This window comes from Magnetospirillum aberrantis SpK (genome assembly GCF_011022235.1).
GTDB lineage: Bacteria > Pseudomonadota > Alphaproteobacteria > Rhodospirillales > Magnetospirillaceae > Magnetospirillum > Magnetospirillum aberrantis.
On record NZ_JAAIYP010000038.1, the window covers coordinates 283,068 to 337,726 of the forward strand.

Here is a 54,659-nt window from a genome sequence, read left to right on the forward strand (position 1 = left end):
AGCAGCCGGTCGAGGTAAAGCGGCGCCACCGAATCGTCGGTCACCACGAAGGCCCGGTTGCCGTTCATCACCGGCTTCATCAGCGTGCCGGCGCGGTCGATCAGACCGGGGCCGATGTGAATGTCATAGCTGCGTTCCGCCAGCGCGACGGACAGCGTCTCGGTGGTCATGGCACTTGCTCCAGAGTACGGGCCAATTCGTCCAGGACCTTGGCCACCGTCACTTCCGGCGGCTCGTCGGTGGTGTCGACGATAATGTCGGCCTGGGCGTAAAGAGGGTAGCGCGCATCCATCAGCCGCGACAGGATCTCGCGCGGGTCGCCGGTTTTCAGCAGCGGCCGGTGGTCGCGTCCCGAGGTGCGTTTGACCAGAAGGTCAAGGTCGGCGCGAATCCATACCGACATCGCGCCTTGCTTGATGCGGTCGCGGGTCTCGGGGTCGCAGAAGGCGCCGCCGCCGGTGGCGAGCACGCAAAGCGGGCCTTCCATCAGCCGGGCGATGACCTTGCGCTCGCCCTCGCGGAACGCCGGTTCGCCATAACGGGCGAAGAAATCGGCGATGGAGCAGCCGGCGGCGGCCTCGAATTCGGAATCGGCATCGACAAAGGGGATTCCCAGCCGCGCAGCCAGCCGACGGCCGACGCAGGACTTGCCCGCGCCCATCAGTCCGACCAGCACGATCGGACGGCGAAGCCGCTCCAGGATGCCGTCGACCTGCTCTTGTGCCATCAGCCTTGGTCCCGCCGTTGATCGACGCGCCTTGCGTCGATACACTGCCCCAGATTCGCCATGGTCGAACCCTAGCCTTTGTCGCGTCGCCGTCTTGCCCGCAAGGACCAGACCGCCGTCCATGGTTGGGGGGAGACCTGATCCGGTCAACACCCCTGCCGCTTTTATCCGCCCGAGGCCGGGCGTGTCCAGAAGTCATAACGTAAGGTTCGCAACACTCCATGAGCAAGCTCGCCGCAGTGCTGGTCGCCCTGGTGCTCGCCGTCGTCGTCGGCGGTGGCATCTTCCTTGCCACGTTCGACCTGCCGCCGCCCTCGGCCACGGTCGAGAAGGTGATCCCCGATGACAAGCTGCCGCGCTAAGGCCAAGGCGGCCGGCCTGATGGCCGCCGCCGCCTTGGTTTGTGCCGTTCCGGCGCACGCCCAGGCCCCGCTTTCCACCTTCGACCCCGATACCATGGAACTGGCCGAGCCGGCGAACCCGGCCCGCGAGATAGAGGTCAAGGTGGACGACCTCAAGGCGCCCAACGCCGAATCGGTCGGCACCCTGGACCAGGCCCATGGCGGCCTGCCCCCCACCTTGTGGGCGGGAACAAAGGCAATGGTGGTGCGCAAGCTGGTGCCCATGCTGCCGGGAACGCCGTCGTCGCTGGCGGCGCGCAACCTGCAACGGCGCCTGCTGCTGACCGCCGCCACCGCCCCCGAAGGCGCGGTGGCCGGCGACCGGCCGTCGCTGGTGGACCTGAGGGCCGAACGTCTTGCCGCCATGGGCGACAACGACGGCGTCGTCCAATTGTCGGCCATGGCACCGCAGGTGGTGGAAGGCAGCGTCATGCGCCGCGTCAAGCTGGACGCGCAATTGCTGACCGGCCGCACCGACGCCGCCTGCGCCGAATTCCCCAAGGACGGCAGCCAGCCCCGGCTGGCTGTGCTGTGCAACTATCTGGCCGGCCGCACGCTCGAAGGCAACCTGGGCCTTGACCTGCTGCGCGAACGCAAGGAGGTGGACGCCGGTTTCGTCGCCGCCGCCGAGGTTCTGGCCGGCCTGCCGCCGATCCCCGCCGACAAGATCGTGGTGGACGACATCACCCCCCTGCACGTCGCCGCCTTCGGCGCCGCCAAGCTGCCGCTGCCGGCCAACGGCGTGGCCAAGGCCTCGGCGCCGGTGGCCAAGGCGGTGGCCATGTCCTTCGCCACGCCGTTCGACACCCGGCTGGCCGCCGGCGAACGGGCGGAAGCGGCCGGGGTGCTGTCGGCCGAGCAACTGCGCAAGCTGTACCTCGAAGCCACCTTCGCCCCCGACGAACTGGCCGCGCCGCTGGTCAAGGCGGAAGAGGCCGGGCTGCACGGCCGCGCCCTGTTGTTCCGCGCCGCCACCGACCAGCCCGATCCGCTGATCCGCGCCCATTTCGTCGCCAAGGCGTTGGAACTGGGGGCCGCCAAGGGACAACTGGCCGGCGCCGCGCGGGTGTTCTCGCCGCTTCTGGCCCAGCTTCAGCCCGATCCGGCGCTGATCACCGTGGCCCCCACCTTCGCCCGTGCCGCCATCGCCCTGGGTCAGGCCGACCACGCCAAATGGCTGGAACTGGCCCGCACCGACCCGGCGGCCGGCGGAGCATTGGTCCGCCTGTGGCCGCTGAGCGCGGTCATGGCGGCCGAACCGGGGCAGGCGGTGGACCTTCAGGCTTTGTCCGCCTGGCGCGACAGCCTGAACGGCCTGCCGCCCGAACTGGCCGCACGGCGGTCGGCGGTGGTGCTGGGCACGCTGGCGGCATTGGGCGCCAAGCTGCCGGACGTGTTCTGGCTGGACGCCCTGTCGTTGCCGGCCCAGGGACCGCGTCCCGCCTTGTTCGCCCTGGTGCAGTCGGCGGCGCTGGACGCCCGCATGGGCACCACCGTCCTGGCCGCGCTGGCCATGCTGGGCGAACAGCCGCTGGACAGCGTCGATCCCATCTCGCTGACCGAAGCCATCAGCGCCCTGACGGTGGTCGGCCTGGGCCAGGACGCCCGCAAGCTGGCCGTCGAGGCCATGCTGGCCAACGGCATCTGACCGTATCCCCGTTCCCCGCGACAGCGGGGAACGGGGCCGGACGAAGGGACCCGCGCCATGTCCCGCCAGATCGAAACCTTCCTGGAAATGATGAGCGTCGAACGCGGCGCCTCGTTCAACACGCTCGACGCCTATCGCCGCGACCTCGACGACCTCGACGGGTTCCTGAGCCGGCGCGGCACCGGCGCGGCCAATGCCTCGGCCGCCGACCTGTCGGCCTATATGCGAGCCCTGGCCGATTGCGGGCTGGCACCGCGTACACAGGCGCGGCGGCTGTCGTGCCTCAGGCAATTCTATGGCTTCGTCTATGCCGAGGGCTGGCGCCAGGACGATCCCACCTCGCGCCTGGATTCGCCCCGTCTGGGCCGGGTACTGCCCAAAGTGCTGAGCGAGGACGACGTCGAGGCGCTGTTAGCCGCCGCCCGCGCCCTGGAGGCGCCGCGCGGAACGATGATGACCGCGCTTTTGGAGCTTCTGTACGCCACCGGGTTGCGGGTGTCGGAACTGGTCGGCCTGCCCTATGCGGCGGTGGCCCGCGACCCCGACATGATGGTGGTGCGCGGCAAGGGCGACAAGGAACGCCTGGTGCCGCTGTCCGACCCCGCCCGGCGCGCGGTCAAGGACTGGATCGCCGTCCGTGCCGGCCTGTTGGGCAAGAAGCCGTCGCGCTGGCTGTTCCCGGCCCATGGCAAAAGCGGCCACCTCAGCCGCTCGGCCTTCGCCAAGCATTTGCTGCGCGTCGGCATGACGGCCGGCATCGATCCGCGTCGTCTGTCGCCGCATGTGCTGCGTCACGCCTTCGCCACCCACCTGCTGGCACACGGCGCCGATCTGCGCGTGGTCCAGGAATTGTTGGGCCATGCCGACATCGCCACCACCGAAATCTATACCCATGTGCTGGACGAGCCGAAGACCCGGCTGGTGCAACAGCACCACCCCTTGGCCGGATTGCTGAAACCCAAGGGCTGAATGTGCTATAAACCGCGCCAACCCATGTCTTTTCAGGATTTTCCCCATGATCCGTTACACGCTGCGCTGTTCGCATGACCACCATTTCGAGGAATGGTTCTCGAATTCCGGCGAGTACGACAGCCGAAAGGACGCAGGCGAACTGAAGTGCCCGGAGTGCGGCGACACCGCCATCAGCAAGGCGATCATGGCCCCCAACGTCGCCAAGGCCGCCGCCGCGCCGGCCCCGGCCTGCATGCCCGGGGGATCGGGCGGCGGTTGCGGCGGCTGCGCCTTCGCCGGGCAACACTGACGAAACACAGCGTTTCCCCGGTGCCGGGATGTGTTCGCCCGGCACCGGTGGCATGCTGACAGGGTCGTTTGCCGGAGGCCGTCATGTCCCCAATGCCCGCCCTGTTCGTGTCGCACGGTTCGCCCATGATCCTGGTCGAACCTTCGCCGGCCCGCGATTTCCTGACCCGGCTGGCGGACATCGTGCCGCGCCCGCGTGCCATCGTGGTGATATCGGCCCATTGGACGACGCCGGCTCCCCAGGTGTCGAATTCCGCCCACCCCCGCACCATCCACGATTTTCGCGGCTTTCCGCCCGAATTGTACGACCTGCGCTATGACGCCCCCGGAGATCCCGAGTTGGCGGCGACCATCGCGCGCATGAGCGGGGCGGAACCGGTGGAGCATGGCCTGGACCACGGCGCCTGGGTACCGTTGCTGCTGGGCTGGCCCCAGGCCGACATTCCCGTCCTGCAATTGTCCATTCAGGCGGGCGAGGACCCCACCCACCATTACCTGCTGGGACGCAAACTGGCGGGGCTGCGTCATGACGGCGTGCTGATCCTGGGCTCGGGCGCGTTGACCCATAACTTGCGCGCCTATTTCGGCGACGACCCCTTGGCGACGGCCCGCAACGTCGCTTTCGCCGACTGGATGGCGGCCAAGGTGGCCAAGGACAGCACCGAGGACTTGCTGGCCTATCGCCCCCGCGCCCCCGAGGCGGCCTTCGCCCATCCCACCGACGAACACCTGTTGCCGTTGTTCGTGGCCATGGGTGCCGGCGACGACGGCCATGGCCGCGTCGTGCATCGCAGCCAGGACGGCTGCCTCGCCATGGATGCCTATGCCTGGGAATGAAAAAGGGGGAATGAAAAGGGGGCGCCCCGGCCGGGGCGCCCCCTTGATCGCAGCGAAAGCCGCTTAGGACAGCTTGTCCAACTCGCGCACGATGGCTTCGCCCATCACGGTCGTCGAGACCTTGGCCTTGCCCGGCGACATGATGTCGGCGGTGCGCAGGCCGCCCTTCAGCACGTTCTTGACCGCGGTCTCGATCAAATCGGCCTCGGCGACCATGTTGAAGCTGTAACGCAGGCACATGGAGAAGCTGAGGATGGTCGCCAGCGGGTTGGCGATGTCCTTGCCGGCGATGTCCGGGGCGGAACCGTGCACCGGCTCGTACAGCGCCTTGCGGTTGCCGTTGGCGTCGGCGGCGCCGAGGCTGGCCGACGGCAACATGCCGAGCGAACCGGTCAGCATGGCGGCACAGTCGGACAGGATGTCGCCGAACATGTTCTCGGTCACCATCACGTCGAACTGCTTGGGATTGCGCACCAGCTGCATCGAGGCGTTGTCCACGTACATATGCTCGAGTTGCACGTCCGGGTATTCGGTCTGTTGCAGCTTGATCATCTCTTCGCGCCACAGCACGGTGCATTCCAGCACGTTGGCCTTGTCGACGCTGGTCAGCTTCTTGTTGCGCTTGCGGGCCAGATCAAAGGCGGCGCGGCCGATGCGCTGGATCTCGCTGGTGGTGTAGGTGAGCGTGTTGACGCCCTTGCGCTCGCCGTTCGGCAGCGTCTCGATGCCGCGCGGCTGACCGAAATAGAGGCCGCCGGTCAGTTCACGCACGATCATGATGTCGAGACCCGACACCACTTCGGACTTCAGGGTCGAGGCGTCCACCAGGGCGTCGAACACGGTGGCCGGACGCAGGTTGGCGAACAGGCCCATTTCCTTGCGGATACCCAACAGGCCGCGCTCGGGCTTTTTGTCGAACGGCAGGTCGTCCCACTTGGGACCGCCCACGGCGCCCAGCAGCACGGCGTCGGCGGCCAGGGCGGCGTCGAGGGTTTCCTGCGGCAGCGGCGTGCCGGTGGCGTCGAAGGCCGAGCCGCCGATCAGGCCCTCGGTGATCTCGAATTCGATGTTCCGCTTCTTGCCCATCCAGTCGATGATGCGGCGGACCTGGACCATCACTTCCTGACCGATGCCGTCGCCGGGCAGGATGAGAAGCTTCTTGGCGGCCATAGGGAAAACCCTCCGAAAAGATTTGGTTGCGCCGCCCCTAAAGCGTCATGCCCGCACAAGCGGGCATCCAGGCGGCGGCATGGCCCCCCGCTTGCGCGGGGGTGACGAAAAACTCAGAGCCAGGGCGACGACTGCGCGCGGGCCGCTTCGAAGGCCTCGATCTTGTCGGCCTTTTGCAGCGTCAGGCCGATGTCGTCGAGTCCGTTCAGCAGGCAATGCTTCTTGAACGGATCGACGTCGAACGCCGTCACCGACCCGTCGGGCGCGGTGATCTCCTGCTTTTCCAGATCGATGGTGAAGGTGGCGTTGGCGCCGTTCTCGGCCTGCTTCATCAGCCCGTTGACGGTGTCCACCGGCAGCTTGATCAGCAAGATGCCGTTCTTGAACGAGTTGCTGAAGAAGATGTCGGCGAAGCTGGGGGCGATGACGCAGCGGATGCCGAAATCGGCGATGGCCCACGGCGCATGTTCGCGCGACGAGCCACAGCCGAAATTGGCGCCGCCGATCAGCACCTTGGCGTTGCGGTAGGCCGGCCTGTTCAGCACGAAATCCGGCACCTCGGCGCCGTCCTGGGTATAACGCATCTCGTCGAACAGGTTCTTGCCCAGACCCGTGCGCTTGATGGTCTTCAGGAACTGCTTGGGGATGATCATGTCGGTGTCGACATTGATCATGTTCAGGGGCGCGGCGACGCCGGTCAGCTTGGTGAACTTTTCCATTTGTCCGATCCCCTTACAGCGAGCGCACGTCGGTCAGCTTGCCGGTGATGGCGGCGGCGGCGGCCATGGCCGGGCTGACCAGATGGGTGCGGCCGCCACGTCCCTGGCGTCCCTCGAAATTGCGGTTCGAGGTCGAGGCGGAACGCTGGCCCGGCTTCAACTGGTCGGCGTTCATGGCCAGACACATCGAGCAGCCCGGCTCGCGCCATTCGGCACCCGCTTCGATGAAGATCTTGTCCAGGCCCTCGGCCTCGGCCTGTTCCTTGACCAGACCGGAACCGGGCACGATCAGCGCTTGCACGCCCGCGGCCACCTTGCGGCCCTTGAAGATTTCGGCGGCGGCGCGGAAATCCTCGATGCGGCCGTTGGTGCACGAGCCGATGAACACCACGTCGATCTTGATGTCGGTGGCCTTCATGCCCGCTTCCAGGCCCATGTAGTCCAGCGACCGCTCGACCGCCTTGCGCTTGCCCTCGTCCTTGATGTCGGCCGGCACCGGCACGGTGCCGGTGATCGGAATCACATCCTCGGGGCTGGTGCCCCAGGTCACCTGGGGAACCAGGGTGGCGGCGTCGATCTCGATCTCGGCGTCGAATTTGGCGCCCGGATCGGTGAACAGGGTCTTCCAATACGACACGGCGGCCTCGAACGCGGCGCCCTTGGGGGCGCGCGGCTTGCCGGCGACGTAGTCGAAGGTGGTCTGGTCCGGGGCGATCAGGCCGGCGCGGGCGCCGCCCTCGATGGCCATGTTGCAGACCGTCATGCGGCCCTCCATGGACAGCGAGGTGATGGCCTCGCCCGCGAACTCGACCACATAGCCGGTGCCGCCGGCGGTGCCGATCTTGCCGATGATGGCCAGCACGATGTCCTTGGCGGTCACACCGGCCGGAGCGCTTCCCTTGACGGTGATGCGCATGTTCTTGGCCGGCTTCTGCACCAGGGTCTGGGTGGCCAGCACATGTTCGACTTCCGAGGTGCCGATGCCGAAGGCCAAGGCGCCGAACGCGCCATGGGTGGCGGTATGGCTGTCGCCGCAGACAATGGTGGTGCCGGGCAGGGTGAAGCCCTGTTCCGGGCCGACGATGTGCACCACGCCCTGGCGGATGTCGTCCATGGCGTAGAACTCGACGCCGAAGTCCTTGGCGTTCTTCTCCAGGGTTTCCACCTGGATGCGCGATTCCGCGTTCTCGATGCCCTTGGAACGGTCGGTGGTCGGCACGTTGTGGTCGGCGACGGCCAGGGTGGCCTCGGGGTGACGGACCTTGCGGCCGGCCATACGCAGGCCTTCGAACGCCTGCGGGCTGGTCACCTCGTGCACCATGTGGCGGTCGATGTACAGCAACGAGGTGCCGTCATCCTGAACGTCCACCAGATGGGCGTCCCAGATCTTGTCGAACAGAGTACGCGGCTTGGACATGGGTCTTCCTTGACGTGTTGTCACGGGCGGGTGGCATTTCACCCTGTCATGAAACCATCATAGCGATGCCCCGCGTTCGCCGGCACCTGGGGGGATTCCCAGGCCGCCGACAAAAGCGGGGCATGACGCATGGCAAATTGCCGCCCCGAAGGGCGGCAATCGGCACCTTACTCGCTGGCGCCTTCGGCGGCGGCGGCCTTGGCGGCCTTGGCGGCCTTCTGGGCCTCCACGGCGGCGGCCTTGTCGGCGGCGGCGGCCTCACGCTCGGCGGCGGTCACCTTGGCCGAATAGCCGGTGGTCTGCTCGGCGATGCGAGCCGACTTGCCGCGACGGTCACGCAGGTAATAGAGCTTGGCGCGACGGACGTCACCACGGCGAACCACCTCGATCGAGGCGATGTTCGGGGAATAGAGCGGGAAGATACGCTCCACACCCTCGCCGTAGGAAATCTTACGCACGACGAAGTGGCTGTTCAGGCCGTCGTTCTTGCGGCCGATGCACACGCCCTCATAGGCCTGCACGCGCTCGCGGTTGCCTTCGATCACCTTCACGTTGACCTTGACGGTGTCGCCCGGAGCGAATTCCGGGATCACCTTGCCTTCGGTCAGCTTGGCGATCTGCTCCTGCTCGAGCTGCTGAATGATGTTCATCTACTTGCCCTCACTATCCTTGGCAGAGGCATACCGGAGCCACAGGTCCGGTCGGCGTGTCCGTGTTACATCCTCGGACTGGCGACGGCGCCAGTCGCGTATCTTTTCATGGTGCCCCGAGACCAGAACCTCGGGCACCGCCCGGCCCTGCCATTCGGCGGGACGGGTATAGTGGGGATATTCCAGAAGTCCCCACTCGAAACTTTCCTCGTCCAGCGTCTCCTTGTTGCCGAGAACCCCCGGCAACAGGCGGACGATGGCGTCCAGCAGCACCAGCGCCGGGAGTTCCCCCCCCGACAGCACGAAATCACCCAAGGAAACCTCGAGCGCGCCGTGCGCGTCCAGCACCCGCTGGTCAACACCTTCGAAGCGGCCGCACAGGATGGTGGCACCCGGTCCGTCCGCCAGTTCCCGCACCAGCCGCTGATCCATCGGCCGCCCGCGCGGGGTCATGTAAATCAACGGCCCGCTTCCGCCAGCACCCTTGATGGCCGCGTCCAGAACATCTGGGCGCATGACCATGCCGGCACCGCCGCCGAAGGGTTCGTCATCGACCGAGCGGTGTTTGTCCTTCGCGAAATCGCGAATGTTCACCGCGTCCAGCGACCACGTTCCCTTCGCCAGGGCCCGCCCGGCCAAGGAAAGGCCCAGCGGTCCCGGAAACATCTCGGGGAAGAGGGTAAGCACCGTGGCATGCCACGGCGCGTTATTCACCTCGGTCCCCACGCCGATCCTCTTTCTCTTGCCTCGAACGCCGGCCCTCGCTCCGCTCGGTTGGCTTACGCTCCGCTTGCCCTTCGCTTTCGCTTCGGCCGCTTCGCGGGGCCTCAACGGCCCAGTCCCTCGCTTCGCTCGCTCCGGCCTCATCCTTGTCGTCGGGGGCGTATTGCGGCGAAACCACCACCACCCGTCCCCCGGCGATGTCCACCACCGGCACGTCGGCCTTGGTGAACGGAACCATGAACGTGCCCAGGTCCAGCACCTCGCCGGCGCCGAAATCGGCGACACCGCGCACGGTGCCGACCACCGAGCCATCCGCCGTTTCTGCCCGAAGCCCCACCAGATCGGAATAAAGGAACTCGTCCTCGTCCGTTTCCGGCAGCTTGTCGCGGGACACGTACAGACGTGTTCCGCGCAGGGCCTCGGCGGCGTCGCGGTCGTCCACCCCATCAAGCTTGGCGATCACCAGGCCCTTGGCCTCGCCCATCACCTTGAGCTTGAAGCGGCGGGTTCGGTCCTCGTCCTCCACCGGGCCATAAGCGGCCACATCCAACGGATCGTCGGTGAAGCTTTTGACGCGGACCTGACCGCGGACCCCATGCGCGCCAACGATGGCGCCGACGCACACGCGGGTTCCCATCACCGATTACTCGGCGGCCGATTCTTCGGCGGCGGCGGCGGCACGCTCGGCGGCCTGCTTGGCGCGCTCCTGGGCCTTGGCCTTGGGGGCGCACTTCTTGGTCTGCTCGGGGCGGACCGGGGCGGCGACCAGGCCGAGGTTGGAGAACATGCGCACCAAGCGGTCGGTCGGCTGGGCGCCGACGGCCAGCCACTTCTTGGCGGCTTCGGTGTTCAGCACGAAGCGCTCGGCGTGGTCGGCCGGCAGCAGCGGGTTGTAGGTGCCGATCTTCTCGATGAAGCGGCCGTCGCGCGGGCAACGGGCATCGGCCACGACGATGCGGTAGAACGGACGCTTCTTGGCACCGCCACGGGCCAGACGAATCTTCAGAGCCATATTTCCAACTTCCCTTTAACTCGAAACCTTAAAACCAACCGGCCGGATCAGCGGCCGAACCCACGCATGCCGGGGGGCATCAGCCCGCCCAGGCCATGTCTCATCAAGCCCTTTTGCCCCAGCTTGCCGACCTTCTTCATGACGTCGGCCATCTGCTGGTGCTGCTTGAGCAACTTGTTGACGTCCTGCACCGACAGGCCACACCCGGCGGCGATGCGCTTCTTGCGCGACGCCTTGATCAGGTCCGGGTTGCGGCGTTCGGCGGGCGTCATCGACTGGATGATGGCCTTTTGCCGGGCCACCGCCTTGTTGTCGATCTTGGCGTCCTTGAGCTGGGCGGCCATCTTGCCGATGCCCGGCATCATGCCGAGGATGCCCTTGAGGTCGCCCATCTTCTCGACCTGCTTGAACTGGCTGAGCATGTCGTTGAGGTCGAACTTGCCCTTTTCGATGCGCTTGGCAAGCTTCTCGGCCTCTTCCTGATCGACGGTCTCCATGGCCTTCTCGACCAGGGACACCACGTCGCCCATGCCCAGGATACGGCCGGCGATACGGTCGGGATGGAAGACCTCGAGCGCGTCGAGCTTTTCACCCTGACCAAGGAACTTGATGGGGCGGCCGGTGACGGCACGCATGGAAAGCGCCGCGCCACCGCGCGAATCGCCATCGACGCGGGTCAGCACGATACCGGTGACGCCGACCTTTTCGTTGAATTCGTGCGCCAGGGTCACCGCGTCCTGGCCGATCATGGCGTCGGCGACCAGCAAGGTCTCGACCGGCTTGGCCACATCGCGCACGGCGGCGACCTCGGCCATCAGTTCCTGGTCGATATGCAGACGGCCGGCGGTGTCGAGGATGACGACGTCGTAGCCTTCCTTGCGCCCCATCTCCAGGGCGCGCTTGGTGATGGCCACCGGCATCTCGCCCATGATGATGGGCAACGAGCCGACATCGGCTTGGCCCGCCAGGATCTCCAACTGCTGCTGGGCGGCGGGACGGTAGACGTCGAGCGAGGCGAGCAGGACCTTCTTGCGCTCTTTCTTGAGGCGCACCGCCAGCTTGCCCGAGGTGGTGGTCTTGCCCGAGCCCTGAAGGCCGACCATCAGGATGACGGCGGGGGGAACGGCGTTGAGGTTGAGTTCGACCCCTTCGGTGCCAAGCGTGGCGATCAGTTCGTCATGAACGATCTTGACCACCATCTGACCGGGAGAGACGGACTTCACCACCTCCTGGCCGATGGCGCGCGCCTTGACGCGCGCCACGAAATCCTTGACCACCGGCAGGGCGACGTCGGCTTCCAGCAACGCCACGCGAACTTCGCGCAACGCCTCGGTCACGTCGGCTTCCGACAGCGCACCGCGACCGGTGAGCTTGTCGAAAACGGAAGACAGACGCTGGCTCAGACTTTCGAACATCGAAACCCCTAACGATTCGCCCCAAACGACAGCGCGCCAGTGCGCGTACCTTCGCGGACTGGCGGGTCACCGTGGTGACGGTTTTCTCCCGGAAACCTGGAGAGGCTGCGTTTTTACGCGTTTCCTGGCCCCAGAGTCAACAGCGCGCTTGCCGCCCCCCCTCAAGAAGAATAAGAACCTCTCACCTCTATAGTCCTTGGATCGAAGGGTGGTTCGATGAAATACGGTCGCAAGCGGGTTCTGGTAACGGGCGGGGCTGGCTTCCTGGGCTCGCATCTGTGCGAACGCCTGTTGGCCGAAGGCTGCGACGTGCTGTGCGCCGACAACTTCTTCACCGGGTCCAAGGACAACATCGCCCACCTGATGGGCAACCCGTATTTCGAGTTGATCCGCCACGACGTCACCTTCCCGCTCTATGTGGAAGTGGACGAGATCTACAACCTGGCCTGCCCGGCCTCGCCCATCCATTACCAGCGCGACCCGGTGCAGACCACCAAGACCAGCGTGCATGGCGCCATCAACATGCTGGGTCTGGCCAAGCGCATCGACGCCAAGATTTTCCAGGCCTCGACCTCGGAAGTGTACGGCGACCCCGAGGTTCACCCCCAGGTCGAGGAATACCGCGGCAGCGTCAACACCATCGGCCCGCGCGCCTGTTACGACGAAGGCAAGCGCTGCGCCGAGACCTTGTTCTTCGACTACCATCGCCAGCATGGCACCCGCATCAAGGTGGCGCGTATCTTCAACACCTACGGCCCGCGCATGCATCCCGACGACGGCCGCGTGGTGTCCAACTTCATCGTCCAGGCGCTGGAAGGCCGCGACATCACCATCTATGGCGACGGCAGCCAGACCCGCTCGTTCTGCTATTGCGACGACCTGATCGAAGGTTTCGTGCGGCTGATGAACTCGGGCGACGACGTCACCGGCCCCATCAACCTGGGCAATCCCGGCGAGTTCACCATGATCGAACTGGCCGAGGCGGTGCTGAGGCTGACCAAATCCACGTCCAAGCTGGTGTTCCTGCCGCTGCCGGCCGACGATCCCCGCCAACGCCAGCCCAACATCACCAAGGCCCGCGAGGCCCTGGGCTGGGCGCCGACCATCCCGCTTGAGGAAGGTTTGCAGCGCACGATCGAATACTTCCGCAATAAGGTCGGCTGACCAACGGACGCATTGCCCCTTCCCAAAGCTGTACGCCGTTGCCAGGACAGGGCAAGGCCGATACCATCATGACGGCTGGCGGAAAGGTGTTTCCGTCCGGCGGGCGGCTGGAGCGAACGGGTGACCAGGAACAAGGACACCAACGACGACGCGACCACCACGGCGGAAGATTCCGGCGTGGCGGCTGATGCCGTCTATGCTCGGGTTCCCCACGACCTCGCCTTGCGCCTTGAAGCCATTTCCGACAGCCTTCCCGGCTTCACCTTCCAGCGCCGCATGGAAGCTGACGGCGCGCTCAGCTACCCCTCGTTCTCCGGGAATCTGCACGCCGTGCTGGGGCTGGGACCGGAAGCCATGGCGGTCAACGCCAAGGGCTGCCTGCATGTGGTCCATTGGGCCGACCGTGATTCCCACCTCGACGCCATCCAGCGTTCCGCCGCCGACATGTCCCTGTGTGTCGAGGAGTTCCGCGCCATCACCCATTCGGGCGAGGTCCGCTGGCTGAAAGGCGCGTCGAAGCCGCGCCGCGACGGCGACGGCGCGGTGGTGTGGGACGGTGCCCTGATCGACGTGACCGAAGGCCGCCGCGCCGAGTTCCGTCTCGACATGCTGATGGAACATGCCGCCGATTCCATCCTGATCCTGAGCGAAGGCGGCATCATCGACACCGTCAACGCCGCCGCCGAACGCTTGTTCGGCTGGAACGCGGCCGAGTTGGCCGGACGGGAATTCGGCATGCTGCTGGCCACCACCCAGGCACACCCGAACCCGTTGTGCGGCGACCTGCTGGATGGTGCCGGCGGTCTGGTCGGCGGCGGTCCGCGCGAATTGGTGGGGCAACGCAAGAACGGCAGCATCTTCGCCCTGGAACTGTCCACCTCGGAAGTGCGGCTGGAGGGGCACCGCCTGTTCGTCGCCATCGGCCGCGACATCACCGCCCGCAAGGCCACCGAGGCGGCGTTGCGCGAGTCCGAGCAACGGCTGGGCGCCATCGCCGCCAACATGCCCGGCATGGTGTTTCAGCGCGTGCTGCGCGCCGACGGGCAATTGGACTTCACCTATGTTTCCGAAGGCTGCCGCGACTTCCTGGGCGTCGAGCCCGAAGAGTTGATGGCCGACCCGCAATTGTTCCTGAACGCCGTTTCCACCGACGAGCGCCAGCGCTTCCTGGCTGCGCTGGGGCGGTCGGCGCGCACCATGGAGCCGTTCGAGGAAGAAATCGCGGCGATCGGACGCGACGGCCGCCGCCGCTGGCTGCGCGGCCAGTCGCGCCCGACCCGGCGCGACAACGGCGACATCGTCTGGGACGGCATCATCATCGACGTCACCGACCGCAAGGTGGCGGAACAGCGTCTGTCGTTCCTGGCGTTCTACGACCCCCTGACGCGGCTGCCCAACCGTCCGGCCTTTCTGGAACGCTTCACCGCCGCCCGCGAGGCGGCGCGCCAGCACCACGGTCTGCTGGCCGTGATGAGCCTGGGGATCGACCGCTTCGGCATCATCAACGCCACCATGGGCCACTCGGTCGGCGACCAGGTGCTGATCGCCGCCGCCGACATCCTTCAGGCCGCCCTGGGCCGCGACGACGTCATGGCGCGGGCATCGGGCGACCGCTTCCTGCTGATGCTGACCGGCTTCGCCTCGAAGCGCGAGTTGACCGAGGCGGTCGAGCGCCTGCACGCCCTGGCCCAAGTGCCGGTGGCGGTGGCGGACGAGGAATTCGAGATTTCCGCATGCAGCGGTGTCGCCTTGTTCCCCCGCGACGGCGAGGACGCCGAGACCCTGATCAAGAACGCCGAGGCGGCGTTGCACCGGGCCAAGGCCCAGGGGCCGGCGACGGTGCAGTTCTTCACCAAGGAAATGAGTTCGCGCGCGTCCAAGACGCTGACGCTGCAAAACAAGCTGCGCCGTGCCGTCGAGCACGGCGAGTTCATCCCCTATTTCCAGCCCCAGGTCGACCTGACCACCGGCGAAGTGGTGGGCATGGAAGCGCTGGTCCGGTGGAAAAGTCCCGAGATGGGCATGGTGGCCCCCGGCGAGTTCATCCCGGTGGCCGAGGAATCGGGGCTGATCGACGCCATCTGCGACGTCATGCTGACCCAATGTTCCCGCCAGAACAAAGCCTGGCAGGAGCAAGGGCTTCCCGCCATCCCGGTGGCGGTCAACATTTCCGGCCGGCAGTTCCAATACGCACGGCGCCTGATCGCCACCTTGGAAAACACCCTGGCCGACAGCGGCCTCGATCCGCGCTATCTCGAACTCGAACTGACCGAGAGTTCGGCCATGCGGGATGCCGAAAGCGCCATCGGCGTCGTGCAGACGCTGAAGGACATGGGACTGGCCTGCGCCATCGACGATTTCGGCACCGGCTATTCGTCGCTGTCGGTGCTGAAGCGCTTCCCTATTTCCAAGCTCAAGATCGACCGCAGCTTCGTCATGGACATCACCACCGATCCCAACGACGCGGCCATCGTCGACGCCATCGTCGCCATGGCCAAGGCGCTCAGGATGAAGGTGATCGCCGAAGGCGTCGAGCATTCCCAGCATCTGGAGTTCCTGCGCGGCCTGGGCTGCGACCAGATGCAGGGCTATCTGTTCTCACGCCCGTTGCCGGCCGAGGAAATGGGCAAGCTGTTGACCGAGGGCCGCCGGCTGCATTTCAACGAAGACCGGCTCAGGGCCTAGCCGGATTCCATGACCAACGCTTCCCCGCCCGCATCGGGCACCGTCAAGCATTCCTATACCATTCCCTGCGCCTCGGCTTTCCGCGACGCGGTCGAGGCGTTGGCCGCCAGACACCGGGTCAACGTCGGCGACATCGCCCGTTCGGTGCTTCTGGTGATGCCGTCACCGGTCATCGCCGCCTTCGCCGATCCCGGCGAGCCGCCGGCCGGCGACCGCGAGACGGTGATCCTGAAATCCGGCCCGGCCGAAGGGCGGCCGTGGCGCCGCAAACCCCGGCTTCAGATCCGCATGGCGCCGGGATTCGAGGTTTCCTTCATCCGTCGCGCCCTGGCCCTGGCCCTGGCCATGGATTCGGGCTCCATGGTGCTGAAGCTCGAAGACCCCAACGCCCGTCCAGAACCGCCACCACCACCGCCGCCACCGCCTCCCGCGACCGAAGTCAACCACGCCATCGAAGCCGCCACCGAAGAGGTGGAACGGTTGAAAGCCATCGTCAGCGTCCTGGCTTTCGACCCGCTTCCCCATGGCATATCGAGCCGTGACGAGGCGTTGCACGTCTTGGGATTCCCGCCGGGGTCGCGGCCGGACAAACGCACCATCCGCGCGCGTTTCCGCATGTTGGCCACCATCCACCACCCCGACAGCCATTACGGCAGCCACCACCGCATGAGCCAGCTCAACCAGGCCATGGAATTCTTGCGGGACTGATGGAAAAAGAAAGCCCGCCTTCGACGCTGTCGAAGGCGGGCTCTTTTCGGGGCCGGTGAAAGGCCGGAGCTTAGCTCCGGCGCTCCAACAGCTTTTCCTTGATGCTGCCGATGGCCTTGGCCGGGTTCAAACCCTTGGGGCAGGTCTTCGTGCAGTTCATGATGGTATGGCAACGATACAGCTTGAACGGGTCCTCGAGAGCGTCGAGACGCTCGCCGGTGAACTCGTCGCGGGTATCGTGGATCCAGCGCGCCGCCTGCAACAGGATCGACGGGCCGAGATACTTTTCACCGTTCCACCAGTAGCTCGGGCACGAGGTCTGGCAGCAGAAGCACAGGATGCATTCCCACAGGCCATCGAGCTTTTCGCGCTCCTCCGGCGACTGCAACCGCTCGCCATCCGGCGGCGGCGGCGACTGGGTCTGCATCCACGGCTGGATCGACGCCAGTTGGGCATAGGGCACGGTCAGGTCAGGGATCAGATCCTTGACCACCGGCATATGCGGCAGCGGATAGATCTTGGCGTCTCCCTTGATCTCCTCGATGGGCTTGAGGCAGGCAAGGGTGTTGGTGCCGTCGATGTTCATGGCACACGAACCGCAGATGCCTTCGCGGCACGAGCGGCGGAAGGTCAAGGTCGAGTCGATCTCGTTCTTGATCTTCAACAACGCGTCCAGAACCATCGGACCGCAATGGTCCAGGTCGATCTCGTACGAGTCGAGACGCGGGTTGGCACCCGAATCCGGATCGTAGCGGTAGATCTTGAACACCTTGACGTTCTTGGCGCCGGCGGCCTTGTAGGTCTTGCCGGGCTGAACGCGGGAGTTGGCGGGCAGGGCGAATTCGACCATGTCTGTTTCTCCTTCCCTGGCCTTAGTACACGCGCTTTTGCGGCTTGATGTACTCGACCTCGTCGGTCAGCGTGTAGGTGTGCACCGGACGGTAGTCCAGGGTCACCTTGCCGTCCTTGACGGTGGCCAGGGTGTGCTTCTGCCAGTTCACGTCGTCACGCTCGGGGAAATCCTCGTGGGCGTGAGCGCCGCGCGACTCGTGACGAGCCTCGGCCGAAACGATGGTGGCGAGCGCGCAATCCATCAGGTTTTCCAGTTCCAGCGCCTCGACCAGATCCGAGTTCCACACGGTGGAACGGTCGTTGATCTTGATCTGCGGCAGGGTGGAAGCGACCTGACCCAGCTTTTCGCAGCCTTCGGCCAGCGACTTGGAGGTGCGGAACACCGCCGCGTCCATCTGCATGGTCTTTTGCATGGCCAGACGGATTTCGCTGGTGTGCAGCGAACCCGAGGCGTTGCGCAGACGGTCGAAGCGAGCGACGGCGTTGTCGCCGGCATCCTTGGGCAGCGGCTTGTGGGCAGTGCCGGGCTTCAGGGTCTCCTGGCAGCGGAGCGCCGCCGCGCGGCCGAACACCACGATGTCCAGAAGCGAGTTGGTGCCCAGGCGGTTGGCGCCGTGCACCGACACGCAAGCCGCCTCGCCGATGGCCATCAATCCCTCGACGGTGGCGTCGGGATTGTCGGCGGTCGGACGCAGCACTTCGCCATGCACGTTGGTCGGGATACCGCCCATGTTGTAGTGCACGGTCGGCAGCACCGGGATCGGCTGCTTGGTCACGTCCACGCCGGCGAAGATCTTCGCCGTCTCGGAAATGCCCGGCAGACGCAGTTCCAGGGTCTCGGCGCCCAGGTGCTCCAGATGCAGGTAGATGTGGTCGTTTTCCTTGCCGACGCCGCGGCCTTCGCGGATTTCCATGGTCATGGCGCGCGAGACGACGTCACGCGAGGCCAGATCCTTGGCGGTCGGCGCATAACGCTCCATGAAGCGCTCGCCGGCCGAGTTGGTGACGTAGCCACCTTCGCCGCGGGCGCCTTCGGTGATCAGGCAGCCCGAACCGTAGATACCGGTCGGGTGGAACTGCACGAATTCCATGTCCTGGAGCGGCAGGCCGGCGCGGGCCACCATGCCGTGGCCGTCACCGGTGCAGGTGTGGGCCGAGGTGCAGCTGAAGTAGGCGCGGCCATAACCGCCCGAAGCCAGCACCACCTTGTGGGCGCGGAAACGATGCAGGGTGCCGTCGTCCAGGTTCCAGGCCATGACGCCACGGCAGACGCCGTCTTCCATGATCAGGTCCAGGGCGAAGTACTCGACGAAGAATTCGCACGAATGCTTCAGCGACTGCGAGTACAGCGTGTGCAGGATGGCGTGGCCGGTGCGGTCGGCGGCGGCGCAGGCACGCTGCACCGGAGCTTCGCCGAAATTGCGCATGTGGCCGCCGAACGGGCGCTGGTAGATCTTGCCTTCCGGGGTGCGCGAGAACGGCACGCCGAAATGCTCGAGTTCGTACACCGCCGGCACGGCCTCGCGGCACATGTATTCGATGGCATCCTGGTCGCCCAGCCAGTCCGACCCCTTGACGGTGTCGTACATGTGCCACTTCCAATTGTCCTCGGCCATGTTGCCGAGCGAAGCGCCGATGCCGCCCTGGGCGGCGACGGTGTGCGAGCGGGTGGGGAACACCTTGGTGATGCAGGCGGTCTTGAAGCCCGCGACACCCATGCCCATGGTGGCACGGAGGCCGGCGCCGCCGGCGCCGACAACCACCACGTCATAGGTGTGGTCAACGATCTTGTAGGCAGCCATGGTCGTCAGACTCCAACAGCGACTTTGAGGACCGACACCGTCATGAAGACGGCGAGGAAGGCGGCACCCAGCTTGATGCCGACCAGGGTCGCGAACTTGATGCCCTTGCCGTGGACATAGTCCTCAACCACCATCTGCACGCCGAGCTGGGCGTGGTAGACGACGACCAGGATGGTCAACACGAACATGGTGGCGTTGAACGGGCCGGACAGCCAAGCCTTGAAGGCGGCATAGTCGGCGCCGTGCAGGCCGATCAACGAGATGACGAACCACAGGCTGAGCGGCACCAGGGCGACGGCGGTCACCACGGTCGACCAATGGTGGCCGACGCCTTCCTTTGCCGAACCGACGCCGCGAGCGCGGCCGATGGGATTACGCAGGGTCATGTTTGCCTCCCTCAGACCAGCAGAGCCGCGGCCCAGGCGACGACGGTCAGCACGGCGGTGACGCCGAGAGACACGTAGGCCGAGGCATAAGCCTGCGGCAGCTCGAAGCCCCAGCCGGTGTCCCACAACAGGTGGCGGACGCCGTGGCCGAGATGGAAGAACAGGGCGACGCTCCAGCCAAACAGCAGAAGCAAGCCGATGGGCGAGCCAAGCAGGCTCTGGGCGACTGCAAAAGCCGCCGGGCCGGAAGCGGCGGCACCCAGCCACGCGGCAAGCGCGACCAGACCGACCACCAGGCCGACGCCGGTGATGCGGTGGGTGATGGACATCAGCGCCAACAGGGGCAGCCGATAGATCTGCAGGTGTGGGGAAAGCGGCCGGTTGCGCGTGGTCATGGCAATAAGCCCCCGAAACGGTCGTGAAAGGCCCAAAGGCCCAAATGCGGCAATGGGGCAAGTGTTTAGCGGTTGGGGGGCCTCGAGTCAACGAGGCGATGCCACACTTTTTGGCAGGTATCGCCTCCATCACCCCACCCCTTCGGGTGGTTTGCCTGTCAGAGAACGCTGGAAAGGCGCGGAAACGCTGACTTTTCCGTAATGTTGCAAATGAAATTTTTCTCGCCGCCAAACCCACCCGCCGCCGCCTACCCGCACGACAACCGACGCCCTATGAAACTCAATAAAATTGTACGCAATGTGTATTACGGCAACGCACAATACGCACAGACTGTATTTGCGACTTCTGTATTATGCATTTATACTTGTGCGCATTTTATCCACAGACACCCCAAAAAATGCTACACTGCCACTAAAGAGTGAAATTGGCGGGAGGCTCGCCATGGGCCACGATCTGCTGCCACAGACCCACGATACAGCGCAGGACAGCGCGATTCAGGCGCTGAGGCAGGAGGTTTCCGTGCTTCGCCGCCAAGGGTCGCTCATGCTTCGGCTGATGGTGGCGACATTGAATGCGCTAAGAGACCTCAAGAAACGTGAGGATGACATCAAGCGCAACATAGATGTCGTTGAAAATGAAATAAAAGAAATACAGGAGCATGAAGCCGCACCGGCTTTGTGCCCGTCCTGCGGCGCGCCGCTGGAGCATCATGACGCCGATGGCGGCGACTTGCGGGTATGCCCGGCCTGCGGCCTCAGCCAATTCGTCGACAGCTCCGGCATGATCCGCCACACCACCTTGCCCGCCTCGCTGCCGACGGACGCGCCACCGGTTCCCCACTCATGGGTGGAGGACGCATCATGACCCTGCTCGGCCGATTGCTCCACGGGGCTGTGCCCCCTCCGCCCCCGGACGACCTGATCCATTGGGACGAGGCCTATTCGGTGGGCAACGCGCTGCTCGACAACGAGCATCGCGACATCGTCGCCGTGCTGAACGACCTCTATCGCGGACGGGGCACGGACGGACGGCCGTTGGACCCGGAGCACACGTTGGCGCGGCTGCGCGATGTCGCCGAGGTGCATTTCGCCAACGAGGAAGCGGTTCTGGCCCGGCACCGCTGCCCCAGGCTCGACAGCCACCAGAGCGAACATCGCGTGCTCTGGTCCGAACTGTCCACACTGGCCGCCGCCATGCCCGCCATGGATGCCGACACCCGCGAACGGGCGCTGGCGTCCATGCTGCGCAAGATCGTGCTGGGCCACATTCTGGTCGCCGACATGCGGGACCAGGACTATCTGCGGGAATGACGCTGACAACCGCCGGCTTGCCGGAACGCTTCCGGCAAGCCGTACAGGCCATATTGGGAACTCACTTCCAGTCGCTGACGCCATAGCGGTCAAGAATTTGCTTGAGCCGTCCCGAGGCCCGCATTTCGGCGATGCCCTTGTCCAGGATGGCGGCGTATTCCTTGGCCTTGGGATTGGCCGGCGAAAAGGCGACATAGATTTCGCTGGGGTCGGTCGAACCGGCGAATTCCACCTTGTCCGTCAGGTTCATGCTCATCAGCTTGTAGGCCAGCACCGGCTTGGCGTCGACGGTGGCCTCGACCCGTCCGGCCATCAGCTTCTTGAAGTTCATCTCAAGCGCCTTGTCGCCGCCGACCATGTCGATCCGTGCGCCGTTCTTGGCGTTGGCGCCCATGTAGTCGCCGACCTCGCCGGAATAGGAATAGCCCTGGATGGCCCCCAACTTGACCTTTTCCAGCGATGCCGGGCCGGCATAGCGCCAGGGATTGCCCTTTTTCACCACGAAGGTGTTGTCGATCACCGCGATGGCTTCGTTGGGGAAGACGTAGTCGGCGGCTTCGACCTTGTCGGCACCGATCACCGCGACAATGGTCCCCTTGCGGCCATCCTCCAGTGCCCGTGCCCAGGCCAGGTTCTTGTATTCCAGCGTGTGGCCGGCCTTGGCGAAGATTTCCTTGGCGATCTCCACGCCATAGCCGGGCTTGTCGGAATCCTCGGCGCAATTATAGGGACACCATTCGTCCGCACGCAGCGTGATGACGTCGGCATGGGCCGCTGGCGCGGCCAGGGTCGCGCCGGCCACGACAGCGGCGGCGGCGATGCGTTTCAACATGGATTCCTCCCTCTTTCACGATTCGATTCAGGCCCGCGACAGGCGGACGAAAAAGTCATCGACGGCGGCGTTCAGTTCGCCCGCCTCGCACAGCAGGTCGGCGGCGCTGTCGTACAGGCGCGCCGCCAGTTCGCCGGTGACCTGGGCCTCGCCGGCCACGGCCCCCACATGCCCGGCCACCTGGGAATTGCCCTGGGCGGCGTTGCGGGCGTTGCGGCTGATCTCGCCAGTGGCCTGACGCTGTTCCTCGGTGGCGCTCATCACGCCTTGGACGGCACCGCTGATGCGGTCGATGCAGCCCTTGACCGACTGGATGGCGGCGATGGCGCTGTCGGTGGTGGCGCGGATGTCGGCCACCTGTTGGGCGATTTCTTCCGTGGCGCGGCTGGTCTGGTTGGCCAGACTTTTCACCTCGGCCGCCACCACGGCAAAGCCCTTGCCGGCCTCGCCGGCCCGCGCCGCCTCGATGGTGGCGTTCAACGCCAAAAGATTGGTCTGAGACGCGATGTCGCTGATCAGGCTGACCACGTCGCCGATGCGGCCCGCCGCCTGGGACAGGCCGGCAATGGTGGAATCGGCGCTGCCGACCATGCCCACCGCTTCGTCGGTGACCCGTGTCGTGTCGCCCATGCGGCTGCTGATGGCCTGGACCGAATGGTCCAGTTGTTCCACCGCCGACGCCACCGCCTGAACGTTGGCCACAGATTCCTCGACCACGCCGGAAACCTGGGTGGTCTTGTCCTCGGTGGCGGCTGCGCTGGTCTTGAGTTGGTCCGACGTGGCGTGGACCGCGTCCACCGTGCGCCGCACCGTCTCCATCAGACGCGACACCACCTGGTTGAACTGCGCCGTGACCTGTTCCTGCTCGGCCAGACGGGCGGCGTTGCGGGCCTGCGCCTGTTTTTCCTGTTCGGCGTGCTGGGCGTTGGCCAGCATGTGGTCGCGAAACACCGACAACGCCCGGGCGATGTCGCCGATTTCGTCGTCGCGTCCGGCATGGGCGATCTCGACCGTGGTGTCGCCGTCCGCCAGCCGGCGGATGTCCTGGGTGATGCCCGCCAACGGGCGCGCGATCCGCCGGAAGGCCACCATCACCGCCGCCGTCACCGCCAAAAGCAGCAACACCAGCGACACCACGCCGTCCAGCAGCTGGGTGCGGACAACCGCATCCAGGGCCTGACGGGAATAGGTCACGCTCAGCGTGCCGACCTCGACCGCCTTGCCGCTTTCGTCATACGACACCTTGCGTACCACCTCGACCGGGTGCTTTTCGGATTCCGGCACCTCGCCCACCTCGGCCACCAATGCGGCGTCGGCACCGGTCACCTTGGCCGCCAGGAAAGCCTGGTCGCCGCGAAAAGCCTCGATGGCCGCCGCGACCTGAGTGTCGTTGAAGTCGTAAAGCGGCCGGCTGACGGACATGGCCTGGATGTCGGCCAGCATCTCGACCCGCTGGATCAACTCGGCCTCGGCCCGGCCATAGGCCCGCATCAAACCGATGCCGATGCCGATGGTCACGATGACGGCGATGGTCGCCAGAATGACGACCAGAACGCGCACGGAAAGGCTGGCGCGTCGTGCGCTCTCGGTTCGGGACATCCCCACCCCCCAATCATTTCATTGAGGGAGATCAATTGAACGAAATGGCGGCGGCGTCAACTGGCGGAATGTAACAAGACTGACACCGGCAAAATGCGCTCCATGCGCTTTTTATACCTGAGATCATCTACCTCCAGTCGCTGACGCCGTAACGGTCGAGGATTTGCGCCAGCCGCCCCGATTCCCGCATCTCGGCAAGGCCCTTGTCCCAGATGGCGGCATAGTCCCGCGCCTTGGACAGGGCCGGGGAGAAGGCGATGAAATTTTCGGTGGGATCGACCGAACCGGCATAGGCCACTTCGCCCGCCAGCCCCATTTCCTTGATCTTGTAGGCCAGCACCGGCTTGGCGTCCATGGTGGCGCCGATCCGGCCGGCCACCAGCTTTCGCAGGTTCATTTCGAGCGCGGTGTCGCCCCCCACCAGATCGACCCGCGCGCCGTCGCGGGCGTTGGTGTGGACATAGTTCCCGACGGCACCGTCATAGGAATATCCCAAGATGCCCCCCAACAATAATTGGGACAGCGAATCCGGGCCGGTATAACGCCAGGGATTGTCCTTGCGCACCACGAAAGTCGTGTCGGTGACGGCCACCGCCAAGGCGGGAAAGACGAAATCCGGGGTTTCGGTATGATCGGCGCCGATCACACCGGTCAACCGCCCCCGTCGGCATTCCTGAAGCGCCCGCGACCATGGCATGGTGCGATATTCCACACGATGCCCGGCCTTGGCGAAAATCTCGCGGGCGATTTCCACGGCATAGCCGGGACGGTCGGATTCCGCGGCACAATTATAGGGGCACCATTCGTCGGCCCCGAGAACGATTTCGTCGGCCCGCGCCGCACCCTGCCCCACGGCGGTCGTGGCAAACATCCCCAAGACGGCCAGGATGGCCGCGGCGAAACCCCTGGACATCGGCGGTCTCCGTGTCTGGTGTCGTCAGCCTCCCTCCCAAAAGGCGATGCAGCATACATCACCCCCACCCGCCCGAAGAATGGAACAAATCAAAAAAAGCGGCCCCCGGGGAACCGGCGGCCGCCTGTTGCCTTCATCCGGCCTTAGCGGCGCGGCATCAACACGGTGTAGTCGAAGTCCAGCACGACCGAGGGATCGTATTCCTTGCCGTCTTCCTTCTTGAAGGGAAAGCCTGAGGCCGCTTGGTTCTTCAGCGCCACCAGACGCAGCCGCAAGGCGCCGACGTCCGAACGGCCCGGCAGTTCGACCTTCTCCAACACTTCCGACCAGGCATAGATGGTGTCGCCGGCGAAGGTCGGGTTGACGTGGCGGCCGCCATTGATGGCCGCCACCTTGAAGGCGTTGCCGAGGCCGTTGAACGACAGGCCGCGGGCCAGGCTGATGATGTGGCCGCCATAGATCAGGCGGCGGCCGAACCGCCCCTGGCCCTCGGTATGCTGGTTGAAGTGCACCTTGGCGGTGTTCTGCCACAGGCGCGTCGCCATCATGTGTTCGGCCTCCTCGATGGTCATGCCGTCCACATGGTCGATCCTTTCACCCACCGCGTAATCGTCCCAGCGATGCGGGCTGCCGGCCAGCACGTCGTCATAGCCGGCACAAGCCAGATTGTCCGGCACCACCAGATCGGCGGCGGCCACCGAACCGGGCAGTTCGGGCACTTTCTCCTCGGCGATGGTGGCGCTTTCGTCGCGCTTCTTCACCATCACCCAGCGGACATAGTCCACCACCATCTCGCCCCGCTGGTTGCTGCCCACCGAGCGGACGTAGACCACACCGGTCTTCCTGTTGGAGTTTTCCTTGAGACCGATGACCGTGGACACCGTCGAAAGGGTGTCACCGGCATAGACCGGCACGCCGAAACGGCCGCCGGCATAGCCCAGGTTGGCCACCGCGTTGAGCGACACGTCGGGAACCGTCTTGCCGAACACCACATGGAACGCGGCGAAGTCGTCCAGCGGCGCCTGGGGCAAGCCCAGCGAGCGGGCGAACTCGGCCGACGAGTTGAAGGCGAAACGCGACCCGTAAAGGGCGGTGTAAAGCGCCACGTCGCCCGCCGTCACGGTGCGCGGCGTGGCATGGCGGATTTCCTGGCCCAGGCGGAAATCCTCGAAGAAGTTGCCGGCGTTGGTCTTGGTCATGGAGGTGTTTCCTTACTTGCCCAGGTCGGCCGACAATTCGGCGATCTGTTCGGCCAGCTTGACGATGCGCTTGGCGTTCTCGACGTGCAGGTTCTCGACCAGCTTGCCATCGACCACCACCACGCCCTTGCCCTCGGCGGCGGCTTCGGCATGGGCGGCGATGATCTTTTGCGACCACTCGATCTCGCGCTCGGACGGGGCGAAAACACGGTTGGCGGCGTCAACGGTCTTGGGATGGATCAGGGTCTTGCCGTCGAAGCCCAGTTCCAGGCCCTGCACGCACGACGCCTCGAAGCCGGAATCGTCGGCAAGATCCAGATAGACGCCGTCGAGAACCGCCAACCCATAGGCCCGCGCCGCCAACAGGCACAAGCCCAGCGAGGTGACCATCGGCAGGCGCAGGGCGGTGTGGGCGCAATGCAGATCCTTGGCCAGGTCCGATGTTCCCATGACGAAACCACCCATGCGCGGACTGGCACCGGCGATCTCTTCGGCCCTGAGGATGCCGCGCGGGGTTTCCATCATGCACCAGATAGCCATATTGTCGGGCGCACCGGCGGCGGTCATGATGGCATCGACCTGACGCACCGCGTCGGCGCTTTCCACCTTGGGGATCAAGATGGCATGCGCCCCCGAGGTAGCCGCCGCCACAACGTCGGCATGGAACCACGGAGTGTTGAGGCCGTTGACCCGCACCAGAAGTTCGCGTCCCCCGTAACCGCCGGCCTTGACCGCCTCGACCACCTGGGTTCGCGCCACCTCTTTCGCGTCGGGCGACACCGCGTCCTCGAGGTCGAGAATCAGCCCGTCGGCGGCCAATGTCCGCGCCTTTTCCAGGGCGCGCTGGTTGGAGCCGGGCATGTACAGCACGGAACGGCGGGGGCGGGTGACAGTCGCCATGGGGTATGACCTCCGATTGGAAATTGACCGGAAGCTAGCAATTTGGGACGCTGGTGGCAAGGTTGCAGCGCAACATTCCTTCGCGAAGCGGCAATTTTTATGAAGATTCTTTCGCTTCAATCGGCTGTCGCCTTCGGCCACGTGGGTAACTCCGCCGCCGTCTTCCCCTTGCAGCGCCTGGGCTTCGAGGTATGGCCGGTGGACACCGTGCAGTTTTCCAACCACACCGGCTATGGCCAATGGGGTGGAAGCGCCCTGGCTCCCGACCACATCCACGCCGTGGTCGATGGCTTGTCGCGGATCGGCGCGCTTGCGGAATGCAACGCGGTGCTGTCGGGATATCTGGGCGAAGCCAGGACCGGCGCCGCGGTGATGGAGGCGGTGGAGCGGGTCCACCGTCAGAACCACCATGCCATTTACCTGTGCGACCCGGTGATGGGCGACGACGACGCCTTGTATGTGCGTGAGGACATTCCCGGTTTCTTCACCCACCACGCCTTGCCGGCGGCGACCGTCGTCACCCCCAACCGCTTCGAGTTGGAATTGCTGACCGGCCGACAGGTCCACGATTTGGCCCAGGCGGTGATCGCCGGCCGGACCTTGCTGGATCGCGGCCCGCGCGTGGTGGTGGTCAGTTCGTTGCATGACGGCGCCAGCGTCAGTTGCGTGGTGGTGACCAAGGATGGCGCCTGGGCGGTCCGCACGCCCTATCTGCCGTTCAAGCCGTCGATCAGCGGCACCGGAGACACCTTGGCGGCACTGCTGTTGGCCCATTTGCTGCGTGGCGAGGCCCCGCCCGAGGCGCTGTCGCTGGCCGTGTCCAGCCTTTATGGCGTGCTGGAAAAGACCCGGACGCTGGGGCGGCGCGAACTGGCGCTGATCCAGGCCCAGGATGAAATCGCCCTGCCGTCGCGCCTGTTCGCCCCTTTGCCGGTCAGCTGAGCTCTTGTTCCGGCGGGCACTTTCTGCTTTGCTGCCGCCGCTCCCGAACACCTGACAGGGTCGCCCTGGTGGAGATTCCACTTTTCCTGCGTTGTGTCGGCATCGGCTTCGCCATTGCCGCCCCCATCGGCCCGGTGGGATTGATGTGCATCCGCAAGGCCCTGGCCGACGGCCGTCCCGCCGCCTGGATGGCCGGACTGGGCGCCGCCCTGGCCGACACCGTGTTCGGCGCGGTGGTGGGGCTGGGCCTGGGCGCGGTGGCCTTCTTCCTTCAGGATTACGGCGTGGCGCTCAAGCTGGTGGGCGGCGTGTTCATGATCGGCATCGGCCTGCACACCTGGCGTCAGGCGGCGGTGGCGATGGAACCGGCCGAGGACAAGGGGCCGGGGCCGTGGCGCGACTTCCTGTCCACCTTTGCCATCACCATCACCAATCCCGGGACCATGATGGGCGTGACCGGGGTTTTCGTCGCCATGGGCGCGGCGGCACGGCCGGTGGGATTGGCCCAGTCCTGGGAATTGGTGGCGGGGGTATTCGTCGGCTCGGCGCTGTGGTGGGCGGTCCTGACCGAGATGACCATTCTGGTCCGGGCACGGTTCACCCCCGAACGCATGCGGCTGTTCAACCACATCTCGGGCGCGTTGCTGATGTTGTTGGGGGTTGGCGCGCTGCTCAGTCTGCTGTGGAGTTGATGCGCTTGCGCAGCAGGATTTCCCCCGCCCCCTCCGCCACCAGATCGGGCAACGGCGCCACCTCGACAAAGCCCTGACGGGCATAGAAGGCGCGGGCGGAGGTGTTGAAATCCGAGACGCAGGCCCACAGATTGGCCCCGTCTCCGGCCTGGGCCGCCGCCCAATCCAGCAACACTCGCCCCATTCCACCGCCCCGCGCCTGGGGCAGCACCGCCAGCAACTCCACATAGGGGCCGCGCAGCCACGGCCGGCGCAACGCCAGGACGGCCACCGCGTTCCCTTCCCGCTCAAGCACCATCCGGGTCAAGGCCGGGTCGTCGCGCAACAGATAGCGTTCCAGGGCGGCGGCGGAATATCCCAGACGCCGCCACGGGTCCATGGTTGCCAGGGCAGCGGCCAGCACCGGGACGTCGAAGGCTTGCACCAGACGCGGCGTCATGGCACCGCCTGATCCAGCCGCACGAAGCCATAGCCCCGCCGACGCAATTCGCGCACGATCTCGGGCAACGCCACATGGGTCGCCGGAGCCCGGCCGTTGATGTGAAAGATCAGCACGTCGCCGGGACGAACCTTGGCCAGCACCCAGTCGCGCAGATGGTCGGGTGCCAATCCCTTGGCCGGGTCGCCCGACGGCCAGCGCCAGTGCACCACCTTGTGCCCGCTGCTCTCGACCAGGGCCAGGGCGGCGGCGTCGTAATTGCCGGCGGGAAAGCGGAAAAAACGGGGCCTCGTGCCGGTGGCCGCCAGGATGGCGGCGTCGGCGCGGTCGATTTCGGCCCGCTGGGCTTCGGGCGACAGGCGTTGCATGTGCTGGGGATGGTCGTGGGAATGGTTTTCCACCTCGACCAGCCCCGTTTTCACCAGCCGAGCCAGATCGGCGGCGTTGCGTTCGGCGAACAGGCCGGTGGCGAACACGGTGAAGGGAAGCTTTTCCGCTTCCAGGTAATTCAGCAGCGGCCGATCGAAGGTAGCCGGCTGGCCCTTCGCCTCGCAAGCGTCGAAGGTCAGCGCCACCACCTTGTCGCCGGTGGGCAACCGCTCGACCACCTCGGCGCGGACCGGCACGGTGAACAGCAGGGCGGCGACAAGGAAAAGCGGTCGGACCACTAAAAATCCAGATCGGCGTAATGACGCGGCGGCGGCACGCCGGGCAGATGGTCGGCCAGCAACGGACGGAAGCACGGCCGCGACTTGACGCGGGCGTACCAGTCCTTGGCCGCCGGATGGTTTTCCCACGGCACGTCACCCACGTAGTCGATGCACGAAATCTGTGCCGCCGCGGCGACGTCGGCCATGGAAAAGTGGTTGCCGGCCAGCCAGGTGCGGCGTTCGGTCAGCCAGCCGATGTAATCCAGGTGCTGGTGGATGGCGGTGAAGCCGGCGCGGATCAGGCGTGAGTCAGGGGCGCTTTGTCCGTTGACCAGCCGCTTTTGCACCTTTTCGCCCACCAGATTGGCGGTGACGTCGCGATAGAAATGCCCGTCGAACCATCCCACCAATCGGCGAACCTCGGCCCGCGTTTCGGCGTCGGCCGGCAACAGCGGCGGTTCGCGGTGGACTTCGTCCAGATATTCGCAAATGGCGGTGGAATCGCACAGCACGGTACCGCCGGCCTCGACCAGCACCGGCACCTCCGAGGCGGGGTTAAGCGCGACGAAATCGTCACGGCGCTCCCAATAGCGCTCGACGTGCGCTTCGAATTCCAGCTTCTTTTCCGCCAACACAACGCGCACCTTGCGCGAGAACGGGCAGAGCGGATGGTGATAGAGCGTCCTCATGCACCCCTTCTAGCTCTTTTTGCGCCGCGGGAACAGTGGCGTCGGCCCGATGGAGCGCGGCCACACCAAAGGCCTAAGCCGCCCGACTGGCCGGCGATTCCGTCAACAGCGCGAACAATGCCTCGGAATTCTCGGTGCCGCGCAGTTTCTCGCATACCCCCTTGTCGCGCAGCAGACGCGAAACGCGGGCCAGCGCCTTGAGATGGTCGGCGCCGGCCGATTCGGGAGCCAGCAGCAAGAAGATCAGATCCACCGGCTGTTCGTCGATGGATTCGAAATGAATCGGCCGTTCCAGACGCGCGAACAGGCCATACAGACGGGTCAGCGCAGGCAGCTTGCCATGGGGAATGGCGATGCCGTTGCCGACACCGGTGGTGCCCAGACGTTCACGTTCCAACAGCACGTCGAACACGGCGCGCTCGTTCTGCCCGGTAAGCTCGGCCGCCTTTTTCGCCAGATCCTGCAACGCCTGCTTCTTCGAAGTGGCGCGTAGATTGGGAATGACGGCAGCCGGGGTGATCAGATCGGCGATGTCCATGAAAATCAACCCTCTGTTGGGCCAAGCGGGACGGCCTTCCGAAAGTTTCGGCCATTCCCTAAATCTCGGTCGCGCGGCATCAAACGCAAGGCCTGCGGGACCGGTCCAAGGGCGGCGGGAACATAAGTCCAGGTCCGCCCCGAGTCAAGCGTTGGGCCAAGGCCCGTCCGGGTCATCCGTTCAACGCCTTCTCGCGACGGCGTTGGACCGAGGACGGAATATTCATGCCCTCACGATATTTTGCCACCGTGCGCCGGGCGATGTCGATGCCTTCGGCCTTGAGAATCTCCACGATGCGGTCATCGGACAGCACCTGGCGCCCTTCGGAATCGATCAGCGCCTTGATGCGGTAGCGCACAGCCTCGGCCGAATGGGCATCGCCGCCATCGGCGGAACCGATGGCCTGGGTGAAGAAGTACTTGAGTTCGTAAATGCCGCGCGGCGTGGCGATGTACTTGTTCGAGGTTACCCGGCTGACCGTGCTTTCATGCATGCCGATGGCGCTGGCGATGTCGCGCAATACCAGCGGGCGCAGGTACTGGACGCCGTGGCGGAAAAAGGCGTCTTGCTGACGGACCAGCTCGCTGGCCACCTTGAGGATGGTGGTGGCCCGCTGATGCAGCGACTTGACCAGCCAGTTGGCCGACTGGAAATGCTCGGACAGATAGGTTTTGTCGTCCTTGTTGCGGGCGACGCCGGACACCTTGGCGTAATAGCGGCTGTTGACCAGCACGCGCGGCAAGGTGTCGGAATTGAGCTCGACCAGCCATGCCCCGTCCTGGGCGCGGCGCATCAGCACATCCGGCGTCACCGGCTGGGCGATCGCGGTATCGAATTTCAACGCCGGCTTGGGGTCCAAGGCCTTGATCTCGCCGATCATCTCGGACAGATCCTCGGCATCGACGCCGCACACCCGCATCAATCCCTGAAGGTCGCGCCGGCCCAGCATTTCCAGATTGTCGAGCAACGCCGCCATGGCCGGATCAAGGCGGTCGCGTTCGGCCAGTTGCAGGGCCAGGCATTCCTTGAGCGACCGGGCGAACACGCCGATGGGGTCGAAGCGCTGCACCCGCTTGAGCGCCGCCTCGACCACGTCGAGGCCACAGCCCAGCCGTTCGGCCAGTTCCCCCAAATCGCCGATCAGATAGCCGCATTCGTCCAGCATCTCGATCAAGTGCAGGCCGATCAGCCGCTCGACCGGGTCGAGCACGTCAACGTTCAACTGGGCCACCAGATGGTCGCGCAGCGTGATATCGCCGGCCAGGGTGTTCTCGAGGTTGGACTCGCCATCCTCGAAGCTGAGCGAACCGCCGGTGCGGCTCCATTGGCCGAACGCCTCGCCGTCCAGCGCATCGCCGGCGCTGTCGTTGTTGAACAGGTTGTCGTAATCGACGTCCATGCCGTCAGCCGCCGAGCTTTCGGTCATGCCGTCCAGCAACGGCGCCTCGGTCGCCGGAGCGTCGGGCAATTCGCGCGGGTCCGAATCGCCGGGCGCCGCCTCGGCCGCGTTTTCCCCTCCGCGCTCACCGTCCTCGCGCTCGAGCAGCGGGTTGCGCTCCAGTTCCTGTTCGATGAAAGCCGTGAGTTCAAGGTTGGACAATTGCAGCAGCTTGATCGCCTGCTGCAATTGCGGCGTCATCACCAGAGCCTGGGTCTGACGGATGTCCAACCGGGGGGAAAGCGCCATGGGCGGCCACCGCCTTTCGCTACGAAACCAGGATCACAGACTGAAATTCTCGCCCAAATAGACGCGGCGCACACCTTCGTGAGCGACGATCTCCTCGGGGGCGCCCTCCATCATCACGGTTCCATCATGCAGGATGTAGGCGCGGTCGATGATGTCGAGCGTCTCGCGCACATTGTGGTCGGTGATCAGCACGCCGATACCACGATGCTTGAGATGGGCGACCAGATCGCGGATGTCCGACACCGCGATGGGATCGATGCCGGCCAACGGTTCGTCCAGCAAGATGAAATGCGGCTTGGACGCCAGGGCACGGGCGATCTCGACACGACGGCGTTCGCCGCCCGACAGCGCCATGGCCGGCGCCCGGCGCAGATGTTCGACGCCGAATTCCGCCAGCAACTCGTCCAGCCGCGCCTCGCGCGCGGCCCGGTCGGGCTCGACCGCTTCCAGCACCGCCATCAGGTTGCCCTCGACGGTCAGGCCGCGAAAGATCGACGCTTCCTGCGGCAGGTAGCCGATGCCCAGACGCGCGCGGCGATACATGGGCAAGCCGGTGATGTCGTGGCCGTCCAGCTCGATCGCCCCGTCGTCGGGATTGATCAGGCCGGTGATGCAATAAAAACAGGTGGTCTTGCCGGCGCCGTTGGGGCCCAGCAGCCCCACCGCCTCGCCCCGGCTGACCTGGATGGAAACGTCGCGCAGCACGCTACGGCGCTTGAACCGTTTGCCCAGGTTGCGGGCGCGAAGGCCCGCCGTCTGCGCCGCCGGCTTGGCCGGGGCGTCGCCCTCAGCCGTCGCCGTCGACGGCTGAGTGGAATTGATCGCGTCCATCCCCATTCCTTTAACGCTCTCCCGCCTTGCCCCCGGACGTCGCATCGCCCGACGTCTTGTCGACCTGTGTCTTGTCTCCGGGGGCCCGTCCCCGGAAAATCGCCTGGCGCTTGTCGCCGTCCTGTTTTTCCGGGGTGAACGTCCCGTGGGCACGGGCGTCGCCCCCCTTGGCACCGGGGGCGGCACCGAACAACTTGCTGATCCCGGTGTTGAGGTTCACGTGGGCGTAGCCGCCGTTCAGCTCGTTGCCGTCGCGGGTCAGTTTAACCGAACCACTGACCGTGGCGATACCGGTTTCCAGATTGTAGTCGCCACGGTCGCCGGTCACCCGGTCCTTGGCGGTGGTCAGCAGCACATGACCATAGGCGTCGGCCCGTTGAAGCTCGAGGTCGCCACCGGCGGCGGCCGTGCCCTTCTTCTTGCCGGCGGCCGGTTGGCTACCGCCCTTGTCCTTGAAATGGGCGGTCAGCACGTCGGCCTTGATGCTACGATCCTGGGTGACGGCCAAGGCGTCGCCGCGGGCCACCGCCATGCGTTCCTTCTCCCAATATTCCAGGGTTTCCTGGGCGGTGATCTGATCGGTGGGGGTCACCAGCTTGGCCGGTTGCCCCCGCAGCACGAAAATCGCCTTGTCCAGGTCGTAGGTGCCCTTGGTTCCGGTGGCGGTCTCGGTCGGCGTCGCGATGATCACGTTGCCGTCGGCGTCGATGCGCCATATCTCGTTGCCGCCGGCACCATCGCGGTAATAGGCGGTCAGGGTGTCGGCGGTCACCGTGATGGTGCCACGCACCGCCTTGGCGTTGCCGTGGGCGATGACGCGGTTGGCCTCGGAAATCCATTCGATTCCGTCGTCGGCATAAACCTGGATCTCGCTGTCGTTGTTCTGGCTGAGGTTGAAGCCCTGAGCCGAGGCCGTCCCCGCCGCCAACAAGGTGGACAACAGCACGGCCAACGCCGATGCCCGCGCCTTCGCACGTATCATTTCGAGCCCGCCCCCTTGAATTTCACCTTGGATTGGCCGGTCACCATCACCGTCTCGCCCTTGCCCAGGATACGGAACCCGGTGCCGTCGATGCGGCCTTGCGGGCCGTTTCCGGTCACCGGCGCGGTGCCCGTCACGTCCGACGTCTTAAGGTCGATGTCGGCCTTTTCCGTATGCAGTTCATAGCCGTCTTCGTGATAGAGCGCGACCTCGCCCCGTAATTCCAGAAGCTGCTGCTTCTGCCGATAGAAGCCCCGCCGGGCCTCGACATAGACGCCCTTGCCACCGTTCGTCAGAAAGTCGCCCTTGGGCGCGTCGAGCACGATCACGCCCGATCCCGGCTCGTCCTCGGTGGCGACGTCGGCGGTCAGCGTATAGGGCTGGTTGCGGTGGTTCAGACCGAAGAAACGGGCGTTGACCATGGACAGGCTGTCCACCGCGCCCGGCGCCAGCTTGGCGAATTCCAACTGGAAGCGTTCTTCGGTGCCGCTCAGTTGCGGCCACGCCACCACCAGCCCCAGCAACACCACGGCCATGGCCGGCAGGACCAGACGCAAGGTTCCCACCCACCGGGAATAACGGTGATGACCGCCCGTCCGCGCCGGATGGGCGGGGCCGCGTCGCAGCCGGATGACGGGACGACGGGGCGGCGACTTGGGACGCAGGTCGGAATCGGCATGCAAGGTCATCCCCGCGCCCCTTTCCGTCACGCCACGCCGGAACGCAACAGGTCGTGCACGTGCAGCACGCCCAGCGGCCGGCCATCATCGACCACGAACAAGGTGGTGATAGCCTTGGAATTCATGATGCGCAACGCCTCGGCCGCCAACATGGTGGGGGACACGGTCTTGGGCGCGCGGGTCATCACCTCGGCCGCCGAACAGCCCAGCAAGCCGGCGCTCATGTGGCGGCGCAGATCGCCGTCGGTGATGATGCCGGCCAGCCGGCCAGCCTCGACCACACCGGCGCAGCCCATGCGCTTTTCGGTCATCACCAGCAGCACCTCGCTCATGGCGGCATCCGGCGCCACCAAGGGGACGGCGTCGCCGCCGTGCATCAGGTCGGCGGCCTTGAGCAGGCGCTGTCCCAGCTTGCCGCCGGGATGGAACACCTGAAAATCGGCGGGCGTGAAGTTGTTGCGTTCCAGCAGCGCCACCGCCAGGGCATCGCCCAGCGCCAGCATCAACGTGGTCGAGGTGGTCGGGGCCAGCCCCATGGGACAGGCCTCGGCCACGCGCGGCAGGATCAGGCCGACATCGGCGGCCTGGGCCAGCGTGGAGCCTTCGCGCGAGGTGATGGCGACCAGAGGAATTTCGAAGCGGCGGGTATAGGCGATGATGTCGCCCAATTCCGGCGTCTCGCCGGAATTGGACAAGGCCACCACCGCGTCGCCCGGCATGATCATGCCAAGGTCGCCGTGGCTGGCCTCGCCGGGATGGACGAAGAACGCCGGGGTGCCGGTACTGGCCAAGGTGGCGGCGATCTTGCGCGCCACATGTCCCGACTTGCCCATGCCGGTCACCACCACCCGACCAGAGGCGCCGGCCAGGGCGTCGAGCGCGGCGACGAAGGGACCGTCCAGGGACTCGGCCAGGGCGTCGAGCGCGGCGGCCTCGGCCGCCAGGACCCGGCGCGCGGACAGGATGTCGGGTGAAAGGGTATCCGGGGCGGCGTTTTCAGCTTCCGGCGCGGCGACGGTCATGATGGGTCCCAACTGAACTTGCAAACCCCGCGCCAGATTCCGGCGCGGGTTACCCAATATACGAATCGCGCCGCCAATCGGAAGGTTAAAAGAGGGGAGCCCGACGAATTGCCCCCAGTCAGTGGCTGAAGATGTCCACGTCGCCCCAGTCGAGCAGGTCGAGCTCTGCCCGCGCAGGCAGGAAACGGAAGCATTCCTCGGCCAGGGTGCGGCGCCCCTCGCGTTCCAGCAGCACCTCGAGACGGGCCTTCAACTGGTGCAGATGAAGCACGTCCGAAGCGGCATAAGCCAGTTGTTCGGCGGTCAGTTCGGCCGCCCCCCAATCCGAGGTCTGCTGCTGCTTGGACAGATCGACGCCCAACAACTCGCGGCACAAATCCTTGAGGCCGTGGCGGTCGGTGCTGGTGCGGCACAGCTTGGACGCCAGCTTGGTGCACCATACCGGGGAACAGCGCACCCCCAGGTGCTTACGCACCATGCCCAGGTCGAAGCGGGCGAAATGAAACAGCTTGGTGACGGTCGGGTCGGCCAACAGGCGCTTGAGGTTGGGGGCGTCGTAAACCGGACGGGGGAAATGCACCACATGGGCGTCGCCGTCGCCCGCCGAAAGCTGGATCACACACAGGCGGTCGCGATGTAGCGACAGCCCCATGGTTTCGCTGTCGACGGCCACCACCGGGCCAAGGTCCACGTCCGCGGGCAAGTCGCCGATATGGTAGGAGATAGACATGCGAACGGCTCCTCCGGGTTATCCCCAAAGGAGCCGTTTGGCATCCGCCCCCTGGGGGGCTTCTTGGCTCCCGGTGTCGGTAGTCACCGGGAAATTGGTGCCCAGGAAAGGACTCGAACCTTCACGCCTCGCGGCACACGGACCTGAACCGTGCGCGTCTACCAATTCCGCCACCTGGGCAGGTGGCCCAGCGTTGCCGCCAGTCCCCAGCGTTTCCGCTGGCCCCGACAGGTCACCCCCGCCGAGGCCGAGAGAAATATTCGGATCGCCCGCGCCTGTCAACGAGCTTTTTTCACAGCTTTCGTTTTTTTTCACGCGGTTTCCCGGCCGGCTTGGCGTTGCGTTGCCGATAGGAAAGGAATAGCCTTTCGCCGCAATGACATAAGCCAGCCGCAAAGCGGCGGCACAGGAGATGCGGAGGTCCCTCATGCGGCAAGTGGTCACGGTCTTTGGCGGCTCTGGTTTCATCGGACGCCAAGTGGTCAAGCGTCTGGCGGCGCAAGGATGGATTGTCCGCGCCGCGGTGCGCGACCCCGTGGATGCCGGTTTCCTCAAGCCCATGGGCGAACCCGGTCAGGTGATCCCGATCGCCGCCAACATCACCAAGCCGGATCAGGTTCGCGCCGCGCTCGCCGGGGCCGACGCCGTGGTCAATCTGGTCGGCATCCTGTTCGAGAAGGGCAAGGCAAGCTTCGACGCGATCCACCGCCAGGGAGCCGCCAACGTCGCCCAGGCTGCGCGCGAGGCCGGGGTCAAGCGCTTGGCGCACATGTCGGCGCTGGGTGCCGACAAGAACTCTCCCTCCGCCTACGCCCGCAGCAAGGCGCAAGGCGAAGAGGCGGTTCTGAGCGCCTTTCCCGGTGCCGCCATCTTCCGGCCATCGGTGGTGTTCGGCCCCGACGACGATTTCTTCAACCGTTTCGCCAAGCTGGCCCGCATTTCACCGGTGCTGCCGGTGTTCACCGGCGACGGCTTCAAGCCGGTGCACACCGAAAACGGTTATGGCATCGACTGGTTCGGATCGGGCGGCCCGACCTTCCAGCCGGTCTATGTGGCCGACGTGGCCGAAGCCCTGGTCAAGGGCGTCACCGACCCGGCCACCAAGGGCAAGGTGTTCGAATTGGGCGGCCCACGCCGTTACACGCTCAAGGAAATCCTGGAACTGATCCTCAAGGTGACGGAACTGACGTCCTGTTTGGTGCCATTGCCGTTCGGCGTGGCGAAAATCCAGGCCGCGTTCTTCGGTCTGCTGCCCAAGCCGCCCCTGACGTCCGACCAAGTCAAATTGCTACAGGTGGACAACGTGGTGCGTGGCGGCAAACCCGGCCTCGTCGAATTGGGAATCGTCCCCCAGGCCGCCGAAAGCGTTCTGCCCACCTATCTGCACCGCTACTCTCTTTGAGCTTCCGCTAAAAAAGGCGCCGGGATCACTCCTCGGCGCCGCCATATCCCAATGGGATGAAGCATTCGGGGTCGAACAGCATGGACATCGCCACGGTCATGGCGCGTGCGCCTTGGCGTTCGACCAAGCGGACGTGGCGGGGAATATCGGGATAATCGAACACCCGCTCGACAATCCATTCGCCACCATAGGTGCCGGCCTTGCGAAAGATGTCGCCGGGGGCGACTTCGTTGCCCCGCGCGCGGCGGCCGAACAGGCTCATGATGTGGAACCTTTTTTCAAGATGGGCGTTACATTCTGTTTAATACCGCGCCAACGCGATATTTGTCGAGCCTCCTTCGACCGTGAAGCAGCCGAACCGTTTCAAGACCGGATTGAAACCGCGGGCTCACTCTTCGAACAGGTCGGGAGGGTCGGCCTCGGCGGCGTCGCACAGGTCACCCACCCCGATTCCGATCAGACGGAAAGCCCGGCCGTCAGCCTCGCGCTCCAGCAAGGCGCCGGCGACACGAAGCAATTGCTCGGCCCGCGCGGTCGGCGCCGCGAGCTTGTGGTTGCGGGTCAGCACCTGGAAATCGGCGGTCTTGAGCTTCAGGACCACGGTCCGGCCGGATAGTTTGCCGCGCGCCAGCCGGCCCGCCACCTTTTCCGCCAGCGCCGACAACGCCGCCGTCAACCGTGCCGGATCGCTGATGTCGCGGGCGAAAGTGGTCTCGTTGGACACGCTTTTCGCCGGCCGGTCCGGGATGACGCGCCGGCCGTCCTCGCCACGGGCCATCAGGAACAGAGCCCGGCCGAACTTGCCGAAGCGGGCCACCAGTTCCGCCTCGGCCATGGTCTGAAGCTGGCCGACAGTGTCGATGCCGGCATCGCGCATGCGCTGGGCGGTGGCGGCACCGACACCAAACAGCGCGCCGACCGGCATGGGAGCCAGCAAGCCCACCGCCTCGGCCCGGCCGATGACCGAAAAGCCCCTGGGCTTTTCACGGTCGCTGGCCATCTTGGCCAGGAATTTGTTGTAGGACAGGCCGGCGGACACGGTGATGCCGACCCGGCGCTCGATGGCCCGTTGCAGACGCGCCAGCAACACCGCCGGCGACCGGTCCACCAGACGCACGCCGGCCGACAGGTCCAGATAGGCTTCGTCCAGCGACAACGGCTCGACCAGCGGCGTCACCATGGCGAACAGAGCCCGGATCTCCTGGGACACCGTCCGGTATTTGGCCATGTCCGGGGGAATGACCACGGCCTGCGGGCACAGTTCCAGCGCCTTGAACATGGGCATGGCAGAGCGCGGGCCGAAACGGCGGGCGACGTAACAGGCGGTGGTGACCACGCCGCGTCCGCCGGGATGGCCGACGATCACCGGCCGGTCGGCCAGTTCCGGCCGGTCACGTTTTTCGACCGAAGCGTAGAACGCGTCACAATCGACATGGGCGATGGAAAGGTCGAACAGCTCGCCATGCTCGATCACCCGCGTCGAACCGCAACGCGGGCAATCGCTCCCCGAGCGGAAGGGAATGCAGCAATCTCGACACAGGGCGGCCATGGCGCCGCCAGTCTACCCGCGCCACCGGGCGCGGCAAACCACGATCAGCGCCGAGCCGTCGCGCGCAATTCGCTCTCCAAATCGGAAATCCGCTTGGCCAGCGACGTCTTCACCCCTTCGGCCACCCACGGCTTGAGCAGTGCCTGCTGCTCCTTGAGCTGCACCAGCAACCGCTTCTTCTCGTCCAGGCTGCGCTTGATCGGCATGCGGTCGGAATGCTGGCCGTCATGGCTACGAAAGCCGCTCATTCTTGTCCTCCCTGACAAAAGCGGGGTTGATCGGGGCGCGGACCATGACCGAAGCCCTCGCCCGAAGCAAGCGACAAAATGACGAAAGCCCCTCCCCGTCGTGACGTTTGTCGGTTCCGCCCGAGGATGCTATAACCCCGGCAACGTCGCCAATTGGCACCGGCGTCCCGGTAGCTCAGCAGGATAGAGCAACGGTTTCCTAAACCGTAGGTCAGGGGTTCGAATCCCTTCCGGGACACCAATCTTTTCAATTGGTTATGCGTTCTCGCCCGCCCAGGCGGAAAGCCTGTGTCCACATCATGTCCACATGGCGCATCATTTCGGCATCGACCATCGCGGGGTAACAGCCATGCCGCGCAAACCTCCCTGCTTCGTGCCGCCCCTGCCCGACATCCTGCGCACCCTGACCGAGACGCTTCGGCCTCAGCGCAGCCCGGAGGCGTGCTTCGCCGAAACCGATTCATACGTCGTCATGCTGATCCGGAAAGACCTGGGCGGTGGCCAGGGTGAGTATCGCTTCTGGTATCTGAGACCCGAGAACGTCACGGACGGCGTTGGCGTCACCGCCATGCGGGTCGGACAGTGCGGAGAAAATCGCCGGGGCCAGTTGCCTGCCGGCAAGTCCTGGCATCCCGACTTCCTGCACGACGGCGTCTGGGTCATGGGAGACGCAGAGCTGCACGCCTATTGGAACCGACACGAATGCAACCCGGCAAACACCGGGAAGACCAGGGACCAGCCTTTTTGGGGAGAGGGTTGGGACCAAGTCTGTCCCTATGTTGCCCCTTCTTCCGACGTGGGCAGCCACTGACTGGCGGAAAACAGGAACGCCCGGAACCGCAATCGGTCTCCGGGCGCAACTGTGCTGGTGCTGCGAACATATATGGAACATTCTGCGCACGCCGTCAAGCCCCATGTGAAAAATGGCTTTTTGCACTCAGTGCCCTATTGCACCTCCCGTCCCGTCCTTTCGCGCCATTGCGGAAATTCCGTAATTTGCGTAAAGTCAGGGGCGATATATGAAGGAGCTTGCCATGACCCGCATCATCTCTGCCTCGGACGCCCAGAAGCGGTTCGGTGAAATGGTGGACATGGCCCTGCGCGAGCCGGTCATGGTCCAGCGCCATGGCCGCGACGTGGTGACCATGATTTCGGTGGATGAGTACAAGCGGCTGCGGCGGCTGGAGCGGGATGCCCTGGCCGCCCATGAGGTGGATGACGACACCGCCCGGCTGATCGAAGCCGCCGAATACAACGCCTGACTCTCTGGCCACCCGTGGCGATTCCCCCTCCCCGCAATGGCGCCGTCATCCGCTATGCCTATCTCTGGCGCGAGGAAAAGGAGCGCGGCCTGATCGAGGCACGCAAGGATCGCCCCGCCGCCGTGGTGCTGGCCCACAAGGATGCCGCCACCGGCCGAATCGTCACCTTCGTGCTGCCGATCACCCATTCGCCACCCGCCGACCTTTCGGTGGTGGTCGAAATTCCCGCCGATGCCAAGGCCCATCTTGGCCTCGATGGCGAACGGTCATGGATCGTCTGCGACGAGATCAACCGCTTCAGTTGGCCGGGCTACGATTTGCGGCCGATTCCGGGTGCCCGGCCCGCTCGTTGGGAATACGGCATGTTGCCGCGCGGGCTTTACGAACAAGCCAAGGCGTTGTTCCTGGACTGTCGGAAACGGGGACGGGCAAAGGTGGCGGATCGCGATTGACCCCGCCCGAAGCACGCTATGAGAAAAGCCGACTTTCCCACTATGTCGGCGCGGCCCTTCCACCAAACCAATTCCCGGATGTGGGCGGGGGTAAAGCCCCCGCCCTCCCGTCACCCGAGGATGTCCGCCTTGATGGCATACACGTAGTCGCGATGGCCTTCGCGAACGGTGTGCTTGACCAAGCCGGATGGCACCTCGCAACCGACCTGACCCGTACCCGACAACATCACCCTGATGCCCTTGCCGCCCAAATACCCGCAGCTCAACCCCGTCGAAAATTGGCTGTCCAACCGTGCCTTCACCTCATACGAGGACATCCTCGGGCACTGCTGCCACGCCTGGAACAAGCTCATCATCATGGCAAACGCGCTGATCCGAGATCAGCGCGTCTACGCCCCATGAAAAGACAGTTGCTTGGTATTTAGTCAATCTGGAGCACCAGCGCCTTGAGGTAGGCGCTTTCCGGCAATTGCGGATGCAGCGGATGGTCGGGAGCGGCGCCGGCGGCACGCAACACCCGACCGGAACGCCCGGCCTGGGCCAGACCGTGGGCGATTTCTTCGGCGAACATCTCCACCGGCATGTGATGCGAGCACGATGCCGCCAGCATGAAGCCGCCCGGCTCGACCAGCGGCGCGGCCAGGCGGGCCATCTTGCGATAGCCCTTGGCACCCGAATGCAGGTCCTTGCGGGATTTGACGAAGGCCGGCGGGTCCACCACCACCAGACCGAAGCGTTCGCCGGCGGCGTCCAGGCGGGCCATTTCGGCGAAGGCCTCGGCCCGCACGCACGACACCGCCACGTTGTTCAGCTTGGCGGCTCCCTCGGCCAGGGCCAGCGAATGTTCCGAGCGGTCGACGGCGGTGACCGAGGCGGCGCCGGCCAGCGCCGCCTGCACCGCGAAGCCGCCGGCATAGGTGTAGACATCAAGCACGCGGCGCCCCTTGGCCAGCCGGGCGACAAAGGCGCGGTTATCGCGCTGGTCGTAGAACCAGCCGGTTTTTTGTCCTCCCGTCAGGTCGGCCAGGAAACGGGCGCCGTTCTCCATCAATTCGACCGGCCCGTCGAGATCGCCCAACGCCACCTTGTGTTCCAGCGCCAGCCCCTCGAGCCCGCGCACCGGGCTGTCGTTCCTGAGCACCACGGCACGCGGCGCCAGAACCTCGGCCAGGGCGTCGAGCAGAAGCGGCGTCAGCCGCTCCATGCCGGCGGTGTTGACCTGGACGGACAGCACGTCGCCATAACGGTCGACGACCAGGCCGGGAAGGCAATCGGCCTCGGAATGAATCAGACGGTAATAAGGACCGTCGAACAGCATGCCGCGCAAATCCACCGCCCGACGCAGCCGCTCGGCCAGGAAAGCCGCGTCCACGACCCGCGACCAGTCGCGGTCGAGCACACGGGCGGCGATCAGCGAATGCGGGTTGAAGGTGGCAACGCCCAGCTTCTCGTCGCCGGCGTCCACCAAGGTCACCAGACTGCCCGGCGGCAGGGCCTTGAGCTCGGGCGTCATCTCGATTTCGTTGGAAAACGCCCACGGATGGCCCCCCCGGAAGCGGCGGGCGCGCCCCTTGGCGAAGCGGACGAGGGGACGGGCGGCGGCGATGTCGGCGGCGATGTCAGTCATGGCGCCACCATAATCAAGCGCCGGACCGGCGGCAACGCGCATGACGTCCCTGCCCGAAAGGGCTGGTCAAGGACGAGGAAGACTCTCCAAACCGGTGGGATACCAGTAATTTTTTCCAATTTTGATATGGATCAATGGCCCAGGGTGCGCATGCCGTCATAGTGCGCCAACTCGGAGCAATGTCCTCCCGGCCGGTCCTGGCCAACGGGGGTTTGTTTGTCATGGTGTCCGGCGGGGCGCTCCGGGCTGACCCTTTCCCGGTCGAAACAGGAGTTCGGCATGAGCACCAACACCGACGCCACGCCCTATTGCGAAGACGTGGTGAAGAAGTTCGTCCTCGCGGCGACGTTCTGGGGTGTGGTTGGCTTCCTGGCGGGCGATTTCATCGCCTGGCAGCTCGCCTTCCCAGCCCTCAACCTTGATCTTGAATGGACCACTTTCGGCCGTCTGCGCCCGGTCCACACTTCCGCCGTCATCTTCGCCTTCGGCGGCAACGTTCTGATGGCAACCTCGCTGTACACCGTGCAGCGCACCGGCCGCGCCAGCCTGTTCGGCGGCGAGGCCTTCGGCAGCGTCATCTTCTGGGGTTTCAACACCCTCATCGTCGCTGCGGCGCTGTCCTATGTCCTGGGCTTCTCCCAGGGCCAGGAATACGCCGAGCCGGAATGGCTGCTGGATCTGTGGCTGACCGTGGTCTGGGTGCTGTACCTGATCGCGTTCGCCGGCACCATCATGAAGCGCCGTGAGCCGCACATCTATGTGGCCAACTGGTTCTTCTTCGCCATGATCCTGACCATCGCCATGCTCCACCTGGGCAACAACCTGGTGGTTCCGTCGGCGATCTTCGGCGGCTCGTTCATGAAGTCGTACAACCTGTTCGGTGGCGTCCAGAACGCCATGACCCAGTGGTGGTACGGCCATAACGCGGTGGGCTTCTTCCTGACCGCCGGCTTCCTGGGCATCATGTACTACTTCGTGCCCAAGCGCGCCGAGCGTCCGGTCTATTCCTACCGTCTGTCGATCGTGCACTTCTGGGCGCTGATCTTCCTGTACATCTGGGCCGGTCCGCACCACCTGCACTACACCGCCTTGCCGGATTGGGCGCAGACCCTGGGCATGACCTTCTCGGTGATGCTGTGGATGCCGTCCTGGGGTGGCATGATCAACGGCCTGATGACGCTCTCGGGCGCCTGGGACAAGCTCCGCACCGACCCGGTGATGCGCTTCCTGGTCTCCTCGGTGGCGTTCTACGGCATGTCGACCTTCGAAGGTCCGATGATGTCGATCAAGGCGGTGAACTCGCTGTCGCACTACACCGACTGGACCATCGGCCACGTGCACTCCGGTGCCTTGGGCTGGGTGGCCTTCGTCTCCTTCGGCGCTCTGTACTACCTGGTTCCCAAGCTGTGGGGCCGCAAGGAAGTCTACTCGCTGAAGCTGGTGGGTCTGCACTTCTGGATCGCCACCATCGGCATCGTGCTCTACATCACCGCGATGTGGATCTCGGGCATCATGCAGGGCCTGATGTGGCGCGCCTACGACAACCTGGGCTTCCTCCAGTACTCGTTCATCGAAACCGTCGAGGCCATGCATCCGTACTACGTGATCCGTGCTCTCGGTGGCGTGCTGTTCGTCCTCGGCTCGCTGGTGATGGTCTACAACTTCTACAAGACCATCAAGGGTGACGTGGCTGCCGAAGCCGCTCAGCCCTCGACCGCTGCGGCCCGCTGAGGGGAGGAGGCGAAATGTCTATTTTCAAGCATCACGCCAAGCTGGAAACCAACGTCTTCTTCCTGGCCGTTGGCATCCTGCTCTCGGTGATCGTCGGCGGCCTGGTCGAGGTCGTGCCGCTGTTCACCATCGAATCGACCATCGAAAAGGTCGACGGTGTCCGCCCCTACTCTCCGCTGGAGCAGAAGGGCCGCGACATCTACGTCCGCGAAGGCTGCTACCTGTGCCACAGCCAGATGGTCCGTCCCTTCAAGGACGAGGTCGAGCGCTATGGCCATTACAGCCTGGCGGCCGAGTCCAAGTATGACCATCCCTTCCAGTGGGGCTCCAAGCGTACGGGTCCGGACCTCGCCCGCGTCGGTGGCAAGTACACCAACGACTGGCATGTCCGCCACCTGATCAATCCGCGTGACGTGGTTCCCGAATCCGTCATGCCGGGTTATCCCCATCTCAAGCGTGAACTCGACTACAGCACCATCGACGCCGACATGAAGGCGCTGCGTGTTGTGGGCGTCCCCTACACGGACGAGCAGATCGCCAACGCCAAGAAGGATCTGGTCGAACAGGCCACTTCCGACGACGCCAGCGCGGCTGTTGCCGGCCGTTACCCGAAGGCTCGCATGGGTAGCGCCGACGCCAATCCGAAGGTGACCGAGCTCGACGCCATGGTGGCGTACCTGCAGGTCCTGGGCACCATGGTGGACTTCACCACCGTGAAGCCCGAGAAGATCGCCCGTTAAGGGGAGCGGAGATTGCTCGAGACGTTCGTCAACGACGTTCTCCGCCCCCTTTGGGGCCTGTGGATGATGGTTTTGTTCCTCGGGATCGTCTTCTGGGCGTTCCGACCCAAAAACAAGGGCCGGTTCGAATCCTACGGAGACATCCCGCTTAGGGACGACGACAAGGAGCGCTAATATGGCTTCCATGGAAAAGGACTCGGTGTCCGGTCAGTACACGACCGGTCACGAGTGGGACGGCATCCGGGAGTTGAACACTCCGTTGCCGAAATGGTGGGTGTACGTGTTCTGGGCCACGGTGATCTGGTCGATCGCCTATTGGGTCGCCATGCCCGCTTGGCCGACCATCAACGACTACAGCCGCGGCGTGTTGGGCTATGCCTCGCGCAACGAGCTGGAAAGCGACATCAAGGCGCAGAAGCAGGCTCGTTCCAAGTTCGAGGCCAAGATCGCCGCCATTTCGGTGGACGACGTGGTCAAGGACAAGGACCTGCGCAACTTCGCCATGACCGGTGGCAAGGTGCTGTTCAACGACAATTGCGCGCCGTGCCATGGCACCGGCGGCGTCGGTGCTCCCGGCGCCTACCCGAACCTGGCTGACGACGAATGGATCTGGGGCGGCGAGTTGGCCGACCTCAAGCAGACCATTTCGTTCGGCGTCCGCAACACCAACGAGAACTCGCGCCAGAGCGAGATGCCCAAGTTCGGTGCCGACGGTCTGTTGACCGCCGAGCAGATCAACCAGGTCGCCGACTATGTCGTCGCCCTGTCGAGCAAGGGTTCGACCGCTGGCCTGCCCGGCGAGGCGATCTTCGCCGAGCAGTGCGTCGTCTGCCACCAGGACGGCGGCGTGGGCTCGAAGGATGTCGGCTCGCCGGCCCTGAACAACAACATCTGGTTGTTCAAGGGCAGCAAGGAGCAGGTGAAGCAGGTGGTGATCAATCAGGTCACCAACCCGCAGCACGGCTCCATGCCGGCGTGGTCCGAGCGTCTCGACGAGACCTCGATCAAGATGCTGACCGTCTACGTCCACTCGCTGGGCGGCGGTAAGTAAGGACCTTAGCGGGGCCGGTCCGCCGGCCCCGTCACCGTCCAGGTTGGGCTTAGGACGGCCCAGGGGGCTTGGACGGTCAGGTTCGAATGGGGTGCGTTCCTCGCGGAACGCGCCCCATTTTCTTATGTGGTGGAACCGCCGCCTCTTTCGTTGATCAAGATCAGTTTCCCCGTTGGCGACGATGGCCTATGGTGGCCCGCCGCGCCATGCACCATGCGCATGGCATATATTCGAAAACGATGATACATCGCCCCCCATCGCGCGGGGACGACCGCAGAACCGGAGCACCGCTCAGATGACCCAGGCCGCGCCCAAGCCGACCAAATCCAACGGACTTTATGCCGAGACCGTCACCATTCACCCGCGCAAGGTCAAAGGCACCTTCCGTTCGGCCAAATGGTGGCTGATGGTGGTGTTGCTGGCCGTCTATCATCTGGCGCCGCTGATTCGCTGGGACCGTGGCCCGGACGCTCCGTCCCAGGCCATCCTGGCCGACATGGCCGGTCGCCGGGGCTATTTCTTCTTCATCGAGATCTGGCCGCAAGAGGTCTATTACGTGACCGGCCTGTTGCTGTTCGCGGCCATCGCCTTGTTCTTCATGTCGGCCCTGGCCGGGCGGGTGTGGTGCGGATTCCTGTGCTGGCAAACCGTCTACACCGACCTGTTCGTGCTGGTCGAACGCTTGGTGGTGGGCGACCGCAACGCCCGCGTCAAGCTGGACCGCGATCCCTGGACCATTGAAAAACTGTGGAAAAAGGGCGCCGTCCACACGCTCTGGCTGTTGATTTCGCTGACCTGCGGCATCGGCTTCACCCTTTATTTCGACGACGCCTTCGTCACCCTTCGCGACCTTTTCACCCTTCAGGCCGGCATCGGCACATGGTCGGCCATCGCCATCGTCGGCGGCTCGTGCTACCTGCTGGCCGGCTTCGCCCGTGAACAGGTCTGCCTGTACATGTGCCCCTATTCGCGGTTCCAGTCGGCGATGTTCGACGAGCATTCGCTGATCATCTCGTACGAGGGCTGGCGCGGCGAACCCCGCGGCCCGGCGCGCAAGGGCCAGGGCTTCGAGGGACGCGGCCATTGCATCGACTGCAAGATGTGCGTCCAGGCCTGTCCCACCGGCATCGACATCCGCGAGGGATTGCAGATGGCGTGCATCGGCTGCGGCCTGTGCATCGACGCCTGCAACACCATGATGGACAGGGTCGGGTTGCCTCGAAACCTCATCCGCTACGATTCCAACGCCAACCTGCTGGCCCGCGAAAAGGGTGAGGCGGCGAAGACAAAGCTGGTGCGGCCGCGCACCATGATCTATACCGCCATCTTGACTGCGGTCGGCGCGGTGATGGTGTTCGCCCTTTCAACCCGGCACACCGTTGACGTGAACGTGCTGCATGAACGCTCTCCGCTGTTCGTGCAGTTGTCCGACGGCAGCATTCGCAACGGCTACACCTACAAGGTCCTGAACATGGTCCGACGGGATCGCACGTTTCAGCTTTCCACCAACGGCATCGCCGGCGCCACCGTTCAGGTGGTGGGCGAGACCGATGGCGGGACCCAGGCCCTGTTGCAGGTGCCGGGCGACGACGTGACGGCGTTCCGCCTGTACGTCACCGCGCCGGAAGCCTCACTCCAGAACTCCAAGACCTCGCTGACGCTCGTGCTCACCGACATGGCCGACGGCCACGTGGTGCGCTCCGAGACCCTGTTCGCGGGGCCAGGAAGGTGATGAACATGGCTGCGACCCGTGAGCGGGGATGGTGGTATCCCTATATCTTCGTCGGCTGTTTCGTGGTGGTGGTGGGCGTGAACGGCGCCCTCGCCTATTTCGCCACGTCGACCTTCACCGGCCTTGAAACCGAGGGCGCCTACCAGAAGGGGCTGATCTACAACCAGAACCTGGCCCTGGCCAAGGCCCAGGAAGAACAGGGCTGGACCGCCGACACCACGGTCACGCCGGGCCAGATCGGCACCGACGGCGCCAAGGTCGAGGTCGCCATCAGCTATCGCGACCGCGACGGCAAGCCGGTCGAGGGACTGGCGGTCGGCATCGACCTGATCCGCCCCACCGCCAAGGGCCTGGACCACCACGAAGACCTGAAGCCTTTGGGCAAGGGCACCTATGGCGGCACCTTCACCTTGCCGGCCAAGGGAGTGTGGGACATGGACGTGGCCGCCACCGGAGTCGGCGTCGGCCATCAGCACGCCCAGCGTTTCGTCATCAAGTGAGCGAGCAACGCTTTTGTCGCCATTGCGGTCTGGCCATCCCGGCGGGATTGGCCGGCGACTTCTGTTGCCGCGGCTGCGAAGGCGCCTATGCCCTGGTCCAGGGATTGGGGCTTGACGGCTATTACCGGCGCCGGTGCATCGACCCGGCGGCCCGGCCGTTGCGCCCTGACGAGGAAACCCCCGCCCAGCACGATTATTCCGCCCAGGTCATGACCGATGACGACGGTCAGGCGGTGTTGCATCTGATGGTCGAGGGCATCCACTGCGCCGCCTGCATCTGGCTGATCGAGGCGTTGCTGTCCAAGCAGCCCGGCGTCAGCTGGGCACGGGTCAACATGACCACAAGACGGCTGGTGGTGCGTTGGGACCCAGCCCAGAACGACGCCTCGACCCTGTTGGATCCGGTGCTGCGGGTCGGCTATCGCCTGGTGCCTTATGATCCGGCCAAGCTGGGCCGCGAAACCGAGCGGGTCGAGAAGGAATTGCTGCGAGCCATGGCGGTGGCCGGCTTCGCCGCCGGCAACGTCATGTTGCTGTCGGTGTCGGTGTGGGCCGGCCATTTCAGCTATATGGGCCAGTATACCCGCGACCTGATGCATTGGATTTCGGCGCTGATCGTGCTGCCGGCGGTGCTTTATTGCGTCCGTCCCTTCGCGCGGTCGGCCATTTCCGCGCTACGCGCCGGGCGCACCAACATGGATGTGCCGATCACGCTGGGCGTGACCCTGGCTTCGGCCATGTCGCTGGCCGAAACCATCCGCCACGGCGAATACGCCTATTTCGATTCCGCCATCACGCTTTTGTTCTTCCTGCTGATCGGCCGCTACCTCGACAGCCGCGCCCGTGGCCGGGCACGTTCCGCCGCCGAACATCTGCTGGCGTTGGACGCGGTGGCGGTCACCGTGCTTGACGACGACGGCACCCAAAGGCTGGTGCCGCCGGCCCAGGTCGTCGCCGGCGCCACGGTGCTGGTGGCCACCGGCGAGCGCATCGGCGTCGACGGCGTCGTCGCCGACGGGCGCTCGGACGTCGACACGGCGCTGATCTCGGGCGAAAGCGTTCCCGTGGCGGTCAAACCCGGCGACAAGGTCTTCGCCGGAACCATCAACCTGTCCGCGCCCTTGCGCCTGACCGTCGCCGCCGTCGGCGAACGCACGTTGCTGGCCGAAATCGTGCGCATGATGGAAGTGGCGGAACAGGGACGGGCCAAATACGTCGCCCTGGCCGACCGGGTCTCGCGCTGGTATGCCCCGGTGGTGCACATGGCGGCGCTGGTCACCTTCCTGGGCTGGGCTTTCGTCATGGACGCACCATGGCAACAGGCGCTGCTGAACGCGGTGGCGGTGCTGATCATCACCTGCCCCTGCGCGCTGGCGCTGGCGGTGCCGGTGGTCCAGGTCATCGCCTCGGGCCGGCTGTTGCGTCAGGGTATCTTGCTGAAATCGGCGACCGCGCTGGAACGTTTCGCCGACGTCGACACGGTGGTGTTCGACAAGACCGGCACCCTGACCGAAGGCAAGCCGCAACTGATCCGTGACGGTGCCTGGGACGACGGCCACCTGACCCGCGCCGCCGCCCTGGCCGCCGCCTCGCGTCATCCGCTGGCCCGTGCGCTGGCCGCCGCCGTTCCCGCCGTGACGGTGGCCGAAGACGTGCGCGAGGAACCGGGTCGCGGCATGGTGTGCGGCGCCACCCGCCTGGGCAGCCGCGCCTGGATCGGCATCGCCGACGATTCCCAGGCCATGGGGCCTGAATTGTGGTTGGACGAACCGGACCACGCGCCGGTGCGCTTCGCCTTCGCCGATTCCCCGCGCGCCGACGCCGCCGACGTGGTGGCCGACCTCAAGCGACGCGGCCTCGCCATCGAGCTGTTGTCCGGCGACCGCGAGACCACCGTGCGCCAACTGGCCGACACCCTGGGCATCGAGACATGGCATGCCGCACAGACCCCGGCCGACAAGGTGGCCCGTCTCGAGGCGCTGAAATCCCAGGGCCGGCGCGTGCTGATGGTCGGTGACGGCTTGAACGACGCCCCCGCCTTGGCCTCGGCCCACGTCTCGGCCTCGCCGTCCTCGGCGGTGGACGTCAGCCAGACCGCCGCCGACGTGGTTTTCCAGGGACACCGCCTGGCGCCGGTGACCGAAGTGTTGCGTGTGGCCGTCGGATCGCGCCGGCTGGTCACCCAGAATTTCGGTCTGGCGCTGGCCTACAACACTTTCACCGTGCCGCTGGCGGTGGCCGGATACGTAACGCCATTGATCGCGGCGATTGCCATGTCCACCTCGTCGCTGGTAGTAATTGGCAACGCCCTGCGGCTGTCACGCGGGAGAACAGGTTGACCAACCTCTTGATGCTGATCCCCGTCGCCCTGGTCCTGGGCGGCATCGGATTGGTGGCTTTCCTTTGGGCCCTGAAGTCCGGCCAGTTCGACGATCTGGACGGTGCCGCCCATCGCATCCTGTTCGAGGATGACGAACCCGGTCCCAAAGACCGGCCTTCCGACCAATCCTGAAAGGGGGCTTGGTGAGCGTCATGCCGCCCCTGGACTTCGACGACCACAAGACGGACCGCCCCGACGCGCCCGACCTTTCGGCCCCGCCGTGCCGCAATTGCGACGTGGTGCGCGAACTGGCGTTCTGTGCCGACCTGACCCATGACGAAATCCGCCGTCTGGCCACCGTGCGCTGCCACGCCCAATTGCCGGCGGCGTTCTCGGTGTTCCGCGAGGGGGACCCGGCCGACCATGTCTATTCCATCAGCACCGGGGCGGTGAAGCTTTACAAGCTGATGAGCGACGGCCGCCGCCAGATCATCGGCTTCCTGTTCTCGGGCGACATGTTCGGCCTGGGGCTCGACGGCGGTTATTGCTACACCGCCGAAACCTTGGTCCCCACCCAGTTGTGCCGTTTCACCCACCGCAAGCTCGACACCATGATGGACGAGTTCCCGCGGCTGGAGCGCAAGATGTTCACCATGACCGTCAAGGATCTGGTGGCCGCCCAGGAACAGATGCTGTTGCTGGGACGCAAGACCGCGCGCGAGAAGGTGGCGACGTTCCTGCTCAAGCTGTCGCGCCGGGCCGCCCAGCAGGGTCAGCCTGCCAGCCCGGTGGCCCTGCCCATGAGCCGGGCCGACATCGCCGATTATCTGGGCCTGACCATCGAGACGGTGAGCCGCACCTTCACCCAGCTCAAGCGCGAGAACATCATCGGCCTGCCCGACGCGGGCCATGTGGTGCTGACCGACGAAAGCGCCCTGCGGGAACTGGCCGAAGGAACGGCCAGCGGTTGAGGGGCGGTATTTAGCGTTTGACTTCGGGGCGACGGGATGAAAAACCGAGAACCATCCTTGTCCCACCCGCCCCCGAGGGAGACACCGTTGAGCACCGAAATCAAGACGAAGCGCCTGACCACCCGCGACATCCGCGCCCGCAAGGGAAGCGATCCGGTGGTCGTGCTGACCGCCTATACCACGCCCATGGCCCGGCTGCTCGACCCCCATTGCGACATCCTGTTGGTCGGCGATTCGCTGGGCATGGTGCTGTACGGCATGGAATCCACCCTGGGCGTCAGCCTGGACATGATGATCAACCATGGCCGCGCGGTCATGCGCGGCTCCAGCCGTTCCATGGTGGTGGTGGACATGCCGTTCGCCAGCTATCAGGAAAGCCGGGAACTGGCATTCCGCAACGCGGCACGGATCATGACCGAGACCGGCTGCGCCGCCGTCAAGATGGAAGGCGGACACGAGATGGCCGACACCATCCACTTCCTGACCTCGCGCGGCGTGCCGGTGATGGCCCATATCGGCCTGATGCCGCAGGCGGTCAACACCGCCGGCGGTTTCCGCGCCCACGGCCGCACCGAGGACGAGGCGGCGGCCATCCGCGTCGACGCCCGCGCGGTGGCCGACGCCGGCGCCTTTTCCGTGGTGGTCGAAGGCACCATCGAATCGGTGGCTCGGGCCCTGACCGCCGAAATCGACATTCCCACCATCGGCATCGGCGCCTCGGCCGCCTGCGACGGCCAGGTGCTGGTCACCGAGGACCTTGTCGGGCTGTTCAACGATTTCACCCCGAAATTCGTCAAGCGCTATGCCGACCTGTCGCCGCAGATCTCGCAAGCCGCGGCCGACTACGCCGCCGACGTGAAATCCCGCGCCTTCCCCGGCCCCGAACATTGTTTCGGCGTGCCCAAGCAGAAATAACAAGGACCCATCGCCATGACCCAGACCGACACCCTCGACATCGTTCGCAAGGTCGCGGACCTGCGCGCACGGGTGAAATACTGGCGCGACCAGGGATTATCGGTCGCCATGGTGCCGACCATGGGGGCGCTGCACGACGGCCACCTGACCCTGGTGCGGGCGGCTCTCGAGGCGGCCGACCGGGTGGTGGTGTCGGTGTTCGTCAACCCGACCCAGTTCGGCCCGACCGAGGACCTGTCGCGCTATCCCCGACAGGAAGCCACGGACGCCGAGGCGCTGGACGGAATCGGTTGCCACCTGATGTTCGCCCCCACGGTCGAGGAAATGTATCCCGACGGTTTCGCGACCACCATTTCGGTCAAAGGTGTTTCCGAACCGTTGGAGGGCGCCTGCCGGCCGGGCCATTTCGACGGCGTCGCCACGGTGGTCGCCAAGCTGCTGTCGCAATGCGGCCCCGACGTCGCCTTGTTCGGCGAGAAGGATTGGCAGCAATTGGCGGTGATCCGCCGCATGGCCCGCGACCTGGACCTGCCGGTGGAAATCCGAGGCGTCCCCACGGTGCGCGAGGCCGACGGGCTGGCACTGTCGTCGCGCAACGCCTATCTGAGCGCCGAACAGCGCGTTCAGGCGGCAGCACTCCACCGCGCCCTGGTCACGGTGGCCGAAGGCGTCAAGGCCGGCCAGTCCCCCGAGGAACTGTGCCACCGCGCCGCCGCCGAGGTGCTGGCCGCCGGCTTCGCCCATGTCGACTACATCGAAGTCCGCGACGCCGCCACCATGGCCCCGCTGACCGGAAACGGCCGGCCCGGCCGGGTCCTGGCCGCCGCCAAGCTGGGCACCACCCGCCTGATCGACAACGTCGCCATCGAGGAATAAGGCCATGCTGGAGCGCCTGTTTGGACTGAACGCGAACGGCACCACCGTCGGCAAGGAAGTCCTGGCGGGCGCGACAACCTTCCTCACCATGGCCTACATCATCTTCGTCAACCCGGCCATCCTGGGCGACGCAGGCATGGACAAGGGCGCGGTGTTCGTCGCCACCTGCCTGGTCTCGGCCTTGGCTTGCGCGGCCATGGGCATCGGGGCCAACTATCCCATCGCCCTGGCGCCGGGCATGGGGCTGAACGCCTATTTCGCCTATTCGGTGGTGCTGGGCATGGGCCAGCCGTGGCAGGTGGCGCTGGGTGCGGTGTTCCTGTCGGGCTGTCTGTTCGTCGCCATCTCGCTCAGCCCGATCCGCGACGCCATCGTCGATGCCATCCCCCATTCCATGAAGTTGGCCATCTCGGCCGGCATCGGCCTGTTCCTGGCGATCATCGCCATGAAGAACGCCGGCCTGATCGCCCACCACCCGGCCACGCTGCTGACCGCCGGCGACATCACCAAGCCCGAGACGCTGTTGGCCATCGGCGGCTTCCTGGTCATGGTGGCGCTGGATTCGCGCAAGGTTCCGGGCGCCATCATGATCGCCATGCTGGGCACCGCCGCCCTGGGCATGGCGCTGGGCCTGACCCCGTTCGCGGGCGTGGTGTCGGCGCCGCCATCGCTTTTG

Annotated in this window: 61 protein-coding genes, 2 tRNA genes and 1 pseudogene (2 of these 64 cut by a window edge); 30 read left to right on the forward strand and 34 right to left on the reverse strand. The window is 65.4% G+C overall.

Annotation, left to right across the window (positions count from 1 at the left end; all coding sequences use genetic code 11):
• Nucleotides 1–170, reverse strand: the beginning of a protein-coding gene (gene aroB / locus G4223_RS12405) for a 3-dehydroquinate synthase (protein WP_163679987.1). 937 nt of this gene lie to the left of the window's left edge; the window shows 170 of its 1,107 coding nt (coding positions 1–170); its start codon is at nt 168–170; its stop codon lies beyond the left edge, outside the window.
• Nucleotides 167–727, reverse strand: a complete 561-nt coding sequence (locus G4223_RS12410) for a shikimate kinase (RefSeq protein ID WP_163679989.1) — start codon at nt 725–727, stop codon at nt 167–169. Before G4223_RS12410 ends, aroB begins: the two co-directional genes overlap by 4 nt.
• A gap of 221 nt (nt 728–948) precedes the next feature.
• Between G4223_RS12410 and G4223_RS12415 the strand changes: the two genes are divergently transcribed.
• The 5 genes from G4223_RS12415 (at nt 949) to G4223_RS12435 (ending at nt 4,873) form a co-directional block, all read left to right on the forward strand.
• Nucleotides 949–1,089, forward strand: coding sequence for a hypothetical protein (locus G4223_RS12415; protein ID WP_163679991.1), 141 nt, complete (start codon nt 949–951; stop codon nt 1,087–1,089).
• Nucleotides 1,070–2,776, forward strand: a complete 1,707-nt coding sequence (locus G4223_RS12420; protein WP_163679993.1) for an antifreeze protein — start codon at nt 1,070–1,072, stop codon at nt 2,774–2,776. Before G4223_RS12415 ends, G4223_RS12420 begins: the two co-directional genes overlap by 20 nt.
• A 57-nt stretch (nt 2,777–2,833) precedes the next feature.
• Nucleotides 2,834–3,745, forward strand: a complete 912-nt coding sequence (locus G4223_RS12425; RefSeq protein WP_163679995.1) for a site-specific tyrosine recombinase XerD — start codon at nt 2,834–2,836, stop codon at nt 3,743–3,745.
• Between the two features lie 46 nt (nt 3,746–3,791).
• Complete coding sequence (locus G4223_RS12430) at nt 3,792–4,037, forward strand: DUF1178 family protein (protein ID WP_163679997.1); 246 nt, start codon at nt 3,792–3,794, stop codon at nt 4,035–4,037.
• 83 nt (nt 4,038–4,120) lie between these two features.
• The gene (locus tag G4223_RS12435) at nt 4,121–4,873 is read left to right on the forward strand and encodes a DODA-type extradiol aromatic ring-opening family dioxygenase (RefSeq protein ID WP_163679999.1); all 753 of its coding nucleotides are present in this window, start codon (nt 4,121–4,123) and stop codon (nt 4,871–4,873) included.
• 63 nt (nt 4,874–4,936) lie between these two features.
• Here G4223_RS12435 and leuB read toward each other — a convergent pair whose 3' ends face one another.
• The 8 genes from leuB to ffh all read right to left on the reverse strand — a co-directional run bounded on the left by leuB (nt 4,937) and on the right by ffh (nt 11,979).
• Nucleotides 4,937–6,043: a 3-isopropylmalate dehydrogenase gene (gene leuB, locus G4223_RS12440; RefSeq protein WP_163680001.1), complete on the reverse strand. Its 1,107-nt coding sequence runs from the start codon at nt 6,041–6,043 to the stop codon at nt 4,937–4,939.
• 113 nt (nt 6,044–6,156) lie between these two features.
• The gene (leuD, locus tag G4223_RS12445) at nt 6,157–6,762 is read right to left on the reverse strand and encodes a 3-isopropylmalate dehydratase small subunit (protein WP_163680004.1); all 606 of its coding nucleotides are present in this window, start codon (nt 6,760–6,762) and stop codon (nt 6,157–6,159) included.
• A gap of 13 nt (nt 6,763–6,775) precedes the next feature.
• Complete coding sequence (gene leuC / locus G4223_RS12450) at nt 6,776–8,179, reverse strand: 3-isopropylmalate dehydratase large subunit (RefSeq protein WP_163680007.1); 1,404 nt, start codon at nt 8,177–8,179, stop codon at nt 6,776–6,778.
• Between the two features lie 167 nt (nt 8,180–8,346).
• Entirely contained in the window at nt 8,347–8,829 is a 483-nt protein-coding gene (gene rplS, locus G4223_RS19750) for a 50S ribosomal protein L19 (RefSeq protein ID WP_205762493.1), read from the reverse strand.
• Nucleotides 8,830–9,555 (reverse strand): tRNA (guanosine(37)-N1)-methyltransferase TrmD, encoded by a 726-nt coding sequence (gene trmD / locus G4223_RS19755; RefSeq protein WP_205762510.1) that lies wholly within the window; start codon nt 9,553–9,555, stop codon nt 8,830–8,832.
• A complete protein-coding gene (gene rimM, locus G4223_RS12460; RefSeq protein WP_163680407.1) occupies nt 9,536–10,189 on the reverse strand; it encodes a ribosome maturation factor RimM in 654 nt (217 codons plus the stop codon). Before rimM ends, trmD begins: the two co-directional genes overlap by 20 nt.
• A gap of 6 nt (nt 10,190–10,195) precedes the next feature.
• Nucleotides 10,196–10,564: a 30S ribosomal protein S16 gene (gene rpsP, locus G4223_RS12465; RefSeq protein WP_163680011.1), complete on the reverse strand. Its 369-nt coding sequence runs from the start codon at nt 10,562–10,564 to the stop codon at nt 10,196–10,198.
• Between the two features lie 47 nt (nt 10,565–10,611).
• Nucleotides 10,612–11,979, reverse strand: coding sequence for a signal recognition particle protein (gene ffh, locus G4223_RS12470; protein WP_163680014.1), 1,368 nt, complete (start codon nt 11,977–11,979; stop codon nt 10,612–10,614).
• Nucleotides 11,980–12,195: 216 nt separating this feature from the next.
• On the opposite strand from ffh, the gene G4223_RS12475 reads away from it, so the two are divergent.
• The 3 genes from G4223_RS12475 to G4223_RS12485 all read left to right on the forward strand — a co-directional run bounded on the left by G4223_RS12475 (nt 12,196) and on the right by G4223_RS12485 (nt 16,536).
• Nucleotides 12,196–13,143 carry a UDP-glucuronic acid decarboxylase family protein gene (locus G4223_RS12475; RefSeq protein WP_163680017.1) on the forward strand — a complete coding sequence of 316 codons (948 nt, stop codon included), beginning with the start codon at nt 12,196–12,198 and terminating at the stop codon, nt 13,141–13,143.
• Nucleotides 13,144–13,263: 120 nt separating this feature from the next.
• Nucleotides 13,264–15,828, forward strand: coding sequence for a bifunctional diguanylate cyclase/phosphodiesterase (locus G4223_RS12480; RefSeq protein ID WP_338086875.1), 2,565 nt, complete (start codon nt 13,264–13,266; stop codon nt 15,826–15,828).
• Between the two features lie 9 nt (nt 15,829–15,837).
• Nucleotides 15,838–16,536 (forward strand): J domain-containing protein, encoded by a 699-nt coding sequence (locus G4223_RS12485; protein ID WP_163680019.1) that lies wholly within the window; start codon nt 15,838–15,840, stop codon nt 16,534–16,536.
• 70 nt (nt 16,537–16,606) lie between these two features.
• On the opposite strand, the gene G4223_RS12490 is transcribed toward G4223_RS12485, so the two are convergent.
• The 4 genes from G4223_RS12490 to sdhC are packed head-to-tail and all read right to left on the reverse strand — an operon-like array spanning nt 16,607 to nt 19,971.
• On the reverse strand, nt 16,607–17,386 hold the full coding sequence (locus G4223_RS12490) for a succinate dehydrogenase iron-sulfur subunit (protein ID WP_163680020.1): 780 nt from the start codon (nt 17,384–17,386) through the stop codon (nt 16,607–16,609).
• Between the two features lie 22 nt (nt 17,387–17,408).
• Nucleotides 17,409–19,190: a succinate dehydrogenase flavoprotein subunit gene (gene sdhA, locus G4223_RS12495; protein WP_163680022.1), complete on the reverse strand. Its 1,782-nt coding sequence runs from the start codon at nt 19,188–19,190 to the stop codon at nt 17,409–17,411.
• A 5-nt stretch (nt 19,191–19,195) separates the two neighbouring features.
• A complete protein-coding gene (sdhD, locus tag G4223_RS12500) occupies nt 19,196–19,576 on the reverse strand; it encodes a succinate dehydrogenase, hydrophobic membrane anchor protein (RefSeq protein WP_163680024.1) in 381 nt (126 codons plus the stop codon).
• Nucleotides 19,577–19,587: 11 nt separating this feature from the next.
• The gene (gene sdhC / locus G4223_RS12505; RefSeq protein ID WP_163680026.1) at nt 19,588–19,971 is read right to left on the reverse strand and encodes a succinate dehydrogenase, cytochrome b556 subunit; all 384 of its coding nucleotides are present in this window, start codon (nt 19,969–19,971) and stop codon (nt 19,588–19,590) included.
• A gap of 442 nt (nt 19,972–20,413) precedes the next feature.
• Between sdhC and G4223_RS12510 the strand changes: the two genes are divergently transcribed.
• Nucleotides 20,414–20,836 (forward strand): zf-TFIIB domain-containing protein, encoded by a 423-nt coding sequence (locus tag G4223_RS12510; protein WP_163680028.1) that lies wholly within the window; start codon nt 20,414–20,416, stop codon nt 20,834–20,836.
• Nucleotides 20,833–21,282, forward strand: coding sequence for a hemerythrin domain-containing protein (locus tag G4223_RS12515; protein ID WP_163680030.1), 450 nt, complete (start codon nt 20,833–20,835; stop codon nt 21,280–21,282). The genes G4223_RS12510 and G4223_RS12515 overlap by 4 nt, the downstream gene beginning before the upstream one ends.
• Nucleotides 21,283–21,343: 61 nt before the next feature.
• On the opposite strand, the gene G4223_RS12520 is transcribed toward G4223_RS12515, so the two are convergent.
• The 5 genes from G4223_RS12520 to G4223_RS12540 all read right to left on the reverse strand — a co-directional run bounded on the left by G4223_RS12520 (nt 21,344) and on the right by G4223_RS12540 (nt 26,725).
• Nucleotides 21,344–22,114 carry a substrate-binding periplasmic protein gene (locus G4223_RS12520; RefSeq protein ID WP_163680033.1) on the reverse strand — a complete coding sequence of 257 codons (771 nt, stop codon included), beginning with the start codon at nt 22,112–22,114 and terminating at the stop codon, nt 21,344–21,346.
• A gap of 27 nt (nt 22,115–22,141) precedes the next feature.
• The gene (locus tag G4223_RS12525) at nt 22,142–23,713 is read right to left on the reverse strand and encodes a methyl-accepting chemotaxis protein (protein WP_163680036.1); all 1,572 of its coding nucleotides are present in this window, start codon (nt 23,711–23,713) and stop codon (nt 22,142–22,144) included.
• Nucleotides 23,714–23,840: 127 nt separating this feature from the next.
• Complete coding sequence (locus tag G4223_RS12530; protein WP_163680039.1) at nt 23,841–24,626, reverse strand: substrate-binding periplasmic protein; 786 nt, start codon at nt 24,624–24,626, stop codon at nt 23,841–23,843.
• Nucleotides 24,627–24,769: 143 nt separating this feature from the next.
• Nucleotides 24,770–25,825, reverse strand: coding sequence for a MaoC family dehydratase (locus tag G4223_RS12535; RefSeq protein ID WP_163680042.1), 1,056 nt, complete (start codon nt 25,823–25,825; stop codon nt 24,770–24,772).
• A gap of 12 nt (nt 25,826–25,837) precedes the next feature.
• Complete coding sequence (locus G4223_RS12540; protein WP_163680045.1) at nt 25,838–26,725, reverse strand: HpcH/HpaI aldolase/citrate lyase family protein; 888 nt, start codon at nt 26,723–26,725, stop codon at nt 25,838–25,840.
• Nucleotides 26,726–26,824: 99 nt separating this feature from the next.
• On the opposite strand from G4223_RS12540, the gene pdxY reads away from it, so the two are divergent.
• Complete coding sequence (pdxY, locus tag G4223_RS12545; protein WP_163680047.1) at nt 26,825–27,667, forward strand: pyridoxal kinase PdxY; 843 nt, start codon at nt 26,825–26,827, stop codon at nt 27,665–27,667.
• Between the two features lie 68 nt (nt 27,668–27,735).
• Nucleotides 27,736–28,359, forward strand: coding sequence for a LysE family translocator (locus tag G4223_RS12550; RefSeq protein WP_338086876.1), 624 nt, complete (start codon nt 27,736–27,738; stop codon nt 28,357–28,359).
• Here the strand turns inward: G4223_RS12550 and G4223_RS12555 are convergent.
• From G4223_RS12555 to G4223_RS12605, 11 genes are all read right to left on the reverse strand, one after another.
• Complete coding sequence (locus G4223_RS12555) at nt 28,340–28,798, reverse strand: GNAT family N-acetyltransferase (protein WP_163680050.1); 459 nt, start codon at nt 28,796–28,798, stop codon at nt 28,340–28,342. The genes G4223_RS12550 and G4223_RS12555 overlap by 20 nt on opposite strands.
• Nucleotides 28,795–29,466, reverse strand: a complete 672-nt coding sequence (locus tag G4223_RS12560) for a polysaccharide deacetylase family protein (protein ID WP_163680053.1) — start codon at nt 29,464–29,466, stop codon at nt 28,795–28,797. The genes G4223_RS12555 and G4223_RS12560 overlap by 4 nt, the downstream gene beginning before the upstream one ends.
• Nucleotides 29,466–30,137 (reverse strand): FtsZ-binding protein FzlA, encoded by a 672-nt coding sequence (fzlA, locus tag G4223_RS12565; protein WP_163680056.1) that lies wholly within the window; start codon nt 30,135–30,137, stop codon nt 29,466–29,468. The genes G4223_RS12560 and fzlA overlap by 1 nt, the downstream gene beginning before the upstream one ends.
• 73 nt (nt 30,138–30,210) lie before the next feature.
• On the reverse strand, nt 30,211–30,675 hold the full coding sequence (gene ptsN, locus G4223_RS12570) for a PTS IIA-like nitrogen regulatory protein PtsN (protein WP_163680059.1): 465 nt from the start codon (nt 30,673–30,675) through the stop codon (nt 30,211–30,213).
• 172 nt (nt 30,676–30,847) lie between these two features.
• Nucleotides 30,848–32,362 carry an RNA polymerase factor sigma-54 gene (gene rpoN / locus G4223_RS12575; RefSeq protein ID WP_163680061.1) on the reverse strand — a complete coding sequence of 505 codons (1,515 nt, stop codon included), beginning with the start codon at nt 32,360–32,362 and terminating at the stop codon, nt 30,848–30,850.
• Nucleotides 32,363–32,395: 33 nt separating this feature from the next.
• Entirely contained in the window at nt 32,396–33,193 is a 798-nt protein-coding gene (lptB, locus tag G4223_RS12580) for an LPS export ABC transporter ATP-binding protein (RefSeq protein ID WP_205762494.1), read from the reverse strand.
• A gap of 10 nt (nt 33,194–33,203) precedes the next feature.
• On the reverse strand, nt 33,204–34,175 hold the full coding sequence (locus G4223_RS12585; RefSeq protein WP_163680068.1) for an LptA/OstA family protein: 972 nt from the start codon (nt 34,173–34,175) through the stop codon (nt 33,204–33,206).
• A complete protein-coding gene (gene lptC, locus G4223_RS12590; protein WP_163680070.1) occupies nt 34,172–34,864 on the reverse strand; it encodes an LPS export ABC transporter periplasmic protein LptC in 693 nt (230 codons plus the stop codon). The genes G4223_RS12585 and lptC overlap by 4 nt, the downstream gene beginning before the upstream one ends.
• Before the next feature lie 17 nt (nt 34,865–34,881).
• Nucleotides 34,882–35,877 (reverse strand): KpsF/GutQ family sugar-phosphate isomerase, encoded by a 996-nt coding sequence (locus G4223_RS12595; protein ID WP_163680073.1) that lies wholly within the window; start codon nt 35,875–35,877, stop codon nt 34,882–34,884.
• Nucleotides 35,878–35,995: 118 nt separating this feature from the next.
• Nucleotides 35,996–36,607, reverse strand: a complete 612-nt coding sequence (locus G4223_RS12600; protein ID WP_163680076.1) for a ribonuclease D — start codon at nt 36,605–36,607, stop codon at nt 35,996–35,998.
• A gap of 95 nt (nt 36,608–36,702) precedes the next feature.
• Nucleotides 36,703–36,787, reverse strand: a tRNA-Leu gene (locus tag G4223_RS12605).
• 247 nt (nt 36,788–37,034) lie between these two features.
• On the opposite strand from G4223_RS12605, the gene G4223_RS12610 reads away from it, so the two are divergent.
• Nucleotides 37,035–38,009 (forward strand): complex I NDUFA9 subunit family protein, encoded by a 975-nt coding sequence (locus G4223_RS12610; protein WP_241004090.1) that lies wholly within the window; start codon nt 37,035–37,037, stop codon nt 38,007–38,009.
• A 25-nt stretch (nt 38,010–38,034) separates the two neighbouring features.
• On the opposite strand, the gene G4223_RS12615 is transcribed toward G4223_RS12610, so the two are convergent.
• From G4223_RS12615 to G4223_RS12625, 3 genes are all read right to left on the reverse strand, one after another.
• Complete coding sequence (locus tag G4223_RS12615) at nt 38,035–38,271, reverse strand: hypothetical protein (protein ID WP_163680081.1); 237 nt, start codon at nt 38,269–38,271, stop codon at nt 38,035–38,037.
• 126 nt (nt 38,272–38,397) lie between these two features.
• Complete coding sequence (locus G4223_RS12620) at nt 38,398–39,558, reverse strand: DNA polymerase IV (protein ID WP_163680085.1); 1,161 nt, start codon at nt 39,556–39,558, stop codon at nt 38,398–38,400.
• A 44-nt stretch (nt 39,559–39,602) separates the two neighbouring features.
• Nucleotides 39,603–39,806, reverse strand: coding sequence for a hypothetical protein (locus G4223_RS12625; protein ID WP_163680088.1), 204 nt, complete (start codon nt 39,804–39,806; stop codon nt 39,603–39,605).
• Between the two features lie 164 nt (nt 39,807–39,970).
• Here G4223_RS12625 and G4223_RS12630 point away from each other — a divergent pair.
• From G4223_RS12630 to G4223_RS19995, 5 genes and pseudogenes are all read left to right on the forward strand, one after another.
• Nucleotides 39,971–40,047: transfer RNA gene (locus tag G4223_RS12630), tRNA-Arg, on the forward strand.
• A gap of 66 nt (nt 40,048–40,113) precedes the next feature.
• On the forward strand, nt 40,114–40,617 hold the full coding sequence (locus G4223_RS12635) for a hypothetical protein (protein ID WP_163680091.1): 504 nt from the start codon (nt 40,114–40,116) through the stop codon (nt 40,615–40,617).
• A gap of 223 nt (nt 40,618–40,840) precedes the next feature.
• A complete protein-coding gene (locus G4223_RS12640; protein WP_163680094.1) occupies nt 40,841–41,068 on the forward strand; it encodes a type II toxin-antitoxin system Phd/YefM family antitoxin in 228 nt (75 codons plus the stop codon).
• A gap of 14 nt (nt 41,069–41,082) precedes the next feature.
• On the forward strand, nt 41,083–41,520 hold the full coding sequence (locus G4223_RS12645) for a growth inhibitor PemK (RefSeq protein WP_163680097.1): 438 nt from the start codon (nt 41,083–41,085) through the stop codon (nt 41,518–41,520).
• A gap of 155 nt (nt 41,521–41,675) precedes the next feature.
• A pseudogene (locus tag G4223_RS19995) lies at nt 41,676–41,922 on the forward strand (hypothetical protein); the annotation flags it as partial.
• 19 nt (nt 41,923–41,941) lie between these two features.
• Here G4223_RS19995 and G4223_RS12655 read toward each other — a convergent pair.
• Nucleotides 41,942–43,147, reverse strand: a complete 1,206-nt coding sequence (locus G4223_RS12655) for a class I SAM-dependent rRNA methyltransferase (RefSeq protein WP_163680103.1) — start codon at nt 43,145–43,147, stop codon at nt 41,942–41,944.
• Between the two features lie 279 nt (nt 43,148–43,426).
• On the opposite strand from G4223_RS12655, the gene ccoN reads away from it, so the two are divergent.
• The 12 genes from ccoN to G4223_RS12715 form a co-directional block, all read left to right on the forward strand.
• Nucleotides 43,427–44,878 carry a cytochrome-c oxidase, cbb3-type subunit I gene (gene ccoN / locus G4223_RS12660; RefSeq protein ID WP_163680106.1) on the forward strand — a complete coding sequence of 484 codons (1,452 nt, stop codon included), beginning with the start codon at nt 43,427–43,429 and terminating at the stop codon, nt 44,876–44,878.
• Between the two features lie 14 nt (nt 44,879–44,892).
• Nucleotides 44,893–45,618, forward strand: a complete 726-nt coding sequence (gene ccoO / locus G4223_RS12665; RefSeq protein ID WP_163680108.1) for a cytochrome-c oxidase, cbb3-type subunit II — start codon at nt 44,893–44,895, stop codon at nt 45,616–45,618.
• Nucleotides 45,619–45,684: 66 nt separating this feature from the next.
• Complete coding sequence (locus tag G4223_RS12670; RefSeq protein ID WP_241004108.1) at nt 45,685–45,792, forward strand: cbb3-type cytochrome oxidase subunit 3; 108 nt, start codon at nt 45,685–45,687, stop codon at nt 45,790–45,792.
• 1 nt (nt 45,793) lies between these two features.
• Complete coding sequence (gene ccoP, locus G4223_RS12675) at nt 45,794–46,669, forward strand: cytochrome-c oxidase, cbb3-type subunit III (protein ID WP_163680116.1); 876 nt, start codon at nt 45,794–45,796, stop codon at nt 46,667–46,669.
• A 295-nt stretch (nt 46,670–46,964) separates the two neighbouring features.
• Nucleotides 46,965–48,401, forward strand: a complete 1,437-nt coding sequence (ccoG, locus tag G4223_RS12680; protein ID WP_163680118.1) for a cytochrome c oxidase accessory protein CcoG — start codon at nt 46,965–46,967, stop codon at nt 48,399–48,401.
• A gap of 5 nt (nt 48,402–48,406) precedes the next feature.
• Nucleotides 48,407–48,901 (forward strand): FixH family protein, encoded by a 495-nt coding sequence (locus tag G4223_RS12685; RefSeq protein WP_163680121.1) that lies wholly within the window; start codon nt 48,407–48,409, stop codon nt 48,899–48,901.
• Complete coding sequence (locus G4223_RS12690; protein ID WP_163680123.1) at nt 48,898–51,240, forward strand: heavy metal translocating P-type ATPase metal-binding domain-containing protein; 2,343 nt, start codon at nt 48,898–48,900, stop codon at nt 51,238–51,240. The genes G4223_RS12685 and G4223_RS12690 overlap by 4 nt, the downstream gene beginning before the upstream one ends.
• Entirely contained in the window at nt 51,237–51,413 is a 177-nt protein-coding gene (gene ccoS / locus G4223_RS12695) for a cbb3-type cytochrome oxidase assembly protein CcoS (protein WP_163680126.1), read from the forward strand. The genes G4223_RS12690 and ccoS overlap by 4 nt, the downstream gene beginning before the upstream one ends.
• A gap of 20 nt (nt 51,414–51,433) precedes the next feature.
• Complete coding sequence (locus tag G4223_RS12700) at nt 51,434–52,192, forward strand: helix-turn-helix domain-containing protein (protein WP_163680418.1); 759 nt, start codon at nt 51,434–51,436, stop codon at nt 52,190–52,192.
• Between the two features lie 87 nt (nt 52,193–52,279).
• Nucleotides 52,280–53,107 (forward strand): 3-methyl-2-oxobutanoate hydroxymethyltransferase, encoded by an 828-nt coding sequence (panB, locus tag G4223_RS12705; protein WP_205762495.1) that lies wholly within the window; start codon nt 52,280–52,282, stop codon nt 53,105–53,107.
• 15 nt (nt 53,108–53,122) lie between these two features.
• Nucleotides 53,123–53,983, forward strand: coding sequence for a pantoate--beta-alanine ligase (panC, locus tag G4223_RS12710; protein ID WP_163680135.1), 861 nt, complete (start codon nt 53,123–53,125; stop codon nt 53,981–53,983).
• A 4-nt stretch (nt 53,984–53,987) separates the two neighbouring features.
• A protein-coding gene (locus tag G4223_RS12715; RefSeq protein WP_163680138.1) for an NCS2 family permease crosses the window boundary here: on the forward strand, nt 53,988–54,659 show its 5' portion. Its footprint extends 621 nt past the window's final position; the window shows 672 of its 1,293 coding nt (coding positions 1–672); its start codon is at nt 53,988–53,990; the stop codon falls past the right edge of the window.

Excerpts from the sequence above, each read along its gene's own strand:
- G4223_RS12410 (WP_163679989.1), bottom strand. The coding sequence starts at position 727 with ATGGCACAAGAGCAGGTCGACGGCATCCTGGAGCGGCTTCGCCGTCCG.
- G4223_RS12415 (WP_163679991.1), top strand. The coding sequence starts at position 949 with ATGAGCAAGCTCGCCGCAGTGCTGGTCGCCCTGGTGCTCGCCGTCGTC.
- G4223_RS12420 (WP_163679993.1), top strand. The coding sequence starts at position 1,070 with ATGACAAGCTGCCGCGCTAAGGCCAAGGCGGCCGGCCTGATGGCCGCC.
- G4223_RS12425 (WP_163679995.1), top strand. The coding sequence starts at position 2,834 with ATGTCCCGCCAGATCGAAACCTTCCTGGAAATGATGAGCGTCGAACGC.
- G4223_RS12430 (WP_163679997.1), top strand. The coding sequence starts at position 3,792 with ATGATCCGTTACACGCTGCGCTGTTCGCATGACCACCATTTCGAGGAA.
- G4223_RS12435 (WP_163679999.1), top strand. The coding sequence starts at position 4,121 with ATGTCCCCAATGCCCGCCCTGTTCGTGTCGCACGGTTCGCCCATGATC.
- leuB (WP_163680001.1), bottom strand. The coding sequence starts at position 6,043 with ATGGCCGCCAAGAAGCTTCTCATCCTGCCCGGCGACGGCATCGGTCAG.
- leuD (WP_163680004.1), bottom strand. The coding sequence starts at position 6,762 with ATGGAAAAGTTCACCAAGCTGACCGGCGTCGCCGCGCCCCTGAACATG.
- leuC (WP_163680007.1), bottom strand. The coding sequence starts at position 8,179 with ATGTCCAAGCCGCGTACTCTGTTCGACAAGATCTGGGACGCCCATCTG.
- rplS (WP_205762493.1), bottom strand. The coding sequence starts at position 8,829 with ATGAACATCATTCAGCAGCTCGAGCAGGAGCAGATCGCCAAGCTGACC.
- rimM (WP_163680407.1), bottom strand. The coding sequence starts at position 10,189 with ATGGGAACCCGCGTGTGCGTCGGCGCCATCGTTGGCGCGCATGGGGTC.
- rpsP (WP_163680011.1), bottom strand. The coding sequence starts at position 10,564 with ATGGCTCTGAAGATTCGTCTGGCCCGTGGCGGTGCCAAGAAGCGTCCG.
- ffh (WP_163680014.1), bottom strand. The coding sequence starts at position 11,979 with ATGTTCGAAAGTCTGAGCCAGCGTCTGTCTTCCGTTTTCGACAAGCTC.
- G4223_RS12475 (WP_163680017.1), top strand. The coding sequence starts at position 12,196 with ATGAAATACGGTCGCAAGCGGGTTCTGGTAACGGGCGGGGCTGGCTTC.
- G4223_RS12485 (WP_163680019.1), top strand. The coding sequence starts at position 15,838 with ATGACCAACGCTTCCCCGCCCGCATCGGGCACCGTCAAGCATTCCTAT.
- G4223_RS12490 (WP_163680020.1), bottom strand. The coding sequence starts at position 17,386 with ATGGTCGAATTCGCCCTGCCCGCCAACTCCCGCGTTCAGCCCGGCAAG.
- sdhA (WP_163680022.1), bottom strand. The coding sequence starts at position 19,190 with ATGGCTGCCTACAAGATCGTTGACCACACCTATGACGTGGTGGTTGTC.
- sdhD (WP_163680024.1), bottom strand. The coding sequence starts at position 19,576 with ATGACCCTGCGTAATCCCATCGGCCGCGCTCGCGGCGTCGGTTCGGCA.
- sdhC (WP_163680026.1), bottom strand. The coding sequence starts at position 19,971 with ATGACCACGCGCAACCGGCCGCTTTCCCCACACCTGCAGATCTATCGG.
- G4223_RS12510 (WP_163680028.1), top strand. The coding sequence starts at position 20,414 with ATGGGCCACGATCTGCTGCCACAGACCCACGATACAGCGCAGGACAGC.
- G4223_RS12515 (WP_163680030.1), top strand. The coding sequence starts at position 20,833 with ATGACCCTGCTCGGCCGATTGCTCCACGGGGCTGTGCCCCCTCCGCCC.
- G4223_RS12520 (WP_163680033.1), bottom strand. The coding sequence starts at position 22,114 with ATGTTGAAACGCATCGCCGCCGCCGCTGTCGTGGCCGGCGCGACCCTG.
- G4223_RS12525 (WP_163680036.1), bottom strand. The coding sequence starts at position 23,713 with ATGTCCCGAACCGAGAGCGCACGACGCGCCAGCCTTTCCGTGCGCGTT.
- G4223_RS12530 (WP_163680039.1), bottom strand. The coding sequence starts at position 24,626 with ATGTCCAGGGGTTTCGCCGCGGCCATCCTGGCCGTCTTGGGGATGTTT.
- G4223_RS12535 (WP_163680042.1), bottom strand. The coding sequence starts at position 25,825 with ATGACCAAGACCAACGCCGGCAACTTCTTCGAGGATTTCCGCCTGGGC.
- G4223_RS12540 (WP_163680045.1), bottom strand. The coding sequence starts at position 26,725 with ATGGCGACTGTCACCCGCCCCCGCCGTTCCGTGCTGTACATGCCCGGC.
- pdxY (WP_163680047.1), top strand. The coding sequence starts at position 26,825 with ATGAAGATTCTTTCGCTTCAATCGGCTGTCGCCTTCGGCCACGTGGGT.
- G4223_RS12555 (WP_163680050.1), bottom strand. The coding sequence starts at position 28,798 with ATGACGCCGCGTCTGGTGCAAGCCTTCGACGTCCCGGTGCTGGCCGCT.
- fzlA (WP_163680056.1), bottom strand. The coding sequence starts at position 30,137 with ATGAGGACGCTCTATCACCATCCGCTCTGCCCGTTCTCGCGCAAGGTG.
- ptsN (WP_163680059.1), bottom strand. The coding sequence starts at position 30,675 with ATGGACATCGCCGATCTGATCACCCCGGCTGCCGTCATTCCCAATCTA.
- rpoN (WP_163680061.1), bottom strand. The coding sequence starts at position 32,362 with ATGGCGCTTTCCCCCCGGTTGGACATCCGTCAGACCCAGGCTCTGGTG.
- lptB (WP_205762494.1), bottom strand. The coding sequence starts at position 33,193 with ATGGACGCGATCAATTCCACTCAGCCGTCGACGGCGACGGCTGAGGGC.
- G4223_RS12585 (WP_163680068.1), bottom strand. The coding sequence starts at position 34,175 with ATGATACGTGCGAAGGCGCGGGCATCGGCGTTGGCCGTGCTGTTGTCC.
- lptC (WP_163680070.1), bottom strand. The coding sequence starts at position 34,864 with ATGACCTTGCATGCCGATTCCGACCTGCGTCCCAAGTCGCCGCCCCGT.
- G4223_RS12595 (WP_163680073.1), bottom strand. The coding sequence starts at position 35,877 with ATGACCGTCGCCGCGCCGGAAGCTGAAAACGCCGCCCCGGATACCCTT.
- G4223_RS12600 (WP_163680076.1), bottom strand. The coding sequence starts at position 36,607 with ATGTCTATCTCCTACCATATCGGCGACTTGCCCGCGGACGTGGACCTT.
- G4223_RS12610 (WP_241004090.1), top strand. The coding sequence starts at position 37,035 with ATGCGGCAAGTGGTCACGGTCTTTGGCGGCTCTGGTTTCATCGGACGC.
- G4223_RS12615 (WP_163680081.1), bottom strand. The coding sequence starts at position 38,271 with ATGAGCCTGTTCGGCCGCCGCGCGCGGGGCAACGAAGTCGCCCCCGGC.
- G4223_RS12620 (WP_163680085.1), bottom strand. The coding sequence starts at position 39,558 with ATGGCCGCCCTGTGTCGAGATTGCTGCATTCCCTTCCGCTCGGGGAGC.
- G4223_RS12625 (WP_163680088.1), bottom strand. The coding sequence starts at position 39,806 with ATGAGCGGCTTTCGTAGCCATGACGGCCAGCATTCCGACCGCATGCCG.
- G4223_RS12635 (WP_163680091.1), top strand. The coding sequence starts at position 40,114 with ATGGCGCATCATTTCGGCATCGACCATCGCGGGGTAACAGCCATGCCG.
- G4223_RS12640 (WP_163680094.1), top strand. The coding sequence starts at position 40,841 with ATGACCCGCATCATCTCTGCCTCGGACGCCCAGAAGCGGTTCGGTGAA.
- G4223_RS12655 (WP_163680103.1), bottom strand. The coding sequence starts at position 43,147 with ATGACTGACATCGCCGCCGACATCGCCGCCGCCCGTCCCCTCGTCCGC.
- ccoN (WP_163680106.1), top strand. The coding sequence starts at position 43,427 with ATGAGCACCAACACCGACGCCACGCCCTATTGCGAAGACGTGGTGAAG.
- ccoO (WP_163680108.1), top strand. The coding sequence starts at position 44,893 with ATGTCTATTTTCAAGCATCACGCCAAGCTGGAAACCAACGTCTTCTTC.
- G4223_RS12670 (WP_241004108.1), top strand. The coding sequence starts at position 45,685 with ATGGTTTTGTTCCTCGGGATCGTCTTCTGGGCGTTCCGACCCAAAAAC.
- ccoP (WP_163680116.1), top strand. The coding sequence starts at position 45,794 with ATGGCTTCCATGGAAAAGGACTCGGTGTCCGGTCAGTACACGACCGGT.
- ccoG (WP_163680118.1), top strand. The coding sequence starts at position 46,965 with ATGACCCAGGCCGCGCCCAAGCCGACCAAATCCAACGGACTTTATGCC.
- G4223_RS12685 (WP_163680121.1), top strand. The coding sequence starts at position 48,407 with ATGGCTGCGACCCGTGAGCGGGGATGGTGGTATCCCTATATCTTCGTC.
- G4223_RS12700 (WP_163680418.1), top strand. The coding sequence starts at position 51,434 with ATGCCGCCCCTGGACTTCGACGACCACAAGACGGACCGCCCCGACGCG.
- panC (WP_163680135.1), top strand. The coding sequence starts at position 53,123 with ATGACCCAGACCGACACCCTCGACATCGTTCGCAAGGTCGCGGACCTG.